The following is a 57,671-nucleotide window of genomic DNA, read 5'->3' as shown; positions in this document are numbered from 1 at the left end:
CAACATTGTTCCGGCAAATACACGTGCAGATAATAATCTTTTATGGATTAAAGCTGTAACGGATCACGACACAGATGCCGTTTGTAAATTAATAACGGTTGCCACCAATGCTGCCAAAGCAACTTTTGCGCAGGATGTTTCCAAAAATATTTTCTTTACAAAAGCATTGGCGCCAAGCATAATCAGCAAGCCCGCAGTGGCAGATGCAGCACTTAAAAAAACAAACCAGCCTTACGCTTCATTCGATGGGAAAACCGCCGAAACAAACGATCAATTTTATATACGTGTAAGTGAAAGATTACGGCATAAACAAAGAGCTGTTACCGGTTGGGATTATGAACGGCTGGTATTACAGAACTACCCTCAGGTGCATAAAGTAAAATGCATCAATCATACAGGTCTTATTACCGATAAAAGTAACAATACAACTTACAGCGAAACGCTGCCCGGGCATGTAACGGTGGTAACTATTCCAGATTTGCATAACAATACATCTGCCAATATTTTGCGTCCTTATACAAGCGTTGGACTGCTTACTGAAATACAGCAATACCTTGAAAAACTTAATTCAAAATTTGTGCGGCTGCATGTTATAAATCCACAGTTTGAAGAAGTGCAGTTTGAGTTTACAGTAAACTTTATGCCCAATCACGATGCAACAGTTTACAGCAACCAGTTAAGCATAGATATAGAACAATTTCTTACACCCTGGGCTTTTGATAATAACAGCGATATTGAATTTGGCGGTACCATTGAAAAATCGGTTGTATTGAATTTTATTGAGGAAAGAGATTATGTTGATTATGTAACCTGCTTTAAAATGAACCACATCATAAAAAGAGATGGAACGACCATACTGGAAATGTTGCCTGATATTGAAACAGCCGTAGCCAGCACCGCACGTTCCATTCTTGTTTCCTATAACGATGGCATATCACGACATATAATTACTTCACCTGCAAATTGTAATTGCTGATGTCTGATGAACTAACCATATTAAGAACACCGCAACTCGATAACAGCCAGGATTATAATTTTCTGCGTGCAGAAGGCCTGAAATATATTGAAGAACTCGGCAGCAAATTATGGACGGATTATAACGAGCATGATCCCGGTATTACCATTCTTGAAGCTTTATGCTATGCCATAACAGAACTGGGTTATCGTTCCGGTATGCCCATGCAAAACCTGCTCGCAGGCACTGATGGAAAAATGCCGGCATCACAGGCTTTTTACACAGCAAATAATATCCTCACACAATCCCCATTAACTATTAATGATTACAGGAAATTATTAATTGATGTAGAGGGCATACATAATGCCTGGTTTTTTACAGATGATTTTTATACTGAAGGCAAAACAACTGTTCCGGCAGGTGAAGTAGCCATATATGCTGATTGCAAAAATGATACATTAACTCATGAGCCAACATCGCAGCCTATTTATTTATCAGGCTTGTATAAAGTGCTGGTTGATCTTGATGATGACTTACAGTTTGGTGATTTAAATAATGGCGATATAATTATTTTAACGCCTGCCGTTACCGCAGTTGCATCTGCACGTTCATTCAAGGCTGGCGCTGCAAGCCTCACCATTTCATTTCCTGTTTGGGATGCGGATGATGTAAGCCCGGATGCCTTAACCTGTGATGCAACAACTATAGCTGTTTCGGGTTTGCCTGAGATAGACGATGAACACAGCGGTTGGACGATTAAAGCTTCTTTTTCCTGCAACACCAATGCAGCAGCAAGTGTTGAAGGGTTTATTACAGTTGACCTGCAGCCTGCTGATGGAAAACTTACTAAAGAAGATATTATATCATTCTTTACAACTGCTTTTACCCGCCAGGTAATTTATTTATATGCGCTTAAAATTCAGAAAGCAAAAAAGATCATTCAAACAGCAAAACGTGTATTGAACGCAAACCGGAATTTATGTGAAGACTTTATAAGTGTTGATACGGTTGAAGATGAAGAAGTGGCTGTTTGCTGCGATATTGATGTGCAGCCTTCTGCAGATATTGAAGCGGTACAGGCAAAAGTATTTTATGCAATAGAAGAATATCTTAATCCAACAGTGAAATTTTATACACTTGATGAACTGGTGAATAAAGGCAAAACAACAGATGCCATTTTCGAAGGCCCGAAATTAAAACATGGTTTTATTGATACAGATGAACTGGAAAAAACGCAGTTAAGGCAACAGATATATACCTCAGATATTATTAATCTTTTAATGGATATTGAAGGCGTAAAAGCTGTACGCAATTTCAGGCTTACGAAGTACGATGAAAACGGCGAGCCTGTTCCAAACCTTACTGGTAAGCCCTGGTGCATGCCGGTTTCACTGTGGCATAAACCTGTGTTCTCCGAAACAAAATCAAAAATTGTTTTCTACAAAAACCAGTTTACGTATATACCATCTTTAAATGAAGTGAGGGATATATTGAAATGGCTGCATGCATTAGGTGTGCGTAATAAATTAAATGGCCATGCATTGGATATCCCGCTGCCACAAGGTGTGTATATACCTTTGGATTCATACACTTCTATACAGCAGGTTTTCCCTTTAACCTATGGCATTAGTGCAGCGGGTTTGCCGCCATCTGCCACAGATGAGCGAAGGGCGCAGGCAAAGCAAATGAAGGCCTATCTTATGTTTTATGATCAACTGCTTGCAGATTTCTTTTCACAATTAAAAAATGCAGGTTCATTGTTTTCAACTGATGATATTGTTCAAACCTATTATGCACAATATTTAAATGCTATTCCCGACATAGAGCCTGTATATAAAAAAGCAGGCATTGATATTTTGCTTGATGAATTATTGCAGCAGCAGGATTCTTCCATAGTGCCTGCCAATAGCTGGCAAAAATTATATGAAAGCAACGAAACTTTTCTCGACAGGCGCAACCGTTTTCTCGATCACCTGATGGCGCGTTTTGCAGAATCGTTTAACGATTATGTTTTGCTGATGTATTCACTGGATTACGAAACGCAGCAGGAATCGAAGATTGAACCTTCGGAACTCATCAAAAACAAAACACAATTTCTTAAAGATTATCCGCAGATAAGTTATGAACGCGACAGGGCATTCAATTATTCACCTCAGAATGATGACTTCACAATTGATGCTTCAAAGTTTTGGGATACAGATAATGTTTCAGGCCTTGAGAAAAAATTGTGCAGGCTTGCGGGTATTGAAAATTTCCTGCGCAGGTTTTTATACTGCACAGGAAATGCAACTATCATAACGACAGGCGATACGCCGCCAAAATATAGTTTTAGTTTTTCGAATGCAAACGGCGATACACTTACTGCTGCTGCATTATATGATACGGAAGATGCTGCCAATGCAGCCGTTTTATTACTGGTTGATTTTATGTTGCGGCAAACAAATTTTGCAGCCAAAGAAACAAGCGGCAACTGGCAGATTATTGTTGCCGATGATGATGGAAATGTAATTGCAACAAGTAATAATTTTTCTTCGGAAGCAGCGGCAAATGTTGCCCTGCAGCAATTCATTAATGAAATTGATGAAGCCTGCGACAATAACGGCCTTCACCTGCTTGAACATATATTATTAAGGCCAAGGGTGCCGGTTGAAAGTACTGCGCCTTATGCATTAGCGCCTGTTTGTCTTAATAAAAATTGCGATTTCTGCGGTGAGCAGGATCCGTATTCATTCAGAATGACCATCGTGCTTCCTTATTGGCCCGCCCATGTGCGCAGCATAGCCTTCCGGGAATATTTTGAAGATATTGTGCGCCGCGAATCACCTGCACATACTGCTGTTAAAGTATGTTGGTTAAGTAACGCATCAATGCACGATTTTGAAACCGCCTATAAGAATTGGATAACGGCACTCGCCAATTATTCAATCAATCAAACAGATTTAACGATAAGAGAAGATTTGCAAAAAACAAATGATGTTTTGGTAAATCTTGTATTCCATTTACATAGTGAATATCCTGTAGCAACATTGCATGATTGCAATGAAAGTATTAATGAAAACCCGGTTGTTTTAGGTAAAACCATATTGGGATCTTTTAAAAACTAATTTTATGGCAAGTCCTTACGAGTACATTTTTTTTGAGTCAGACCAGGTATTAACTGATAATGACCTGAATAAAACTTTTAGCTATCTCGACCAGCAAAACCGCTGGACACGCAATAAGCTTATAGGTATTGGAATAGTATGTGGTTTTGACATTATAAATGATAATGGCATAATTGAGATTACAAAAGGCTGCGGTGTTACCTCGCAGGGATATTTAATTACACAGGGCGATAAGCGATACACTTATTACATGCCCTATACTGCGCCCGGTCAGCCGATGAACCCGCCGTTGTTCGATTACCCCGACACCAACATGCCTTTTTATAAAGACCATAATAAGAACAAGAAGATTTTTTTAATGCTCGCCGATGATGAGTATGGTGAGCTTGATGAAGATGACCAGGCAGCCGCGCAACCTATCCGCAACCTTCAAACAAGCTTCTTTAATGATTATGCAGTGGTATTATTTCTTGAAGCATCAGAAAACGATCTCAAGAATTGCGATATGTTTGATTGCAACAATAATGGCGAACGGGTTTCTTTTATTATAAGGGCGTTGCTGGTAGCTAAAAAAGATTTGCCTTCTGTAATTTCACGCAATCAATCACCTGTTTTAAATCTTCCGCACCAGATTTATTTCAAGCGCTTTAACGTACCCTATTCTAACCTGCAAACAGCAAATGATATCATCAATGCATTTGCAAAGCTCGTGGATGATTTTACTTTAACCCGGGTTGCCAACGCGTACATGTACACGTATGAAAAGTATAAACTTATTTTAGGTGAAGATGATAACCCGTTTACAGATTTATTAAAACAACTGCAGTCGCAAAGAGATGCTATTTTAAAGAGCAACAGGCTGTTTATTCAGTATTTCTATGATTTTGTTGATGACCTTGTAAAAGCTTATTATGAATTTGTGGTAAAGGTTTCCGAAATTATATCAGCCTGCTGCCCCGATGAAAACCTTTTTCCTTTGCATCTTGTTTTGGGTGAAGCATCCCGCAACACAGATTTTTATATTACAGATGCATATAGGCAATATTTTATTTATTCGCCCATATTCGAAAAAAACTATGGTGAAATTTCAGAGGCCGTTTTTCTTTTCCAGAAAATGAAATTGCTGGTGCGTGATTTCACTATTTTATCATCTCAAACATTTGCCAACGCTGCTATAAAAATTACACCCAGCCAGTATGAACATTTATGGCTTTCACAACGTGCCATTCCATATTATTACCGTGTAAACGAAAATGGGAGCGAGTTATATAAGGCCTGGAGTTATTATAAAACCACGCATGGCAATGCCGCTTACAATTTAAGCTATAATGGAAATTTATATAGCTCGAATGATGCGGTGCTCAATCCATTGTTATATGATATTGAATACTATAATTTTTTAAGGGTTGAAGGGCACATTGGCAAGAATTATACAACTGTATTGAATGATATTGTTTCAAAAATTCAAGACTTTAATCTTCCTATTGATGTGGTGGCTATACAAGCCGGCGGCGATACAACAACGGTTTCGGAAAACGATCCGCAATGCAGTTTCCAGGATTTGAATTCCGTGTTTAATGTTGTTCGAAGCGATTTGTATTGTATGCTCGGTAAACTGATGTGTTATGCTGCAAGCCAGCCTTATATCTTTATAATTTTTATACCACCAATTATATTCGGCGATGTTATTAACACAGACATTAATGTAGCCGGAGCAAGTAATATTAAAGCTGCTTCAGCAACTGCTGCTGCTGAAACAGATAGTAAAAAAGAAACGATTAAAGCTGCTGATGAATCGCTGAAAGCTGAAAAGCTAAGCAGTGATACATCAAAGATCAGCGCAGCGGCAGGTTCAGCAGCCACCGGTTCGGTAAAAGCTGAAGCAACTGCAAATACAGGACAGATAAGCGCAGCCACCGGCCAGTTAACAACTAATCTTACTTTGCAGGATTCATTGTTCATCAATTTATTCCTGTATCAGAAAGGCACTTTCCTGAAACAGCAAGCATGTTACAGCAAGCTTCCTGCAAACAGTGTGGGCGTTTATTATATCAATCATATTCCATCAGGCTCTTACTTTTTCTCAAGTTTCGATCCATCCAACCTATCCAATAATTTTTTAACGATAGTTGATTTGATTGAAGAGATTATAAGCACGCTTTATTTTACAAGCCTCTCCACTTTTAATGTTGATAATTTTAATGCAAAAATGACTGCGTTGCAGAATTATTTGATGCAGTTAAATGATGTATACCTGCAGTACCAGGCAAATACAAAAGACCCTAATTATTTTGCCAACTATGAAGAGAACATGGGTTTATTCAACGATGTAATACATAGCTGTTATACAGATAAATTCACTTCGTTGAAGAATGAATACACCGCAAGGGTTACGCGGCTGAAACAGCAGATGATGTTTTCTAATTATTACAACCAGCACCGTGGCATGGAACATAAAGCCGGTGTGCCAAAAGGCGGAACGTTTATAATTGTGTATAATGCACCAGCGGTAAGAACGCCTTCAACTGCAGGAATAGGAGCGGTGTCAGCAGCATCCACATCATTCACAGCATCTGCAAGCCGTAACGTTGCTGCCGCAACAAATATTACTTCAAAATCAAATCCTGCAGATGTTCAGACAAAACAAAACATTACAAACGACGATCTTAAACTGCGCCTGCAAAGTTCATTCAGTGATATTATTGCAAAAGACCCAACGTTTATTGATCGTGCAATAGCAACCTTGTCGCCTGCGCTTGCTGCAGCAGTTGCGTTGCCGGCAATTCCTGATTATGCTGTAATAGCAGATTTTTATGTGCCTTATTTATGCTGTTCAGATTGTGCACCCGTTACTTACGTTCTACCTCCGGAAGACAAAACGGTTTTTGATATACAGCCAAGAACATTTTTATATGATGATGCGCATAATTATCCGTTCACCACGAGCGAAATGGTAACGCCTGCTGATTTTGATACCACCACCAACCCGGGCAAGCTGAATCTTTTAGCAGAAGATGATAAACTATTACTGCATCCTGCAATGGACATAAACACTACATTAAAAACTACGCTTACTTATGATGATATAAAACTTGATATAACCATTATAAAGCCTGACGCTTCGTTTACTGTAAATGTTCAAAGCATTCCTTCCGGCGAGATAATGATTGCATTGGCAGCTAAAAATATTGATGCAACAAGCTACGAATGGCTGGTGAATGGCAAGGAAGGGATATTTGAAAGTAAGGCCATCCCGGCAGCAGTTTCGCTATCCGTTTTACAGCGTGCAACAGATGCAAATGAATTTAACATTGAACTTACGGTAACGTATGTATTGAATGACACCACTTCAAGCGATTCAAAAACCGGTATTCTTACATCAGACATAATAAAAAGGAATGTTGACAAAGGCCCGTTTGAACCGGAATATAAAGAAGCTGATACAAAAATTGGAAGAGGAACTACTCCAAAACCTACAGGCACTAAAACCACAACCACCGGAAAACCTGGTACCGGTGTAGCAACTCCTGTAAAAGATACATTAAAAGAAGAGGTGAAAACGAAGACGCCTGCTGAAACAAAGAGTGTAACGCCTGAAAAAACAGTTACAAACACAACAACTCCGGCAAAGGATGCAGTAAAAGAAGATATTAAAACCAAAACACCGGAAGAAATAAAAAGTACAACAACAAAAAAGGTGACAGGTACAATAACTCCGGTGAAGGATGCAGCAAAAGAAGCAAAAACTGAAACGCCGGAAGAAACGAAGAATACTGCGCCTGATGTTACTGATAAAACAATAAAGACAGATACATTAAAAAATGTGAGCAAGGATATAAAAACACCAGTTGCTAAACCTGCCGGTGATAAAACAAAACCCGGCACATCTGCTACACCTGCAAAACGAAATAAAAAACCATGAAGCGCTTACGTGAAATTTTAACTCACAGAGAAGTGTTTATTAGGCGTTCTCTGCCCGGCTGAGCCGGTTCACGCGTACATCTAACCTATAAAAATTAAACAAATGAAATACCTCATATTTTTTCTTTGTATGGCTTACACTGCCGGTGGCTATGCGCAAACCCGCCCATCCATAAAAAATGTGGCTGTAACAAATGTGCGATGCAATGGCCAGGCCAACGGTACCATTACCATTACTGCGTCCAATGGCAGGCCGCCCTACAATTATTCCATTGATGGCGGGCGCACATTCCAGGCTTCCAACTTGTTTGTGAATTTAAAGGCAGGCGCTTATACCATCAGGATACGCGACACCTTCAATACGTTAAGCGACTCCCAGCGTGTTACACTTGCTGAGCCTTCAAGATTGATTGTATCATGTTCGGGCAGCATGCAATGTGGCGCCAATTCGGGAACTGTTTCTGTAACGGCTTCAGGCGGTACGCCTCCTTTTTCTTATTCATGGAATGCAGGCCCGCAGCGATCTGATTCCGTTCAAACCGGTTTGCCCGCAGGTACATACATTGCAACGGTTTCTGATGCCAACCGATGTTCCGATACGTGCAGTGTTATCTTACAGCCTCAGGGCGGTTCATCAATACCTAAATATAAAGTTGGCGATTCTATGTCTTGCGGGTATGTAGTGTTTGTAGATACTGCCCGCAACGATAAACATCCCTGCGCCACACGCTATCTTATATGCTCTTTCGCCGATCAAAGCAGCAGTGTAACATGGTATAATTCCCAATTTACTTATACCGTAATCGGCGCTACCAATGATATTATTTTTGACAGAAGCAATGCAGTTAAAATTGATTCGTTTTCGCTGGCTGCAAATACCTGCTCAAAATTCAGTACCGATAGCTGTAAAGGTTGGTATTTGCCTTCTAAGGCTGAATTAAGTTTAATATACAAAACGCTTGCTGCAAAAAATACCGGCGGCTTTGCAAAAGAAGGTTACTGGACTTCAGTTGAAGCGCCTAAAAGACATACTGCGTGGGTGGTTGATTTTCTTAATGGCAGAGAAATACAAAGTGATAAAGCGAACAAATATCATGTGCGGGCAGTTTGTGAAGTATGGATTAATAATTGATGATTCAATGTTGTTGATTTAAGGCAAAATAATCAATAATCAACATGCAATCATCAATGTTCAATTGTAAACGTCTCTAAAGTGAATATTGATTGTTGAGCATTGATTATTGAATATTCAAATAAGTATCCGGCATTAATTGAATAATTAAAGATGCCTAACCACATCATACATAAACAGGAAGTTATTTTAAACGTTGAAAGTATAGATAATGCATTCAATTATCAGAATACTGTAAGCAAGCTTTTTGCCAATGGATTAACAGTTGCAATAGAAGAACTGCTGGATGAAGTTGATACGCCGGGTACTGTTACCAGGATTGAAAAGCTGAACCTTAATCTTGGCGAAATTAGTGCGGCGGATTTTGCCAGCGGGTTTAAAGATAAACTGATACAACAGCTAAAACTATCACTGGGCTCCCTTCACAATGAAAGTATATCTGATGTTTCTGTTACAAAAAAGGCGCAATCGGTAAGGGAAGGGTTTATTTATTTTATTGAAAAAGGAATACTGCCCTGGTATATTGAAGCGAAAGATATGGCTGCGTTTGAAACAGTTATATTTAATGAATGGATAGAAAAAGACTGGCATCTTTTCATTGACTGGCTGCGAGAAAATGTAAAAAATAACCCGGTAATAGCAGAAAGGATTTCGTTGCAATGTTCACAAAGATTGATGCGGCAAATTGTTGCTGCCGCAACATATAAAAACATAGAAGACAATCAATGGCAGTTATTGCTGAACGATTTGAAATTTATTTATAATAAACTGGATGTTTCAAACACTTCTGAAAAACCTGTGAACTATATTATTGAAATGTTTGAACTGCTGTTTGAACAGGACAAATATTTTACGCTCGATGAATTAATTGCAGCTCAGTTACACAAACTATTTTTGAAAAGTAACGAGGCGATTATATTAAACCAGCTATCTGCATTGGAAAATTCAGCGCAAACAAAGGCTTTAACTACTATTATAGAAAATGTTGCTGTGTTGTATAAAAAACAGGTTTCGCTTCTTCATATTAGTCCAAAAGAACTTTTAAGAACAGATAAAAGCTGGCTTACGGGTTTTGAAAAATCTGAATTAAAGAACAACGAAGAAAAAAACCTTATTGATGATGAAGACTATTCTCAAAAACAAGAAGGAAAAGAAGCCGGGAAGTCATCTGAAAAAATAAAGAAAGATAAAGTTGATATAACTGAAGATGCTTTATTCGTTGATAACTGCGGTGTTATTTTACTGCACCCATTCTTGCTGTCTTATTTTGAATCCCTGCAATTAATAGAAAAGAAAAAATTTGTTTCAGATGAAGCTCAAAAACGGGCAATCATTTTATTATATTATTTATGCACGGGTTTAACGGAAGTTGCAGAGTTCAATCTCGTTTTGCAAAAGATTTTATGCGGCTTTGATATGGAAGAAACATTGCCGTCCGGAATAATATTATCACAACAGGAAATTGATGAATCAAAAGAATTGCTTCAATCCGTTATTAATTACTGGCCACCTGTAAAAAACACTTCTGTTGAAGGATTACAGCAAACCTTCCTGCAACGAAAAGGTAAACTGGTAACAACAGATACAGGCTGGCAGCTAACGGTTGAGCAAAAAACAGTTGATGTTTTATTAAACAAATTGCCATGGGGTTTTTCAACTGTAAAATTGCCCTGGATGAAGGGTTTTTTAAATGTTGAATGGTGTTGAAATAAATTTATTATTTAAAATTATTTCTTATGTGCGGGAAAGCAATAGCAGGAAAAATACCATCAGAATCTGTTAAAGCAAATGGTAGTTTTTTTAAACCGTTCATTCAGCCTAAGCTTACAATTAATCAACCAAATGATGTGTATGAACAGGAAGCTGATGCTATGGCAGACCACGTTATGCGCATGGCTGATCCATCTGCGAGTAGCAATTCTTTTTTCAAGCCGGCTATAACATCAGTTCAGCGTAAATGTGCGCATTGTGAAGAAGAGGAAAAGAAAGCGCAGCGAAAAGAAAACAGCAATGGTGAAGCAATTGCTTCGTCTCAAATTGAAAATTATATAAACACAATTTCGGGCGGCAGGTCTTTATCGAAAAGTGAACGAAGTTTTTTTGAACCGCGTTTTGGTTACGATTTTTCTAATGTGCAGTTGCATACAAATACTGCGGCCAATGAATCTGCAAAGGGCATAAACGCACTGGCCTATACATCAGGTAATAACATTGTTTTTGGCGCCAATCAATATCAGCCTGAAACAGCTAATGGCAAACGTTTAATGGCGCATGAACTTACACATGTGGTGCAGCAGAATAGCGGCAGTATAAACAGGAAAATAATTCAAAGACTGGATGATGCTTCCTTTGAAGCTTCTGCTGGTGTAGATCAGGGAATAACAAATGGTACAATGACAGCCGACGCCATTGCAGGCCAATCGTATAATGTTGATTGCGGGTTTCAGAATTATGGCGTAACGTTTAGTTTCCCCAAAGCCTATAAAGGCATCTACCCATACCAGGCAGCTTCAAGAGATGTTAAAGGTGTATATATTAAAATGCAGGCCAGCCTGAATGACAGAAGATATTGCGGGCGCTGCACTCCATTGCGATTATTACAAACTGTTAGAAAAATCACCAAAAACAGTTCAGGAGATGTTGAAAGTGCTGATTGGAATAATACAGTAAGAAATCAACGATCAGGCTGGAGCGATACAAATGCTCCTTCACGTGGATGGATGGTTGACAGGGTAACCTCTGCATCCGTTCCTTTTTATACTTCAGGGTTCAATGCTTTGGAAGGATCTGAAACAACGCCTGCTACATTATATGACTCGCCCGGATTCTGGACCACCGATTCAAATGTTGGAATGGAGTTCTATACATCAGCCGTATGTGAAGATGCTTCACATAAAAGATGGGTTGCAGCAAGCGTAAGCTGGGGATTTTATACAGACAGCAGCGGCACAATAAGTTTTCGGCCTGCAACACCGGCCGCTACCTGCGGTAACCCGCAGGAAGTACAGGATGCCTCTGCACGCTGGGATGCAATTGCCGGCAATACGCATACGGGTATTACATTTTAAATAAAGCAAGGCATGTTGAGTGATAAACTGAATATTATAAGCAAATACAATATTCATCCGGATGATGTGAAATTTATAGTGCGTGAAAAACCCATTATAGATACAGCTAACGAAGCCAGCCGGCGTGCATTGCTTGTGGCAAATATGGAAATAGATAATGCCTCCTTAATAAGCATGGATGAAATAAGAAATAGCAAACGTGTTATGTATTGGAAAATACAGGAAAATAAAGCAGATGTTGATATAGCCGGCATTGTATGGATGGATAGTGGTACCTGCAAATTATTCAAAGGGCGAATTTCATCACCATGAAAAATGTAAATGAATACAACTATCCATACTGATATTAGTGCCGCCAAAAGTGTGTCTGGAAACCATAATATTTTCTTTCAGCCTCAACTTACAGTCAATCAGCCCAACGATGTGTATGAGCAGGAAGCGGATGCGGTTGCTGATAAAGTAATGCGCATGCCTGATCCATCAATCAATAATAATTCTTTTTTTCGGCCAGCCATTACATCTATACAACGCAAATGTGCGCACTGCGAAGAGGAGGAAAAAAAGATGCAGCGAAAAGAAATGAATGGCGATGTAAATGCTCCTGCTGAAACAGAAAATTATATCAGCTCGCTTTCAGGTGGAAAACAATTGGACGAAAAAACAAGAAGTTTTTTTGAACCAAGAATGGGTTATGATTTCAGTAATGTAAAAATTCATACAGATGCTGCTGCTGCTAAATCTGCTCAGGCTGTAAATGCGCTGGCTTATACAACAGGTAATAATATCGTTTTTAATAAAGATCAGTTTAATCCTGAAACTGAAAGCGGGAAAAGATTATTGGGACATGAGTTAACGCATGTAGTGCAGCAAAATAATGATGCAACAATTCATACAAAACCGGTTATTCAGCGGGAGATAGACGACAGAACAAACGATCCTAACTTTCTTTTATGCCTTGCGCTTTGCGAATTGGGTATGCCGCCGGGCATTTGGAGAGATATTATGGATGAAGTAATGCAGGCAGTTTCTGTTGAATACGGCAACAGCCCCGACAGGCGTTGGTTTGCACATCGCTCTCCAACTTTCAGGCAATGGAGCGCAGAGTTTGCAACCTGGAGTACTCTTAATAAATTAAAACTCGTATTGGTATTTATTGCAGAAGGTAAAATAGGGCTTATACCCATACGCACTGCAGGCGCCGCAGCTATTCGTACAAGATTACTGGAAAGGCTTGTTGCATTAGGTATAAGAGAAACGGCTGTAGTAGCTGCCAGCCAGATTATAAGAAAGGTTGCGATTTTTCTTGAAGTTGCTTATGCAGCGGGTTGTGCAACATATTGCGGCGCCGTACAGGCTGCTAATGCCATCATTGAATTTTCACAAGGCGTAGCACAAACACTATCATTCCTGCAATCAATTGGGAGTGGTATCAGTGGCGTTATTACACGCAGCATATCAAGAATATTTCTTACTACGCAGGCAACATTAGACCCAGCGAACTGGCGTTATACAGATTTGCCGGCCCGTTCAAGAAGACATTTGAATGTTATAAGTTTAATTACCCGGCTTAGTTCAAGCGGCGATGAATTTGTACGATACGTTGCAACACCACTGCAATCAATAGGCGTTGATGCTTCCATATTAAATGAGCTTTCTCAGGATATAAACGCCGCACTGCACAGCCGTGGCGGATTTTTCCAGGCTGTGGAGTTTACACCGGATTTTATAGGCCAGGGAAGTTTGCTGTCATTAATACAAATCTTACATGATTATAATATTATTCAATACATCAGAGATCCTGAAGTGATTGCAGAAGAAATGTTGTCGCAAACAACAGGGTCGGAAGAATAAATTATAAAGAATGAATTGTTTATCGCATGATATTAATCAAATACAAAACCAACAAAAAGGAAGTACACTTTTCTTTCAACGTAAGCTTTCTATTAATCAACCCAATGATGTGTATGAGCAGGAAGCAGATGCGGTTGCTGATAAAGTTATGCGCATGCCTGATCCATCAATCAACAATAATTCTTTTTTCAAACCTGCAATAACATCTATACAACGCAAATGTGCGCATTGCGAAGAAGAAGAGAAAAAGATGCAGCGAAAAGAAAATAATAATGCTGAGCCTCAAACTGAAAATTATTTAAGCACGGTTTCAGGCGGCAGGCCTCTATCGCAAACTGAGCGAAGTTTTTTTGAACCACGTTTTGGTTACGATTTTTCAAATGTGCAATTGCATACAGATACAGCGGCAAATGAATCTGCAAAAAGCCTGAATGCGCTTGCTTATACGCATAACAATAATATAGTATTTGCGCCGGATCAATATCAGCCTGGCAGCGATGAAGGAAAAAAATTAATGGCACATGAGTTAACACATGTAGTGCAGCAAACGGGTAATATTCAACCTTATCGGAGTTCCAAATCTTTCAATTTTGGAAAAAATGATACAGCAACACTTGTTGAAGACAGTTTTAATGCGGATAAGGATAAAGAAAAAAAGCCCTGGATTGAATTGATTACCGTTGAACTGGACACAAAAACCAAAGATGTAAATGATATTGAAACATGGACGGGCAAGGGTACCGTTAAATATCATGATAATGCATTTAAATGGCCAGATTTTTCTTTTAGTGCAACAGCCGGTTCTGAATCATTAGGAATGACATCAAAAGGTACTTATACAGTGAAAAGAATTGAAGGCATTGGATACAACAGTGGTAAGTATTCCGGAACGTATGATAAAACTAACAGGGAAGGGCCTAATAATCGCTATTCGAAAGATTTAAGTGCCAATATGAGTTATGCCGTATTTTTTAATGGCGGCGAAGCATTGCATGCCGGCCCGCTTGACTGGAGCTCGCATGGCTGCGTACATGTAGATTGGGGGAGCATAGAAGTAATTCAGCAAATAAATTATCACAGTGTTATTGGCCTTACCAAAGTGCAGGTGAAATATCCATAGTAATTAACAGAAGAAATTATGAGCGCGGGATATGCGTTCAAATAAAACATATAAACAAACCGGTGAAAGATCAATCTATTTTTATTATATCATCCACTTTATTAATTATCCATTGCGGAGCAATCATGTTCATGCAGGCCCAATCGCCACGATAGCAGGTTTTATTGCCAAACACTGAGCAAGGCCTGCAATATAAATCTGCCTGAACAGCATTGGATGGATCCTGTCCAAAACCATAAAAACCTGCAAAGGGATGTGTGGCGCCCCAAATACTTACAACCGGCACACCATATAAAGATGCAAGGTGCATGTTACCTGAATCCATACTTACCATTAAATCAAGATGGCTGATAAGGATAAGTTCTTCTTTAAAAGAAAGCCTGCCCGCCATATTAATAACGTTAGGATATTTTTTTTGCCAGGTTTCAAATTGCATGCGTTCACTGCCGCCGCCAAAAAGAAATATTGTATTGTTGCCGGCTGATAAAGCTGCAATAACTTTCTCCATTTCTTCAATGGGATAGGTTTTTTCTTTGTGCTTGCCAAAAGGCGCAAGGCCAATTTTTGTTTGATGACTATTGATTAATAATTGTTCAATACTATTACTAACATCAAGCTTTATTCTTTGCTGTTTATTTGAAAGGTTTACCGGGTAACCCAGCGCATCAAATACATCTGCATACCGCTGAAAGCTTGTGCGCAGGGGCCTCAATATTTTATTATGTTTTCTCGTCAGTTCTTTTTTTTCTTTCCTGCCTTTGTTTATAACCTCTACTTTTTTGCCGGAAGCTTTAAATAAAAAAGAAAGGAACTTGCTGCGCAACACATCATGCAGGTCTGCAACAGCCGTAATATTCCCGATTTTTTTTAATTGGTTGAAAAGCTTAATAAGACCTGTAAAACCATTGTATGTGCCATGAATATCTGCGCCAAAAAATGTAAGGCGGGGAATATCATCAAACAGCGCTCTGAACTTTACGTCAGAAACAAAAGTTATAGTAAGTTCCGGATGTTGCTGAAGCAATTGTTTTACAACCGGCACTGTCATTGCCACATCGCCCATTGCCGAAAACCGCATAACCAATAAATGCGCAGGTGTATTCACTGCTTAATTTTTGTTTGTATATAAAACAGGATTTAAAGAAGGGTCGTTATACATCTTCATCTGCTTATATACTTTCATATATTTTTTGCCTTCTTCTATTTCCTGCAAAAGTTCATCAATGGCTGTGGAAAGATCAAGCTGTTGCTGCAAAAGAATATGCAATTTATTGCTGCATGCAAGCCGGTGTTCTTCCGTGGCATCAGTTCTTTCAGCTTCCCGTTGCATGTGATAAATTTTAAGCATTAAAATGGAAAGCCTGTCAATAGCCCATGCAGGGCTTTCTGTATTAAATTTTGCATTGGCTTGCACTTTAACGTTTTTGTATTTATCAAGAAAATAGCTGTCAATATATTCCACAAGATTGGTTCTTTCCTGGTTAGATTCGTCAATCCTTCTTTTGATTTTTAAAGCCATCACCGGGTCAATATTTGGCTCCCGGATAATATCTTCCAAATGCCATTGTACGGTATCAATCCAGTTTTTTTTATAGAGTAAATGTTCGAGTGAAGATGGCTTGTAAGGATTATTTTCAACTGCATCCACATTATCATGAATATGATAATCTTTTACAGACCGCTCAAATATTTCATTGCAAAGCTTACTTATCATGTATAAAGTTATGCGGCAAAAGTCGGCGAAAATATTTTGTAAACAAAAGCTGCACAAACCGTAAATGAAAGTATAAATTTACCCGCATAAATAATTTGCGTCAATATGTTTGCATTCGCTTTTATGCCATTGTAATAAAGTGGTTGAAGGTGCAAACAGTTTAACAGATATAAATGAAAAAAATACTTGTTTCTTTATTGGCAGCAGTGTGTTTTGTAAACGTTCATGCCCAATCTGCCGGAGATAGTTCCATGCATGCCACCGCGGTAGCTGTATGCGATTGTCTTGGCAAGTCTAACCTTACCGATTCAAGTTCCGCGCAGGAATTGCAACAGGCTTTTTTAAGCTGCATCACATCTTCTCCCGACTTCCTTACAAAAATGATGGCTGGCGGCGATATGGACGACGCGGAAAAAATGGCAACAGACCTTGCCATGGAGCTTATGAAAATTAACTGTCCAACTTTTATGAAGATGGCAATGGCAATGGCCGCTAACGGCGATGGAAATGAGTTGAACTTCAGCCTGCCATCAACACCGCAGGTAAAAACCGAAAAAGCTGAAAGCGCAGAAGGCACTATAGTGAATGTGGAAGAAAAAGATTTCCTGTATATAACCCTTAAAACGGCTGCAGGCCGCGAACTTAATTTTATTTATTATACCTATGTTCCGGGCTCGGATGACTGGTTAAAAGACCCTGTTGCCAAACTGAAAAATAAAAATGTTTCGCTTTCCTATGTAAACACAGAAGTTTACCAGCCGAAGTTTAAACAGTTTATGAATGTGAAGCAAATAAAAACATTAACCATACAATAGTTTTAAAAACTGCTGCGCATTTATAAAGCTATGCAAACAAACAACAACCAGAATAGTAATAATAATAAAGCGCCGCAAATATTAAATGCTTCTTCCAATTTCCTTGGGTTTTGTTTTGTTGTATTAACGTCCATCAAGCTCTTTAAGTTCAGCGCTGTAACAATAATAGATGAAGTTACGGCCATTTCGTTTGTATTATTTATGACGAGTTGTTTGTGTGCGTTCCTGTCTATCCGCAGCAAAACAAAACGCGCCGATATGTATGAAACAATTGCTGAATATAGTTTTCTCGCTGGCCTGTTCAGTATTTTCTTTATGACGATTTTGTTTTTACTGGAGATTATACATTAAACCGGAACAGGCTTTAACGGTACAATTGATATTTCGTGTTTAAATTTGCCGCATGAGCAATTCAATAGAAATCTTAGTAGAGAATGAAAAAGATGCTGAATTAAGATTCATCGGGGAGAAAGTTTTAAATAACCAGCGCCTGCAGTTTGATGAAGGTGTGATACTTTTTGAAAAAGCAACTTTGCCTTATGTGGGCGCACTTGCCAATTATGTGCGGGAGAAGTTGCATGGCAATAAAACTTATTTCAACCGAAATTTTCATATAGAGCCAACGAATGTTTGTGTTTTCTCCTGTAATTTTTGTTCTTACTCGAGAATATATGCACACCGCGAAGAAGGGTGGGAGTTGAGCAAGGAGCAGATGATGCACATTATTCAGAAATATGATGGTAAGCCAGTAACAGAAGTGCATATTGTTGGCGGTGTTCACCCCAAAATGAATTTATATTTCTTTGAAGATTTGCTGAAATCCATCAAAGCCCATCGCCCTGATTTACATATAAAAGGTTTTACTGCTGTTGAGCTTGAATATATGTTTCGCAAGGCAAAGCTGAGTGTGGAAGATGGTATGAAGCTATTACATGAAGCAGGCCTTGATTCACTGCCGGGCGGTGGTGCAGAAATCTTTCATGCTGAAATACGCGAACAAATCTGCGCCGATAAAGTTGATGCTGATGGCTGGCTGCACATTCATAAAACTGCACATAATCTCGGCATGCATACCAATGCAACCATGCTGTTTGGCCACATTGAAAAATACTGGCACCGCGTTGATCATATGGAACGTTTGCGCCAATTACAGGATGAAACGCATGGCTTCAATACATTTATTCCGCTTAAGTTTCGAAATGGAGATAACGATATGAGTAATGTGCCCGAAAGCTCACTGATTGAAGATATGAAAGTGTATTCCATTGCAAGATTATACCTTGATAATTTCCCTCATCTCAAAGCCTACTGGCCAATGCTTGGCAGGCAGAATGCACAATTGAGTTTATCTTTTGGCGTAAATGATCTTGACGGAACAATTGATGATACTACCAAAATTTATTCAATGGCAGGCAGCGAAGAACAAACACCTGCTTTGTCAACAGCACAGCTTGTGGCGCTCATTAAACAGGTGAAACGTGAACCTGTAGAGCGTGATACTTTATATAACGTAATAAAGAATTATGCTGAAGATGATGTGCATGAGCTTGAGGTGAACCCTTATTACAATTAATTTTAAGAGCAAGTAGCGTTCGTGAAACGTGAATCGTCAAACGTGAATGCAACCTTCTGCTAATTTAAAAGCTTTGAATATTTTGATATGAAAATTGCTATCATCAATGGGCCAAACCTTAACCTGCTTGGCAAACGGGAACCGGATGTTTACGGTAATCAATCGTTTGAAGATTATTTTGAAACATTAAAAAAGGTTTTCCCATCAATTGAGTTTTATTATTATCAAAGCAATGTGGAAGGCGAACTGATAAACGAAATTCAAAAAGTTGGCTTTGATTACGATGGTATTGTTTTAAACCCCGGCGGCTATACACATACATCTGTTGCATTAGGCGATGCTATAGCAGCTATAAAAGCCAGGGTTATTGAAGTGCATATAAGCAATGTGCATGCGCGGGAAGATTTCAGGAAGCTTTCTCATATTTCAGGCAAAAGCGTGGGCAGTATTTTTGGCCTGGGCTTAAAGGGATATGAACTTGCAGTGAAATGGTTTATTGATAATGCTTAGGTAAATACAAATAACCAATATTCAATAGCAATAATCAATGTTCAATTGTAAACCTTCGCAAAAGATTAGTGAATATTCAATCATTGAAATGATAATTTCTGACTAAATGTATTTAACCACAATGCACAGAATTTTATCTGTGCATTGTGGCAATTCCTGAATCGTCTTTACTTCTTTGTAATCATTATCCCCAATCAATATCTTTTTTAATTAACGGGCAACTGCATAAGTATTATGGTTTTCTGTTACTGATGCATTTTTATTCCGCAGCATTTTTTCACGGGTGATATATGATGCCGCAAGTATGCCGAGAAAGATTAAAGGAAAGGCAGACATAAAGCTGAAACCATCAACAACGGTAATGCTTATAGAAGCGAAAATAAAATCAAAAGCAAAACCTGCATACGCCCATTCTTTAACGCGGTTTGGTACCTGCGGAATAATTAAAGCCAGTGTGCCCAGCACTTTAAAAATAACAAAAGCATTTCCAAAATACTGCGGATAGCCTAAATGCTGAATGCCTTGTTTGGCAAGCTCTGTTTGAGACGTTAATGCCGGCATTACACCTTCGAATAAGAAGATGATGATAGTAGTGGCCCAGTAAATTACCTTAGTAGTTTTTAATGTTTTCATGATCTTGTTTTTTATGTGTTTGCAACACAAAGTTGAAGGTCATGCACAGGATTGATGCGGTGCAAATGAGGCTGTTTTGGGGTTATTTGCGACACACAATAATTACGTTTAAATGCCTGCCGTTCATCCGTAATACGTTATCTGTGCAACTAATCCATCCTTAAAAAATAATCAGTATAATTGCTTTTATACAATTATTTTTTGCAGGAGAAAATACTATGATGAAAAACTATGTTTGCCTGTTACTTGGCTGCTTATTATGTACTTCAGTATGGAGTCAAAACAATTCACAGAAATTTGAATTTGTAAATTTTTCAAAAGTTACTATCAATGATGACTTCTGGAAACCCAAAATTGATAAAGTGGCTACCAAAACATTACCTGCCTGTATTTATCAAACTGAAATTGCAACAGCCCGCATCCGCAATTTTGAAAAGGTAGCGCATAAAAAAGGAGAGAAACACCAGGGTATTTATTTTGATGACAGCGATGTTTACAAGGCGTTGGAAGCAATAGCTTATTCATTAAAAACACATCCTGATACAGCTTTGGAAAACACGGCTGACAGGTGGATTGATATTATTGCAGCCGCCCAGCAACCTGATGGATATCTTAATACCTATTACACTTTGGGCGATATAAGTAAACGATGGACAGATGTTGAAAAACATGAAGATTATTGCGCCGGTCATTTAATTGAAGCGGCAATAGCTTATTTCAATACCACAGGAAAAAGAAAATTACTTGATGTTGCTATACGTTTTGCCAATCATATTGATTCTACTATGCGGCTTGCCAATAAAAACTGGTTCAGCGGGCATGAAGAAATTGAACTGGCGCTGGTAAAATTATATAAGGTTACTAATGATGACCGTTATCTTAAGCTGGCTGATTGGTACCTTGAACAAAGAGGTAAACGATATTATGCTTATGGCTCAAACTGGATAACGCCGGAATACTGGCAGGATGCAGTACCGGTAAAAAAGCAAACCGAAATAACCGGCCATGCAGTGCGTGCCATGTATTTATATACCGGTGCTGCCGATGTAGCTGCTGTAACCAATGACAAAGATTATATGAATGTGATGAAGAAAGTTTGGGAAGATGTTGTGTATAGAAACATGTATATAACAGGCGGCATTGGCACCGGCGGCACTTCAGAGGCTTTTTCAACAGATTATGACCTGCCTAATGAAAATGCTTATTGTGAAACCTGTGCTTCTGTGGGCATGGTTTTCTGGAACCAGCGCATGTGTGAATTAACGGGTGAAAGCAAATACATTGATGTATTGGAAAGAAGTTTATATAATGGGGCGCTGGCCGGTTTAAGCATTAGCGGCGATCATTTCTTTTACGATAACCCGCTTGCCTCCAGTGGCCAGCATAAACGTAAAGAATGGTTTGGTACAGCCTGTTGCCCTTCAAATATTGCCCGCCTTGTTTCTTCAGTTGGTAATTATATTTATGGAAAAAGTGATGATGGTTTATGGGTGAATTTATTTATTGGAAGCAATACTGATTTCAGGTTTGGTAAAAAAGATGTTGCGTTCAGCATGCAAACAGAATATCCCTGGAATGGTAATGTGAAGATGACAATCGATACAAAGAAAGCCGCAACGTTCAACCTTAACCTGCGCATACCAGGCTGGGCAAAAGGAGAGCCGGTGCCCGGCGATCTGTATAAATTTTCCAATAATGTTGATTCAGCAATAACAATCCGCGTAAACGGAAAAGATGTTGCTTATACGGTTGAAAATGGATATGCTGTTATAAAAAGGGAATGGAAAAAAGGTGATGTGATTGAATATAATATTCCTATGCCTGTAAATTATATTGTGGCAGGGAAGCAAATAAAATATGATGCAGGCCGCATTGCCATACAACGTGGCCCCGTATTATATTGCGTGGAAGGTGCAGACAATAAAGAAGGCGTATGGAACCTTATTGTGCCACCATCAGCAGGGTTTACGCCGGAAAATATGCAGGTGCTCACAGAACCGGTTATTGCGTTGAATGGGAAAGGCCTGGCCGCTATACCTTCTGCAGATGGCCAGTCTGTTATTATGCAACAGCGGGATGTTAAAGCCATTCCTTATTATGCATGGTGTAACCGCAGTTCTAACGATATGCAGGTGTGGTTGCCGGTAAAAGTGAACGATGTGAAGATCGGTTATCAAACAAACAACAGTGATCATCATTAAATATATATGCAATACAACCACCTGAAATTTATATTGATTATTGCAGTGATCTTTATCACTGCCAGTTCCCATAAAAATATACCGGATGATAAATATGCCGGTAATACTATTAAAGTAATGACGTATAACATACATCATTGCAATCCTCCCGGTAAGCAGGATGTGATTGATGTGAATGCCATTGCAGCCGTGATAAAAAAACAAAATGCAGATATAGTTGCCGTGCAGGAAGTGGATATAAACACAAATCGTTCAGGAAAAATTAATGAAGCAGAACAGCTTGCAGTTAAGGCAGGTTATCCATCTTTCTTTTTTGCAAAGGCAATGGATTTTGACGGCGGGCAATATGGTATTCTCCTGTTATCCAAATATGGTTTGTCTGATACAAAAGCTTACAATTTACCAATGGATTCGGTTAACGGCGGTGAACAACGCATGCTGGCGGCAGGAACAATTACACTTCTTGCCGGTAAAACATTTCGATTTGGCTGCACGCACCTGGAAGCCTATCATAAAACCAGCAGGGATTTACAGATTAAAGAAATATGCCGTATTGCTGAAGAAACTACTTTACCGTTTATTGTTGCCGGTGATTTTAATTCAGGCGAAGGAAGCGAAGTTATTAATATGCTTGATGAGCATTTCACACGTACCTGTAATAACTGTCCTTCAACTTTTGGTGAAGATGGTGAAACGGGCGCCATAGATTTTATAGCATTCAAACCGAAAGATGTTTTCACCATATTATCACATAAAGTGGTGCAGAATAATACGGCATCAGACCACATGCCAGTTGTTGCTGAATTGCAGGTAAATAAATAAGGCAATTGCAGCAGCCATATCAGGATTAAAGACTTCTATCCCGGCGCACATCGCACATTAAACCGGAATCTTTAAAGATTTCGGGTTTATATTTTTTTAAAATTTCGGCGTTTTCTTCCAACTAATTTTTTCAGAAATTAAACCGGCCAAATTAAACCGTTGCCGCTTATGTATAATATTGAACTATGTAATACATGGTACTTACATTTGTTATGTAATTTTTATAACAAGGAACTTTAAATAAGCTGCTAAATGAAAACTTTTTTTACACTAACTGTTATATTAAACTGTTGTTTTTCAATAGTTAATGCACAATACTTCTCTATTAATGGTAATGTTGTAATTTCTGAGAAGCCGTTGGAAGCTGCAACCGTTATGTTGTTGAAACCGGATTCTTCAATGCTAAAACAGCAATTTTCAGATAAGAACGGGCATTTTCTCATAGACAAAATCACTAAAGGTCATTACCTGGTTTCTGTTCAGTTTGTTGGTAATGAAACCTGGTATTCGCCACTTCTAACACTCGATAACGAACATCCAATGATTGATCTGAAAACCATCAGCCTTCAATCTTCGGCCAAACTTTCCGATGTGGTGGTTACATCGCAAAAACAGTTCATCGAACAAAAAATTGATAAAACTGTTGTGAACATTGATGCATCGCCCACCAATGCCGGTTTATCAGCTTATGAAATTTTAGAGAAAACACCGGGCGTTGTGGTTGATAAAGATGGCAACATAAGCCTGAAAGGAAAAGGCGGCGTAGTGGTGATGATTGACGGCAAGCCTACTTATTTAAGTGCGCAGGACCTGGCTAATTATTTAAAGAATTTGCCATCAACAAGCCTTGACCAGATTGAGCTGATGACGAACCCGTCGGCAAAATATGATGCAGCCGGCAATTCAGGCATCATCAATTTCAAAACCAAAAAAACAAAGGTTAAAGGATTTAGCGCCGGCGTAACAGCAGGCTATGGTATCGGTAAATTTCCAAAAACAAATGAGAGCATCAACTTTAATTATCGTTCGGGCAAGGTGAATGTGTTTGGCAACTATAGTTACAATTATAGCAAACGTTACCATACACTTGAGCTTGAAAGAAATTTCAGGAATGAGGCAGGCGAAATAGATACGAAATTTATGCAGACCAGCGATATGCAATCTGAATATCAGTCGCATTATTTTAAAACCGGCCTCGATTTTTATGCCACTAAAAAAACAACGCTTGGCTTTTCAGTAAATGGCAATTTTAATCCGGGCACTAACAGTAACAACAATGTCACAGATATATATAATGCAGCTAATGCTTTGCAAAATGAAACTTATACAAACAGTGTTTCTAAAAATAACTGGAAAAATTATGGCGCCAATCTTAATATGGAAACTAAGTTTGACTCTACCGGCAGGGAATTATCTGCCAATATAGATTACCTGCAATATCAATCTTCATCCGGCCAGCTTTTTATAAATAAATTTTTTGATGCAAAGAACAATAAGGTTTCTGCTGATGAATTGCTGCGTGGAGACCTGCCAAGTAAAATAAATATTTATAGCGGCAAGATTGACTATGTGCATCCTTTAAAAAACAATCTAAAAATTGAAGCAGGCTTAAAAAGCAGCTATGTAAAAACAGATAACAATGCGCTTTACACCAATTTTATCAATAATGAATGGGTTACAGATTCAGGCCGTTCTAACCATTTTGTTTATGAAGAAAACATCAATGCTGCCTATATAAACACCAGTAAACAGTTCAATAAAAAATGGAGCGCCCAGTTAGGCCTTCGCCTTGAAAACACTAACGCAAAAGGCAGGCAGTTAACCACTGGCGAAACATTTAAACGCAATTACACGCAGTTGTTCCCCACAGCCTATATAAATTATACCTTGAATGATAAAAACCAGTTGAATTTAAATTATGGCAGAAGAATTCAAAGGCCTGATTACGGCGATATGAATCCGTTTTATTACTTCCTTGATAAATACACTTATGAAGTCGGTAATCCTTACCTGAAGCCACAGTTCAGCCACAATATTGAGTTGACACATGTATATAAAAATATGATCACTTCCACGTTTAGCTATGTGTTGGTAAACGACATTATAAATGAACAGTTGATGCAGATAGACAGTACACATACAACTTATGTTACCAAAACAAATCTCGCCAAACAAAACAGTTTTACATTAAGCGTAAATGCAGCAGTGCCTGTAACAAAATGGTGGAGGGCCAATTTATATGTTCAGGGTGCATATAACAAGTATAAGGGATTTGTGAATACCGGCATAATTAACGTGGAGGGCCCGGCCTTTAATGCCAATATGCAAAACCAGTTTACTTTACCAAAAGGTTGGAGCGCAGAATTAAGCGGTTACTTTAACAGCAAAGCAATTTATGGTACTGTTGTTGGTTTGCCGCAGGGTACTTTGAATTTTGCTGTTGCTAAAAAAGTTTTGAAAGATAAGGGCTCGGTAAAATTAAATGTACGTGACTTCTTAGGCATTCAGCAGTGGCGGGGTTACAGCCGCTATCAGAACGTAGATGTGAAGATTCATAACAAATGGGAAAGCCGCGTGGTAAACCTTACGTTTACTTATCGCTTTAGCAAAGGCCAAAAAGCAGAACAGCGCAACCACAGCAGTTCCGACGAAGAACAAAGCCGTGTAAAGGGAAAAGGATAGATAATGTTATTTAAAAATGAAAGGCATAGGATTTCAAAAACCTATGCCTTTTATCATGTAATGTTATACTATAAATTTATGGATGCCTCTAACTCCAGCAGGCTACCTGTATTCACCAAACACTTTTCGCAAGGTATCGGCGATCTCGCCAAGCGTACAAAAATTTTCAACTGCATCATTCACAGCAGGCATGATGTTTTCCCCTGAAACTGCTTTGCTATGCAGGTTTTCAAGACATGCCATTGCAGATGTTTTATTCCGTGTTTCTTTTAAGTGTTTTAATTTTTCAACTTGCATTTTTCGAATGCTGTCATTAATTTTCAGCAAAGGGATTTTTTCTTCATCGTCAACCATGAATTTATTTACACCCACAATAATCTTTTCTCCTGATTCAACCTTGAGCTGATGCTCATAAGCACTGCGGGCAATTTCATTTTGCATAAAACCCTGTTCAATGGCAGCAACACTTCCACCTAAAACGTCCACCTGTTCAATTAATTCCCATGCAGCTTTTTCAATTTCGCCGGTAAGTGATTCTACAAAATAACTACCACCTAACGGATCAGCCGTATCGGCAATACCGCTTTCATAAGCAGCAATTTGTTGTGTGCGCAAAGCAATGCGGGCCGCTTCTTCTGTTGGTAAACTTAAAGCTTCATCATACCCGTTTGTATGCAGGCTTTGTGTGCCGCCTAAAACCGCCGCAATTGTTTGTATGGTTACCCTCGAAATATTATTTAGTGGTTGCTGGGCTGTTAATGTACTGCCGCCGGTTTGTGTGTGAAAGCGCAGCATCATTGCTTTTGGATCAGTAGCGCCAAGCGATTGCATTATCCTGGCCCACATTCTTCTTGCTGCGCGAAACTTAGCTACTTCTTCAAACAAATTATTATGCGCATTAAAAAAGAAGGAGAGACGTTTGCCAAACACATTTATATCAAGCCCTTTTTTCATGGCGGCTTTTACATAAGCTTTTCCATTGCTTAATGTAAATGCAATTTCCTGTACAGCCGTGCTGCCAGCTTCGCGAATGTGATAACCTGAAATTGATATAGTATTCCATTTAGGCAATTCGTTGCTGCACCATTCAAAAATATCGGTGATGATGCGCATGGAAGGTTTGGGCGGATAGATATAAGTGCCTCGTGCTGCATATTCTTTAAGGATATCATTTTGTATAGTGCCTGATATTTTTTTAAGATCGGCTCCCTGCTGTTTTGCCAGCGCTACATATAAACCCAATAAAATAAAACCCGTGGCATTAATCGTCATTGAAGTGGTAATATCCTGTAGTTTAATACCATCGAATAAAGTTTGCATGTCTTCTATGCTATCAATGGCAACGCCAACTTTTCCAACCTCGCCATCAGAAAGATCGTGATCGCTGTCGTAACCAATTTGTGTAGGCAGATCAAATGCAACACTTAAACCATTCACGCCCTGGGATAATAAATAATGATAACGTTTATTGCTTTCTTCGGCGGTGGAGAAACCTGCATACTGGCGCATGGTCCAAAGCCTGCCTCGGTACATATCGGGCTGAATGCCGCGGGTGAATGGAAATTCACCGGGGATTTCGGTTGACCGTTGACCGTTGACTGTTGGCTGATATACTTTTTTTATTTCAATCCCGCTATCTGTAAAACATTTTTCACCTGGCATAAACGCAATTTAAATGAGGCCTTTAGCTCATCAGTTTTTTTGCTTCATAACTTAACACTTCGCTTACCACTTCGTGCAATGAACCTTTCTTATCGTTCATTAAAAATTCCAGCAATAATTTATTCAGGTCAAGGCCGGTGGCATGCGGCGGCAATACGTTGGCCATCTGGTTTATAATAAGCAGGTTTTGCTCCTTAAGGTTTTTTACCGCATTCCATGCTTCAGCAGTTACATATATCTGTTGCGTAATGTTATAATCATATTCAGAACGGATGTTTTGTGTAAGCAGCATCTGCATTTCCCTGGCTGATGATGTGGGCTGGTTAACCCTGGTTATTACATTCGGAAGTGCAATCCTGTCAACCAGTATAAGCAACCTTTCATAAGCCTGCAGTTGCATGGTTGTTGCAGTTTCCCTGTTTATAGGGCTTTCACCGTTCCCGTTTTTGGGCCGGGTTGTAAAAATATACACCAGGGCAGTCATCACAACAATTACAATTACCAGAATAATAATCAGGTTGCTATCCAAAATTTATGTTTTGTGCAAAGTAAGTAATCTCAATAAATAAAAAAGCCGGTTGATTAATAACCGGCTTAATGTAAAGTTATCCTCTGTGCCCTGGCCTTTCACTCCGTTCCCTGGAAGGAGACTGTTGCCGTGGCTGGTTAGACTGTTGTTGCCTTTGCATCTGCTGTCTTTGCTGGTTGAATTGCCGCTGCCTGTTAGACGACCTCATCTGGTCATTATTTCTTTGCTGCCGCTGCTGATTCATTCTCTGCTGTTGCTGTTGTTGCTGGCGCTGCATCCGCTGTTGCTGCTGCCTCGTCCTGTCAGAATTTTGACTGGGCCTGTTTGATTGATTCCGCGGCTGCACATTGTTTGGCTGCTGCTGGTTTCTGCCGGAATTAGGCTGAGCCTGACGCATATTGCGTTGCGGCCTTTGATTGTTTATCCTGTCGCGTGCATCCGGGGCCGGCCTGTTATTATTTTGTTGATTATTTGCCTGGTTCCTGTCATGCTGTTGATTGGGCCTTTGGTTATTGATGTTAGGCCTGTTGTTTGCACCCGCATTGCTCTGAGGCGCTCTTTGTCTTACACCCGGCCTGTACATTTGAATAGTGTTATTACTAACCCTGGCGCTGCCGGGCCTGTTTGAATTTACCACGCGAACCTGGTTTACGCGCCTGCCACTGTATCTCTCTACTTCAGTACGGTTTGGCCCTGCAACAAAACGCCTGTTATTATAAACCGTTGTATTATTAATGATAGTAGTATTATTAATAATTGTAGTGTTGCGGGAAGGGCGCACATAATGCCTGTGTATGTTGCTGTAACCCATGTACCGGCTTGGTGCAAATACCCACCTGTTATAAGGAACGCCAATACCAATGTTAATACCTATATGCATGCCTGGCCCTAAAGGAGTCCAGCCATAATAACCGCCACCGGAACGCCATGCTACCCATGCCGGGCCCCATTCATAACCAGGAACCCACATCCATCCGTAAAAAGGGTCGTATGTCCAGCGGCCATAATGGAAGGGCGCCCAGCCCCAGCCATAGTCAGAAGCCCACGTCCAACCATAAGAAGAGTAAATCCAGTGGCCACCTGTTGAATAAGGCACAAACCCACGATGGCGCGGTACCCAGCACCGTCCGTACGATGCAGAAACAACCCAGCTTCCGTAAGGTGATAAAGCTTCATTAAATACATTGATGTTTACATCTGAGGGCCGGTAATCATAATCAGATGGATTATCATCATCATTATAGCTCTCGTTATTATAGCTGTTATCGTTGTCGCTGTAACTTCCGTTATCATCGTAATAATCGTCGTTCTGCGCCGATGCAGCGTTTGGGATGCTGCCCGAGGCTGCAACGACAAGCAGCATTATCAGGGAAGGAAAAAATTTTTTAATTAATGTCATTTTGTTGTGTTGAATTGTTGTGTAAATTATTCCAGTTGTATACAAAAAACAAACACTTGTTTGTTAATGTTATTAGGACGGTTAAGGAATAATAAAGTTTAATTGATAACGGTACCTTTACAGTTTTAAGTATGCTTTAAATATAATTAAAAATATCAAGATTATGCCATCTTTTGACATTGCCAGCAAAGTTGACCTTCAAACTTTAGATAACGCTGTAAACACAGTAAAAAAAGAAATAAGTAACCGTTTTGATTTTAAAAATTCGCCGGTTGAAATAACCCTGAATAAAAAAGATTTCCTGGTTACGCTTGAAGTGGAAAGCGATATGAAGATGAAGCAGGTGATTGATGTGCTCATAAGCCGCAGTATGAAGCAGGGTATTGATGCCAATGCTTTTGATTTTTCAAAAGATGCACACCAAAGCGGTAAAGTGCTGAAGAAAGAAGTGCCTGTTACCAACGGACTGAAACAGGAGGATGCCAAAAAGATTGTTAAGATTATTAAAGACAGCGGCCTTAAAGTGCAGGCTCAAATAATGGATGACATAGTGCGGGTAACAGGAAAAAAAATAGATGACTTACAGTCAGTAATTGCGGCCTGCAGGCAGGCAAACCTGTCATTTCCTTTACAGTTTACAAATATGAAATCGTAAGCTCTTGCCGAAAGAAATTATTTGAACAGTGCTTTTAATTGCAAATGCTGAGGTCAGGTTAAGTGAAGCTTTGACCATATTCAATAATTCTATACCTTCGCGCTCCAAAATTTTAATTCCCGTAAGGCTCAACAAGAGTTCCGCCAGTGCGGAAACGCCAGCAGGGAGTAATCTTAATAAGATTATAATGCCTAAAGTTAAAACAAACTCCAGCGCAAAGAAGCGCTTTAAAGTAACCGGCACAGGTGAAATTACTTTCCAGAAATCTTTCAAACGACACATCCTTACCAAAAAATCTACCAAGCGCAAAAGAAACCTTCGCCAAAAAGGTGTGGTAGCAGCGCCTAACAAAGATTTTGTAATGCGCTTATTGCGTTTGAAATAATCCACAAGGAAGTAATAAACACATTTTTAAAAACATTTTCTGATGCTTGCGGCTTACAGCTAAAAAAATCAGAAATCAAAAATTATAAATTATGCCACGTTCAGTAAATGCAGTTGCATCAAGGGCAAGAAGAAAAAGAGTTTTAAAACAGGCCAAAGGTTTTTACGGCAAGCGTAAAAATGTATATACCGTTGCCAAAAATATTGTTGAGAAAGGACAAACTTATGCTTATGTGGGCCGCAAAGTAAAGAAGCGTGATTACCGCCAGCTTTGGATTGTTCGTATCAACGCTGCTGTAAGGGAAGAAGGTTTAACGTACAGCGAATTCATTAATCTTTTGAATAAAAAAGGTATTGAATTAAACAGGAAAATTCTTGCAGACCTTGCCATGAATGAACCTGAAAGTTTTAAAGCTTTGGTTGCTTCAGTTAAATAGAGTTTAGCAAAAAAAATAAAAATTTAATCCCGCGCTTTGCGGGATTTTTTATTTTGATTATTGCAATCAATTACTTTTGTTGGCTCTTGTCAAAAAAAATCATGAACTCGAACAGGAAATGACAAATACTTATACTTCGCTTGTTAAGCAAACTTTCCATTTTCCACAGGAAGATTTCGACTTAAACGATAACGGATACCTTGAATTTAACGGGCTTGATATTAAAGCATTAATTGACAAATATGGCACGCCCCTCAAACTTAGTTACCTGCCTAAAATAGGTATGCAGATAAACAAGGCTAAAAAAATGTTTGAAGCGGCTTTCAAACGCCACAAATATGAAGGCGCTTACAATTATTGCTATTGCACCAAAAGCTCTCATTTTTCTTTTGTGGTAGAAGAGGCTTTAAAGCATAATATTCATTTGGAAACATCGTATGCTTACGATATTGAAATTATTAACCAGCTTTATAAGCGCAAGAAAATAACAAAAGATACTTTTATTATTTGCAATGGCTTTAAACAAAAAACCTACACTTCAAGAATTGCAAGGCTTATTAATACCGGGTTTAATAATGTAATACCTGTGCTTGATAATAAAGCCGAGCTGCAAATGTATAAACGCAGCGTAAGAAAGCCGTTTAAATTAGGCATTCGCGTGGCGGCTGAAGAAGAGCCCACATTTCCTTTTTATACATCAAGGCTGGGCATAAGGGCAAAAGATATTCTTGAATTTTATGTGGATGAAATTGAAGGCTATGAAGATAAATTTCAGCTTAAAATGCTGCATATATTTTTGAACAAAGGCATTAAAGATGATATTTATTATTGGAGTGAATTAAATAAGATCATTAACCTGTATTGCCAGTTGAGAAAAATTTGCCCTGAACTTGATTCAATCAATATTGGCGGTGGCTTCCCTATAAAACATTCTCTTGGCTTTGAATACGATTACCAGTTCATGATATATGAAATTGTGGGTAACATAAAAAAGGCCTGTAAAAAAGCAAAAGTTCCCATGCCTAATATTTTCACAGAGTTCGGCAGCTTTACTGTTGGCGAAAGCATGGCGCATATTTACAGTGTGGTGGGAGAGAAGGTGCAGAACGACCGTGAACGTTGGTACATGATTGATTCATCATTCATAACAACCTTGCCCGATACCTGGGGCATTGGTGAAAAATTTTTAATGCTGCCGGTAAACAAGTGGGAAAACGAATACCAGCGTGTTGTGCTTGGCGGCATGACGTGCGATAGCCATGATTATTACGACTCTGAAGAACATATTAATGAAGTGTTTTTGCCAAAGCTGGAAAGTGAAGGCAACGGCAGCGACCCGGCTAATAAAGAGCCATTATATGTGGGGTTCTTTCACACCGGCGCTTACCAGGACCAGATAAGCGGTTACGGCGGCATAAAACATTGCCTCATCCCTTCTCCAAAACATGTAATTGTTGGATATGATAAGAATGGCAAATTAACAGACTGGCTGCATGCTAAACAGCAAACGGCACAAAGTATGTTAAAGATATTAGGTTATTTATAGGTGTTTTAAACTTTGGGTTTTTACATACATCCTATAAACTCCTTAAATAAATTATCATGAAGAAATTATTAGCAACAATGTTTATTGCCACTGTGTTCTTTACAGTTTCCGCATCTGCACAGCCTGGCGGAAGAGGCGAAAGGGTTAAACAATATTTAACCGATTCATTAGGCGTATCTGCTGCCAATGCAGATTCTGTGATGGCTATCTCTCAACGCTCAATGCAGCAAATGCGCAGCATTATGCAGGACCAGGCATTAAGCCGTGATGATAAAAGAGAAAAAGCAAAACCCATTCGTGATGCAGCAAAAGAAGAAATGAAAAAATATCTTACTGCAGACCAATTGCAGAAACTGGATCAAAAGCAAATGGAATGGAGGCAAAACAGGCGCGGTGGTAATGGCGGCAGAAGATAATCATTGAAGATATACATATATTAAAAAGTTCCGGCAACGGAGCTTTTTTTATGCCCATACTTTTTACAATGTGCTTACCGGGAGTTTTCTTTTATCTTTCAATAACCTCAGCATTTGTAAAATCACCGCAATAAATATCAGTGCAAAACCAAAATAAAAATACCTGCTTAAAGTTTCATTTTCTTTATAAAGAATAAAGGCAAGTATAATTCCATAAACAGGCTCCAGTGTAAGCGTAAGGTTCACCGTAAAAGCGCTTACCTGTTTTAGCGCATTGATGTATAAAATAAAAGTTAGTATGGTGCAGAACCAGCTTAAAATAATCAGCCACAGCCAGTCAAACTGCTGAGGTATATGTTGTGCCGAAGGAAACAGCATATTATAAAAAGGTAATAAAATACTCAGGCCAACAAACCCGCCCGTTAACTGGTATAAAGTAATTGTATCGTGTGCATAACCGCTGATTAATTTTTTATTCATTACCGATACAATCACCGTTAACAGTGCAGCCACTAACCCAATATAGATGCCCACAGAAAAATGAAGATTGGTGGCATAAATTATTATAATGCCGCCCAAAGCAAAAAGGCCCAGCACCAGTTCATATACATTTATTCTTCGCCTGAAAAACAAAGGCTCAACAACAGCGCTCATTAAGCCCGTAGTGCTGAGGCAGGTTAATGCAATAGATACGTTTGAATATTTAATACTCCCGTAAAACGCAAGCCAGTGCAGCGAAAGCACGGTGCCGATGGCAGCGATTTTGAGAAAATCTTTAAAAGCAACAGCACGAATGCGGTTAAGAAAATAAAAAAACACCCACAGGCTAACAACGGTAATAAACATGCGCCACCAAACCAGCCAGCCTTCATTCAAATTAATGGCACGGCCAAGCACTCCGGTAAAACCCCAGAGAAAAACAGCAATGTGTAAACGTATCAAAGCGCCCTTCATGCGTGCAAAGAAATTAAATGAACAATGAAAAGGTTAAGTTTATTATTTACTTTTTTGAATTATTTTATTAAGGCAACCATCCATTTTATAAATATTCTGGAAATTTTGCGATGCATATTTTATTTTGCGTTTTTCAAAGTTTATAAAGCTTGCTTCTTAAAGAGTAATAAAAATACTTTATCATCATTAGTTAAACTTGTTTGCACAATGAACCGTTCACTTCCATTTATCTGCCTGGCCATATTTTTTTTGATCTCCTGCAAAAACAACACAAATAAAACTTCTGAAACAAAAGCCGACACACTTACTGAAGCACAGCAGCATCTTGCAGAAAATGCATTGAAAGGACTGGAAGCATTCGATGGCCTTGCAGTGCACACTTTTGCAACAGAGCCCATGTTAAAAAATCCCACCAATATTGATGTGGATGAACGGGGACGCGTTTGGGTAACGGAAGCATACAATTATCGCCCTACCATTAATGGTAATCCAACAAATGCGGCAGGTGACAGGATAATGATTTTAGAAGATACCAACGGCGATGGCAAGGCTGATACTGCCAAGGTTTTTTACCAGGGGCCGGAACTAAATGCGCCGCTTGGTATATGTGTGTTAGGCAAACAGGTTTTAATATCTCAAAGCCCTTATGTGTGGGCATTTTACGATGACGATGGTGATGATAAGGCCGACAGGAAAGAGATAATGTTTTCTGGTATTGGCGGCGAACAACATGATCATGGCATGCATACATTCACCTTTGGCCCGGATGGGAAATTATACTTCAATTTTGGCAATGAAGGCAAACAATTAAAAGATAAGAACGGCAAGCCTGTTCTCGACCAGGACGGCGATCCTATCGATTCAAAAAAATATAAACAGGGAATGGTATTTCGCTGCAATCCCGATGGCTCGCATGTGGAATGTTTAGGGCAGAATTTTCGCAACCCATACGAAGTGGCTGCAGATAGTTATGGCACACTCTGGCAAAGTGATAATGATGATGATGGCAACCGTGGCGTTCGCATTAACTATGTTATGGACTATGGTAATTATGGTTACACAGATGAAATGACCGGTGCAGGCTGGCAGGCAAGCAGGACGAACATGGAAGATTCAATTCCCTTTCGCCACTGGCATTTGAACGATCCGGGTGAAGTGCCTAATTTATTGCAAACGGGCGCAGGCTCGCCAACCGGTATTGTTGTTTATGAAGGCTCATTATTACCAAAAGAATTTCAGGGCCAGTTGATACATTGTGATGCAGGTACAAATATTGTACGTTCTTACTCCATCACAAAAAACGGTGCAGGCTATTCAGCGAAAATTATTAATATACTTGAAGGTGAAAAAGATAAATGGTTCCGTCCTGCAGATATTTGTGTGGCGCCTGATGGTTCGTTAATTGTTGCAGACTGGTACGACCCAGGTGTAGGCGGCCACCAGGCCGGAGACCAAACACGCGGAAGGATTTATCGTGTAGCACCGGCCAATTCAAATTATACTATTCCCACAGAAAATTATTCTACGCCCGAAGGTGCTGTTGCAGCATTGCAAAATCCAAACCTTGCCGTCCGCCATCATGCATTCATCACACTGCAATCAATGGGCGCCGAAGCAGTGCCTGCATTGGAAAAATTATGGAATGATGAAAATGCAAATCCACGCATGCGTGCAAGGGCATTTTGGGTTTTAGTAAAAATGAAAAATGCAAATGCACAGCCATATATTCAACAGGCAATAAAAAATAATAATCCTGATTTGCGCATTACGGGTTTAAGGGCATCAAGAGAATTAAATGCTGATGTAATAAATGTTGTAAAGCAGTTGGTGAATGATAACGATGCACAGGTGCGAAGGGAATGCGCTATTGCTTTGCATCATAACAAATCTGCCGAAGCTCCGGAATTATGGGCAACACTTGCCATGCAGCACGATGGGAAAGACCGGTGGTATCTTGAAGCTTTAGGCATTGGCGCCGATAAACAATGGAATGCTTTTTTTAAAGCTTATCTTAACCAGGTAAAAAACCCGTTGCAATCTGCAGCATCAAAAGATATTGTTTGGCGTGCAAGGACAGATGAAGCCGTTCCTTATCTTGCCCAACTCGCTTCAGATAAAAATGTTCCTGTTCAAAACCGCTTAAGATATTTCCGCGCATTTGATTTCAATACCGGCCCTGCAAAATCTTCTTATCTCGTAAAGATGATTGCAGATAATACATCGAATGATATCTCATTAAATAAACTTGTGTTGCATGCGCTTGATGTAAAAACGGTACAGCATTCTGATGTTGCACAAAAAGCATTAGTGGATGTAATTCAGTCTGTGCAAAGAACACCTGAATACATAGAATTTGTGAAACAGTATGAAGTAAAAACTGAAAACAATAATCTTTTGCAGCTTGCGATTGACAGTGCAAACGCGGGTTTGGGAAGAGATGCCGCAAGGTTATTATTAACATTAAAAGGTAATGCACTTGTGCAGAAAGTATTAAGCGGAAAAGATACATTGCAAACAAAGGCATTACTGTCAGCATTGAGTGGCGTGGGCAGCAAAGAATCAATTGACATCATTCAAAAAGTTGCGTTGTCTCCTGGATATTCAATGAATATCCGCAAAGATGCCGCAGGTAAAATTGGCAAAAGCTGGGGCGGTGAAGACAGGGTATTGGAAATTTTAAAAGCAAAAAAAGTTCCTGCTGAATTGGTTCCGGATGTTGTGGCAAGTGTTAGCGGCGCATGGCGTGGTTCAGTAAAAAGTGAAGCGGAGAGTTATTTGCCTGATCACGCGGCAACCGCTTTAAAGAAAGCCCCGACAATGAATGAGCTTGCTGCCATAAAAGGTGATGCGGTAAAAGGCAAAGCTATCTTTATGAGCACATGTTCTGTATGCCATGTGGCCGGAAACGAAGGAAAAGATTTTGGCCCGAAGCTTACGGAGATTGGTTCCAAGTATGCAAAAGATGGTTTGCTCGATGCCATTGTTCATCCTTCTGACGGAATTAGTTTTGGCTATGAAGGGTGGGAAATAAAAATGAAAGATGGTTCTGCTATGAGCGGCATTATTGCAAGTAAAACAGAAACAGCAATGGAGGTTAAATTTCCCGGCGGCACCACGCAGCAGATAAAGATGAATGAAGTAGCCTCCAGAAAAGAAATGAAAACATCTTTAATGCCTGAAGGTTTATATCAAAATATGAGCAATGAAGATTTGGCAAATCTCCTGGAATATCTTGAAAGCTTGAAGAAGAAGTAAGTTTTTGAAGAGTCAATTTCATTGACATCAAAGGGTTCGCCAAAAAGCCTTCGATTGCTTATTCATATATATTATAGGCTTGCTGTTTCGTTATTTTCTTTAAGCGTAAGCAAACTGTATATCAAAGCAATCCCACAAGTTAAGATTGTGCCGCTATCGGCAAATGGCACCGCCTTTTTGTTTTATTAAAATTTAAAAAATGAGTTTCATGGATGCTTATCTGCGTTCTTAATTTGTTGTGCAGGAAAAGGAAATTAGCCGCAACAAATGTTGCCGAATTACACGAACTGATAAAAATTTTTTAGTGCTGGAAATTAAACATTGCAACAGATATAGAACTATAGAACATACCAACTGATTACGACAATCTTAATATCTATCAAAGAACCGTCTCAATGAATTACTATCAATCTCTGCATACTCTTTTGGTAATTTATTAAGAATAACACCCTCGCTTCCTGTTGGCCTGTATTCTTGATGTGTCATTTTTACGAACTTATTTTTTTTGTTGTAACATGGATATATAAATTCAATTGTATCAATTTGTAATCCATTCCATTTGTATTTGTAAAGCCCGGCCTCGCCGGGATGGCCATATTCTAAACCTCGGATAATTTTCTCCTTGGGAAAAAATGTTGGGTTTATAAATTGATAGTCATGAGTAAAATCTCCTTCTTGTGATTGGTATAAATAAACATTATACATTTCTGCCAAACAACAACCTGATGATGGATACCAATGAACTACAAAGTCTTTGTAACCGTCACCATTTACATCTTGGGCTGTATCATCAATATAAGTCATTCCTCCCTGTTCCCTTTTAACAACTGCTTTGAATTGCTCATCCTGCAAAAGATAAACGTTGCAATAAGTTGCCCACGGAACTTCTTGCCTTATTAATAAATGTTTTTCACCTTGTGAAAAAAGATGCCCGTATATTATTTGTACTGTTACAACAAATGATGTATCATCAGGATATGCTTCAAAATCATGCTTAAAGAACTCTTTGCTTCTAAATTGCCAGGCATACTTTAAAGCACTATCCAAAATCTTAGACAATCCCAGGCTATCATTAAGATCCTTCTTTTGTTCATCTTTTATAGAATATGTTTTTAAAGTATCTGTTGTGTAATTCAGTTTTTGTTTAACTATGTTATTACAGTTAAGCAGAGATAGAACCGTAAGAATTAAAAAGGTCTTTTGCATTAGCGGGGTATTATACTTTTGGCCAAAATCAATATTACCGAATAATATAAAATCTCAAAAAATCAATCACAAATCAATGCTTTCCAATTAATCTTTTTGTTTGCTATGCGGGTAATCGAACTGTTATTTAATAAATGCACCACTTTGTCACAATTAATTTTTTTAGGCGTAACTGTATCAACAAAAAAAAGGCTGCCCTTTATCCGGGCAACCTTTAAATATCAGGGCTTTTGATTTTATGCTAAATCAAACCTGTCTGCATTCATTACTTTATTCCATGCGGCTACAAAATCCTGTACAAATTTTTCCCTGCCGTCAATGCTGCCATACACTTCTGCAACGGCACGCAGTTCTGCATTGGAGCCAAATACAAGATCGGCTCGTGTGGCAGTCCATTTAGGCTGGCCGGTAGCACGGTCGCTGCCAAGATATAATTCCCTGCTGTCATCTGTGGCTTTCCATGCAGTATTCATGTCAAGCAGGTTTACAAAGAAATCGTTGGTAAGCCTGCCCGGCGTTTGCGTAAAAACACCATGTTTGGAATTGTCGTAATTGGTATCCAGCACACGCATGCCACCCACCAATGCTGTTAATTCAGGCACGGTAAGATTGAGCAATTGCGCCTTATCTATCAATAATTCTTCTGTCGGTACAGGAATGGTGGTTTTGCGATAATTACGAAAGCCATCACCGAGTGGCTCCAGGTAGCTGAATGATTCTGCATCAGTTTGTTCCTGCGAAGCATCCATGCGGCCGGGAATGAAAGGAACAGTTGTATCATGGCCGGCATCTTTTGCGGCCTTTTCAATAGCGGCAGCACCAGCCAGTACAATCAGGTCGGCCAATGAAACTTTTTTACCGCCAGTTTGCGCAGCATTGAATTCCTGCTGAATGCCTCCCAGTATATCCAATACTTTTTTCAACTGTACGGGATTATTCACAATCCAGTCTTTTTGCGGGGCCAGGCGGATGCGGGCGCCATTAGCGCCGCCACGCTTATCTGATCCACGGAAAGAAGAAGCGGAAGCCCATGCTGTGGAAACGAGTTCGGCCACACTTAAACCTGCCGCAAGCACTTTTGCTTTTAAGGCCGCAATATCATTATCATCTATCAATACATGGTCAACTTCCGGGATTGGGTCCTGCCATATCAGTATTTCCTCCGGCGCATCAGGGCCAAGATAACGGGAGCGTGGGCCCATATCGCGATGCGTTAATTTAAACCATGCACGGGCAAACGCATCTGCAAAGGCGTCAGGGTTTTCCAAAAAGCGCCTTGATATTTTTTCATAAGCGGGATCAAGCTTTAAAGACAAATCTGTTGTAAGCATGGTTGGCTTATGCTTTTTAGAGGCGTCAAAAGCATCCGGGATAATATCGGGTGCATCTTTGGCCACCCATTGGTGTGCACCTGCCGGGCTCTTTGTAAGCTCGTATTCGTACCCAAAAAGGTTTTCAAAATAGCTGTTGCTCCATTGTGTAGGCGTTTTAGACCAGGTAACTTCAAGCCCGCTGGTAATAGTATCAGGCCCGTTACCGGAGCCATAACTGTTGTTCCAGCCAAGCCCCTGCATCTCCATGCCTGCAGCTTCAGGTTCTTTGCCGAGGTGTGTTGCAGGTGCTGCGCCATGGGTTTTACCAAAGCTGTGCCCGCCGGCAATAAGGGCAACTGTTTCTTCATCATCCATTGCCATGCGCCTGAAAGTTTCTTTTATATCAACGGCGGCTGCTATCGGGTCAGGATTACCATCCGGGCCTTCAGGGTTCACATAAATTAAACCCATGTGAGCGGCAGCAAGCGGTTCTTCCAGGTTAGGTGAATGAATTTTACGGCCGGGGTCTTCATCTGTGGGAACAACACCATGGCTTTCAACCACGCCTTCCGAGCCGCGCCCATAGCGGTCGTCATTGCCAAGCCATGTGGTTTCAGCGCCCCAATAAACTTCTTCTGCGGCTTCCCAGGCATCTTCTCGGCCACCGGCAAAACCAAAAGTTTTAAAACCCATAGATTCCAGCGCCACATTGCCGGTAAGTATCAGCAAGTCGGCCCAGGATATTTTGTTGCCATATTTTTGTTTGACAGGCCAGAGCAGCCTGCGTGCCTTATCAAGGCTCACATTATCAGGCCAGCTATTTAACGGCGCAAAGCGTTGTTGTCCCTGTCCCGCACCGCCACGGCCATCGTGTATACGGTAAGTACCGGCGCTGTGCCATGCCATGCGTATAAATAAACCGCCGTAATGGCCAAAGTCTGCAGGCCACCAATCCTGAGAATCGGTCATAAGTGCATGCAGGTCTTTTTTTACCGCTTCCAGGTCGAGGCTTTTAAATGCTTCGGCATAGTTAAAATCTTTATCCAGCGGATTTGATAAAGGGGAATGCTGGCGTAATATATTCAGGTTAAGCTTGTTCGGCCACCAGTCGCGGCTTTTGGTGCCACCACCGCCAACATTATGTTTCATATTGCCATTATGAAAAGGGCATTTACTGATGTCGTTAGAATTGTCTCCCATTTTTATGCGTTTTAATTAAATGAAGTTTATAGAATGCTTCGGGTGACAAACTTATAACATTCAGTCAATAAGCATAATCAATTAATTTTATAATTTGATAGATTAAAGCTATCATATCGGCGCCTGTAATGTGGGGTTACTTTTATTAAAAAAGCAGCTTAAATTATACATCATTCAAGCCTTTTCCCTTTAGTATTTGCTGTATGTATTTTTCAACTCTTGCCGCACGTGTTTTAGATTGTTTAGGTTGGGAAAAATGAAAAATATAAGCCCTTTGCCGCCCGGGCGTTAATGCCTCAAAAGCCTTTTTTAAAGCGGGTGATTTATCTAATTTAATTTGAAATTCTTCAGGAACAGGAAATTCCGCAGTTTTTTTGAGCTTCACTTTCAGGCCTGCTTTTTCTATTTCAATGGCTTCATAGATATATGCCTTTAAAACAGGCTTTAGTTTTATTATCTCCTTAATATTTATAAACCGTACCTGGCGTGCCGACTGCACATTTTTTGTTTGCTGGATAAGGATGTTATCCGCATCATTCAGCAGGGCGCCCTTAAAAAAAAGAAGCGCACAATATTCTTTAAACCCATGTATTAGAACGATATTTCTTTCCTCAAACATATAACAGGGGTTACCCCATTTCAGTTCTTCGGAGAGGCCGCAATCAAGAATGATTGACCTTAATTGCTCATATTCTTTCTGCCATTTTGAGGCTTTGTCAAAAAAGAAATCAACTTTTGGATTCATGCTTTCATCCGGCATAATCAGTTATTTTATGCATGTTTTATAATCAATAATTAAATTCTTAACGAACCACGAAAACCTCTTGCCGCATAATAAGATTCTGCGCCATTATGATAAGTGAAAACATGGTTGTATCGGAGGTCGCAAAAAAGGGCGCCGCCAAGCTCTCTTATTTCAGCAGGGGTAATTATCCAGCTTGAGGTTTTTGTATCGTACTTTCCTGTTTTTTGCAGTTGCCTGTATTCGTCTTCAGTCAATAATTGTATGCCCATTTCAGTTGACATTTGCATTGCACTGTTTTTTGGCTTATGCTCTTTCCTCGATTCAAGCGCTTCGTGATCGTAACAAAGGCTTCTGCGGCCTTTAGGGCTTTCTGCAGAACAATCATAGAAAATATATTCGCCAGTGTTTTTATCAAGTTCAACAACATCAGGCTCGCCACCGGTGTCTTCCATTTCACTGAGCGACCATAATTTTCCAGGATTCGCCTCGAGTTTGGCCTGGACTTTATTCCACTCAAGCCCTTTGTGGCGGTGCATATTTTTTTCAAAACGGTTTTTCAATATGCTTAAAAACTCTTCGCGTTGAGCAGGCGACAATTTATTTTTATTCATGTTATTAATTTTCATGGTTAGCAAAATTTATTTTCCTGTCCGCAGGCCTGAAGTACCAGGAGATGATAGTAAGTGCGAGCAATAACAGCGCGGGAAATATTTCACTCGCAGATTTATCCGTTGCTATATGCGAAAATAAAGCGCCTGACATTATGAAGAAAAAACCGGCATAAGCCCACTCTTTTAATAACGGAAATTTCGGAATAAGCACTGCTATAACGCCCAGTATTTTCCATACGCCCAATAATATGAGAAGATAAGCAGGATATCCTAAATGCGCCATGCTATCTGCAGCGCCCGGGCCTTCTTTTGTTTTGGATAACTGTACTAAGCCCGTTGAAACCATACCTAATGCGAGCCAGATTGTAGCGATCCAATAAATGATTTTGTTTCTTTTACTCATAATGTGGATTTTAATTTGTTTACAATTTCCTGAAGGCGGTTATGCGCCATATTAATGCCTTGCGCAAAAGGCATTTGAAGCAGTTGGTTTTTGAATCCCTCCGACTTGAACAATATTTGCATAGTAAGCTTGCTTGTATCATCTGTGAGTTTTTCAAATTCCAGGTATTCAAGCTGAACGGGGAATGGTGTGTTTTCCATTTTAAATGTTCTCGTAATTTTTTGGTTGGGAACAAATTCATGTATAGACCCATTTGCCCTAAACACAACCTTGCCTTCGTGTGATGTTTCAAACTGGTAACTGCCGTGCTGCCTGTTTTCCAGCTTTAGCACTTTTGTGCCCATCCATTGTTCAACAATTTGAGGATCTTCATACGCTTTAAAAAGCAATTCCACGGGCAAATCAAATTCCCTTGTTATTATAATTTCCTGTTTGCCGTTTTCAGCATTAACCTTTGTTTTTCGTTCCATAAAATATTATTTTTTGGTTTTGTATTTCTTCATAATTGTTTCCAGTTTATTAAACCTGTCGTCCCACATCTGGCGGAACGGTTCGATAAAGTCATCTACTTCTTTCATTTTTTTTGCATTGATGTAATAATAAATTTCCCTGCCGGTTTGCTGCTGCGCAAGCAGTTCGCATTCGGTGAGTATTTGCAAATGTTTTGATACTGTTGGCCTGGCCGTGTCAAAGTTGGAAGCTATTGCCCCGGCTGTCATTGTTTGTGAAGTGGCCAGCAAAAGAAGTATGGCCCTTCTTGTAGGGTCGGCAATGGCCTGGAATACATCGCGCCTTAAATTCATTGTGTAGCTATTTGACTACAAATTTATATGTAGTTATTTAACTACGCAAATTTTTTTTTAAAATCTTTTATACAAGACGTAATTGGATGAAACTGTTTTGAAGGCTACAATAGCATAAACGAAGCTGAGATTACACATTTGTACAAACCCTCTTATTTTGTACCTTAATTGATTTACGTATTTTTGCGTTTCAAATATTTTCTCGTATGAAGTTATCAAAGCAAACCCTGTTATTTTTTATTGTTTTGGTGGTTGTGGCAACACTTGTAAAATTTATTTGCGCACCACAAATAAACCTAAGCGGTTTTACGGCTGTAATTGCCATTTCGTTATTTGCAGGCTTAACTATACGCGATAAGAAGCTTGTGTTTCTTTTGCCTTTGCTAACGCTCTTCCTCAGCGATGTTTTGTTACAGGCATTGTATGCTTTAAACGTTTTTCCTTTCGCCGGTTTTTACAGCGGGCAGATAATGAATTATATTTTATTTATCGCCCTTGCATTTATAGGTATAGCGTTCAGAAATTATAAAACCGCAGGCGTTGTGGCTTCAGCAATTGCCGGTCCCACAATTTTCTTCCTGCTTTCTAATTTTATTGTTTGGAAAACGCAGGCTAATATCATGGGCTATAACCAGGGTATTAGCGGCCTTTGGCAATCTTATGCTTTTGGCTTGCCGTTTTATCGCAACAGCTTAATATCAACTTTTATATTTCTGCCGGTATTTATTGCAGTTTATAACCGCATTAAATATGGAAAATTAAGCCTTGCACATTAATTGTTTGTGTGTTGTAATATTTTAAAGCCTTGCCTTATGTGCAGGGCTTTTTTTGTACCGCAGAGAGAACATGGTGCATGGTTTGCAGAAATCAGGTTCAGGATTATAATTATAAATTGAGTGTATGCAAAAGGTTTCAAAAACAGATGTATTATTGATAGGCGCAGGCATTATGAGCGCTACCCTCGGCATGCTGCTGAAGCTATTAGACAATTCACTTCGTATAAAAATTGTTGAACGTCTTAACAGCGCTGCTGCTGAAAGTTCTGATGCGTGGAATAACGCAGGCACAGGCCATTCGGCATTTTGCGAATTGAACTATACGCCTGAAAAAGCCGATGGTTCAATTGATATTTCCAAAGCCGTTAAAATAGCAGAGTCTTTCGAAACAAGTAAACAATTCTGGTCATACCTCGTAACAAATAACATTGTGGAAAAGCCGCAGGATTTTATACGCTCTATTCCTCATGTAAGTTTTGTATGGGGCGATAACAACGTTAATTATTTAAGAAAGCGTTACATGGCTTTGCAGCAAAACAGTTTGTTTGAAGGCATGCAATTTTCAGAAGATGATGCTGAAATTGCCAAGTGGGTTCCGTTGGTAATGAGAGACAGGGATACGAATAATGAAGCAGTTGCTGCCACAAAAATGAACCTTGGTACAGATGTGAATTTTGGCGCGCTTACACGCTGTATGTTTAACCGTTTATTAAAGTTTGATGATGTGCAGGTGCATTATGGCCGGGAAGTGGAAGATATTGAAAAGCATGATGACTATTGGCATGTAAAAGTAAAAGATGAAGAAACGAGCGATAACAGTTTTATTGTTGCACGCTTTGTTTTTATAGGCGCAGGCGGTGGCTCATTGCCATTATTATTAAAATCCGGTATTCCCGAAGCTGAGGGTTATGGCGGTTTTCCTGTGAGTGGCCAATGGCTGCGTTGCACTGATGAAGCAGTTATTCAGCAGCATCATGCAAAAGTATATGGCCTTGCAAAAGTGGGTTCACCACCAATGTCAGTTCCGCATCTTGATACCCGCTGGATAAAAGGCAAACAGGAATTATTGTTTGGCCCTTTTGCAGGTTTCACCACAAAATTCCTGCGGCATGGTTCTGCATTCGATCTTTTTAAATCGGTTAAAACAGATAATATAAAGCCAATGGTTATTGCCGGGCTGCATAATATTCCGCTCACAAAATATTTAATTGAACAGGTGATGCAATCGCCAGAAGACAGGCTGGAAGCGCTGAAAGAATATTATCCTGATGCAAAGCTTAACGAATGGGAACTGGTGGTGGCCGGCTATCGCGTGCAGGTAATTAAGAAAGATGAAAAAGAAGGTGGCATACTGGAATTTGGAACGGAAGTAGTAAGTGCTGCTGATAGAAGTATTGCCGCATTGCTGGGCGCTTCGCCGGGTGCGTCAACAGCCGTTTCTATTATGCTTGATTTACTAGCGCGTTGCTTTCCTGAAAAATTAAAGCAGGATAGCTGGCAGCAAAAGCTGAAGGAAATGATTCCTTCTTACGGCAAATCTTTAAAAAATGACAGCGCATTACTTGCCCGGGTGAGAAAAAATACTACCGGAGTATTAGGATTAGAACTTTGATGATTTTAAAATCGATGCGGCAAACATTGTTGTATTATATAGATTAATTGTTAACAATAAAAATGTTTTAATTAATGGCACGAAATTTCTTTTAGTATATAAAAACATTATTTATGGAAAACAATAAAATGGTGGCTGAAGTGCTCAATGACCTTATACAAATTAATAATGACCGCATAGATGGCTATGAAAAAGCGATAAAAGAATTAAAGGCTGAAGATAATGATCTGAAAAATGCTTTTCTTGGTTATATAGACCAAAGCCGTAACCTGAGGAATGCCCTTGGTACAGAAGTAGAAGTGCTTGGTGCGGAAATGGAAGATGGTACAACTGCAAGCGGTAAAATTTACCGGGCATGGATGGATGTGAAAGCCATGTTTACCGGTAAGGACAGGCAAACTATTTTGAACAATTGTGAATTTGGGGAAGATGCTGCACAAAAAGCGTATAAATCTGCACTCGAAACAGAAGGCTTGCCTGCGTATATTTTCACATTGATTACAAAACAAAAAGATGATTTAAAAAAATCCCATGATACAGTAAAAGCATGGCGCGACCAGGAAAGAATGGCGCATAAAGAAGCTTAATTATAAATGGTTTCGTACAACTAAACCTCAGCCGGATAGCGATATCCGGCTTTTTATTTATGCAATGAATTCAAATTCATTTTGCAAATTGTTTGCTTACAATCAGATTTTTGTCGCCGGGCTTATAAACATAAAAGCCTTCTCCGGTTTTTACACCAAGCTTGCCGGCAGTTACCATGTTTATCAGTAACGGGCAGGGTGCATATTTTGGATTTCCAAAACCTTCGAACAAAACTTTTAGTATAGACAGGCAAACATCAAGACCAATAAAATCTGCCAGTTGCAACGGGCCCATAGGATGCGCCATTCCAAGCTTCATAATTGTATCAATTTCTTCAACGCCAGCAATGCCTTCATATAAACTGCTGATAGCTTCATTGATCATAGGCATTAAAATTTTATTGGCTATGAAACCGGGATAATCGCTTACCACGCAGGGAACTTTGCCTAACTGTTTGGAAAGTTCAGTTACCATTTGCGTAACGGCAGGCTCAGTAAGAAAGCCATTGATTATTTCAACCAGTTTCATTACGGGCACCGGGTTCATAAAATGCATACCTATAACTTTTTCCGGGCGTTTTGTTACAGATGCAATTTTTGTTATAGATATAGAAGAAGTATTGGTAGCCAATATAGCCGCTGCCGGCGCATGTTCATCTATCTCTTTAAAGATTTTCAATTTAAGTTCCGGGTTTTCTGTTACAGCTTCCACAACAATGTCTGCACCTGCAATGCCATTTTTTATTGATGTAAATGTTGAAATATTAGTGAGCGAATTTTTCTTTACTTCCTCTGTGATTATATCCTTTGCAATTTGCCTGTCGAGATTTTTGGAAATATTTCGCAGTGCTGATTCAAGCTTTTCGGGGCTTATATCAATAAGGTTTACAATAAAATTATTTTGTGCAAAAACATGCGCAATGCCATTACCCATTGTGCCGGCGCCTACCACAGAAACTTTTTTTATCATAGCATTTGTATTAGTTAATAAACTGCAATGTTAATTGACTGGTTTAACTTCTCAGCCAGTCAACCATTCAACTGCTTACCGCATTTTTTCAAGCAATTGTTTTCCTTCTTCTTTATATGCAGCATCATCATAAGTGCGGCTGGGCAGCTTTACAAGTTTATTTAAAACTTCCAGCGCTTTTGCCGGCTGATGGTCGTATATATACACTTTGGCAAGATCAAGATAATCCTGCGCAAAATATGGTTCTATACTCCGGGCTTTTTCCATATAATAAACGGCAGAATCTATTTGCGTATCCGGGATTTTATTATAGAAGTCTTTCACGCCTTTCTTTTTTAACCATCCTGAATGTATCAGTTCAAAATGCCACATGCCCAATAAATAATTTGCTTTGGCATTGTTGGAATTAGCTAATAGTGATTTATCGCTGTAAATTTTTACCTGCTTTATATTTTCAATTAATTGTTTATTGTCAGGATCAAGCGCATTTACCTTATAATTTACCAAAGCCATTGCATAACATGCATCTGAACTGGTGGAATCTTTTTCGTAAGCCTGCTGCGCATAAACTAATGCCTGCTTAAAATAATTTGTTTTGGAATTTATATCTTTTTCCCGGTTGCCTATGCTGCAATTGAGTTCAGCGCATTTTACCAATGCATTTATATTTGATGCGTCTGCTGCGGCAAGTTGTTCATATTTTTTTAAAGCGCCGACTTCATCAAATTTTAATTCAAGTTGTTTGGCTTCACGAAGCAATGCTGCATTATCCTGCGCAAAAACCTGCAACGATAAAAAGAAGCAAATAATAAAAACAGGTAATCTTTTCAATTTAAAATTCATAATAAAAACTACGGATTTTGTTTAAGATCATTACGCTTTGCCGTATAGGCTGCAACAACGCTGCCATTGAAAAACGGGATAGGCGGATTTAATTTTCTAATGCTAACTTCCAGTTCCTGCACACTTAAAAATGTCTTAAAAATTTCATTTGCAATTTCTGTAGCAATAGTTTCAAGCAGGCGGGTGGGCTTTTCCATGCGTTGCTTTACCAGGGTGTATAATTGGGTGTAATCTATTGTTTCAGTCAAATGACGAACCGGCATTGCAACCGGTTCAAAATATACAATAAGGTTTACTTCAAAATTACCGCCGGCTTTACTTTCTTCTTCATGCACGCCATGGTAACCATGAAACTGCATTTTACTCAATTCAATTTTAAGCATAAACAAATCTATATTTCAACGTAACAGCAACAAAAATAAATCGCTAATCATTTTTTTGTGTAGCTGGGCATAATAATTATGAAAATCAATCCAAAAAAACACTTCGAATAAACAACTACTTGCCATTATATAATGGGGATTTCTTTAATAAATATTGAATAGTGCTTTTATATGCATCTAATGTGCTCCAGAAAGAATCACGGTCGCGGCCAAAAATCTTGTCGCCGGTATCTTTGTAAATTTCCATCAGCACAGAAGTTTTATAGTTTTGCTGTGTTGATGTGGAGCTGTAAACATTGCCAGAAGTTTTTGAATTGTTCCCTTTTTTATCACTTCCGTTTTTTGTTTTCTCATTATATGATGCACTGCCCGATGAAGTAAGGCTTACTGCGTTTGTAGTAACGGTGCCCCGTATTATATATTCCACGCCTAACAAATTGCATAGCTGCTGGTTAGTAAAATTTCTTATGTTTTCAAACGAAATTCCTGCAGTCCCAAGCAAGGCATTAGTATTAGAAGGGTCTTGCAAACTAAAGGTTGTGGACTTGTTTAAATAAGTATAACATTCTTCCTGCGCCTTATATCCCCACTCAATACTGTTTTGCTGGTTAAGGCTTAAAAAGCCAAAGGGCAGTATGGCCACTTTATTCCGATGATCCACATTAGTTTCGCTTGTTTTTGTATTGGTAGTAGCGATCGTATTGGTTATTGGCTTAAGGCTTTCAAAATTTTGCACACGCCCGCTTGCAAAAATAATTCTACTCATATCAGCTTTTTTGAAATTATATTCAAGTGTTTCTCCTTTATAGGTAAAGCTGATGGCACTATCATTAATAGCTGCAACCTTTCCCACGTTTATGTCGCCGTTTTTCATATAAACAGAATCATAGCTTTCCTGTGCATATACAGCGCCATAACAAAATACTGCTATAAAGAATAAAATATTTTTCATGTACATAGTTTTAAAATAATGCCAGCCGGTTTTAAGAAAGCTAAGAAACAAAATTGATTTAATGCTTATAAAAAAACTTGCAGAAGATGCTAAAAAAGATTGATGAACTGTAATAGCCGGCTGTTTATTTTTGTCTCAAATTAATACATGATTTTTTTCTCAGCACTTGTTTTAATCTTTATACTGGTAACAATTTTTGTTTTTCGCCTGCCGCGGTTTGGAAAGCGCCCTTATGGAAAAAGGCTGGAACGGATAAAAGCTTCGCCCAACTATAAAAACGGGTCATTTCAAAATGAAAGTTATACGCCCGGCATTACAGAAAATACAAGCATGTTTAAAGTGCTAAAAGAGTTTTTTTTTGATAAAAAAGAAAGAAGAAAACCCAAAGCATTAATTCCTTCTGTGAAAACAAACCTGCATAATATTGACATTAATAAAAACGTGCTGGTTTGGTTTGGGCATTCATCTTATTATATGCAGCTTGATGGCAAACGCATATTGGTTGATCCCGTTTTTTGCGGGCATGCTTCGCCTTTTTCCTTTAGTGTAAAAGCATTTGCAGGCGCTGAAGTTTGCGCAGCGGTTGACCTGCCTGAAATTGATTTGCTTTTTATAACACATGATCACTGGGACCACCTGGATTATGCAACTGTAAAACGGATTCAGCCAAAAGTTAAACAGGTAATAACCGGGCTTGGCACGGGCAGCCATCTTGAACGCTGGGGTTATGATGATAATATTATTACGGAAATGGATTGGAATGAAGATGTTTCGCCTTTGCCTGGATTTATAATATCTTCTATACCGGCAAGGCACTTTTCCGGGCGTGGTTTTATAAGGAACAAAACACTCTGGCTTTCATTCGTTTTACAATCACCAACAAAGAAAATTTTTATTGGCGGCGACAGTGGTTATGATAAACATTTTGCAGAAACCGGCAGAAAATTTGGCCCGCTCGATCTCGCTATCATTGAAAATGGCCAGTATAATGAAAGCTGGAAATATATTCACATGCTGCCGGAAGAGGTGGTAAAGGCTGCTAAAGAATTAAATGCAAAACGCATTATTCCTGTTCATTCGGGCAAGTTTGCCCTTGCATTGCATGCCTGGGACGAACCGCTTAATTTAATAACTGAAAATGAAGAAGCGTATCATCTTAATATTATCACGCCAATGATAGGAGAGGTGGTTGACCTCGATAATGAAAGCCAGGATTTTTCTAAATGGTGGGAAGGAATTGATTAGAAGAATACATTCTTAAAATTAATTTAGATATATAAGAAGCTGAACAGAAAACAAGCCTCGCAATTTATTTTTTGTGGGTAGAATTTGAACAGGCAAACCTGTAAGGTTAAAATTGATAATTTAATATTATTGCAGCATGAAAATAGCATTGATAGGTTATGGTAAAATGGGTAAAGCCATTGAAGCAATAGCAAAAGAAAATGGCGATGAAATTGTTTTAAAAATTTCATCATCCAATCAAAATGAATTTACAGCAGATAATTTAAAACAGGCTGATGCGGCCATTGAATTTACCAATCCACACAGCGCTGTTGAAAATATAAAGAAATGCCTCGATGCCAACATACCTGTTGTATGCGGCACAACAGGCTGGCTGAAAGATTTACCTGAAATAAAAAATTATATAGAGCAAAAGAATGGAACTTTTCTATTCGCCAGCAATTTTAGCGTGGGCGTTAACCTGTTCTTTGCATTGAATGAATACCTGGCTTCGTTAATGAGCAGCCACCAGGAATATGAAGTAAGCGTTGAAGAAGTGCATCACACGCAAAAAAAGGACGCACCAAGCGGCACGGCTATTACGCTGGCAGAGCAGTTGATTGAAAAAATTAAAACCAAAAAAAGCTGGGTAAACGATAAAACAAATAACGAAAGTGAACTGGAAATTATCAGCAAACGCATTGATGATGTGCCCGGCATTCATACCATAAAATATAACTCACCTATTGATTATATTGAAATAAAGCATTCTGCTTATAACCGTAAAGGTTTTGCAGGCGGCGCTTTGCTCGCTGCAAAATTTATTGCAGGTAAAAAAGGCATATTCACCATGAAGGATGTGTTAGGGCTGTAATTAAAATCCAAGATTTAAACCTGCTTTTACAGTAAACCACGATGCCCAGCCTTTGGGGTTTTCTTCATGAATATTATCCCACAGTATAGCGGCATCAAACAAACCGAATTTTACACCGGCGCCAATATCGGCTGCAAAGCGGGTTCCATCATTTGCGAGATAACGGCTGTTGGTAAAACCAACGCCTGCATCGCCCTGCACAAAAAGAAAATGCATAGTAAGCGGAAGGTATTGCCTTATGCCCACTTTAACCGGCACATAAGTAAGATAGCCGTATTGGTTGCCGTCATCAGCAAAAAAACGGGTAGTGCCAATCATAGCATTGAACATGGTTTTGCCCCGCCCGATTAAAACGCCGGCTTCAACCCCTGCGCCGCCGGTATATAAATCTTTGCTGCTTTTATCAAGCGGGGAAGCATATAACACATGCCCGTAAATATTGAGATGCGGCCTTTGTGCAGAAGATTTAAAATAAATAAGAAATATGCTGAAAAACAGCAGGGTGATTTTTACAGGTTTCATTTGTTTAATTTTTATTTTTTATTCATGACAGGTGCCCGCCTGACCGGACGGGCAGGGAACCCCAATAAATATTTTCCTATGTGTCAAAATTTTACATGGGTGTTTCATACGATATTGTTTGCACTAAATTACTTCGATAATTTTTAACAACTGAATTTTGATATTTGTTTATGCGAAGCGGATTATGACAAAATGTAAACATTAATTTATCAGTAATATGGTAATAAGCATTATAGGTTCGGGCAATGTTGCCACTGTATTAGGTAAAATTTTTAAAGAAAATAATCATACAATAAATGAAATCATTGGCCGTAATGAAACCGCGGTTATTAACCTTGCCAGTCTATTGAATGCAAAGCCCGGTTTCAGTATTGGGCACATTAATAAAGACAGCGATATATTTATCGTTGCGGTAAAAGATGATGCTGTAGCGGAAGTAAGCGCACAAATAAATGCGGCGCAAAAAATAGTCGTACATACATGCGGCAGCGTTTCTGTGAATGTGTTGAAAGATGCTTCCGGAAATTATGGTGTATTATATCCTTTACAGTCTTTGCGAATGGAATTAAACTATAATCCTGAAATTCCATTTTTAATTGATGGTAATAATCCGCACACAAAAAATATTATTCAAACCTTTGCTTCCTCTTTTGCTAAAACAGTAATACAGGCAAACGATGAAGTGCGGTTGCGTTATCATCTTTCAGCAATTATTTCTTCCAATTTTACCAATCATTTATTTGCGCTTACAAAGGATTATTGCAGTAAGAATAATATCGATTTTAAGTTGCTGTTGCCATTAATTGAAGAAACGGTAAAACGTTTGCATTACTATGATCCTGCTGCCATGCAAACAGGCCCTGCTGCACGGGGCGATAATGCTACTATTCAAAAGCATTTTACTTTGCTTGAAGCATATCCTGCATTGAAAAATATTTATGCAATGATGAGTGAAAGCATTCAGCACAACAGGCTTTAGTTATCCCGGAGAATTTATTCGCTTTTATAAAAAGATCGTGGTTAAACAAATTCTTTTTATCAGGTAACAACTATCTCTTCGGATAAACTGCCTGGCCCTGTGGCCTTGTATTGTTTGATTGATAATAAGGATATGGATAATTATTGGTTTCAACACCAAAGCTGCCGGAAATAGAAAAGGTTTTTGCATCGTTTACATACATCAATCCAACTTCAGCTCTTGAATACAATCCAAGGTTATGTTGGTCGAATGAATATTTATTTTGTATGCCTTTGACATTGTTGTTAAAAAATGCCTGGTGAAAATTAATGTACGCCGGCGCAGCATTAACGCCTGCGAAGGCAAATAAATTATCGTTTAACCGGCGGTTTAATTGTATACCAACCGGTACTGCCACAACGGTTGCATTACCACCTTTGAAAAAACTAAAGCTTGTTGAAACACCACTGTATTTTGTGAAGAACCATTTCTTTTGATTAATGCTGCTGTCGCTGAAATTAAGTGTACGGTTAAACAATGGGCGTTGCATAAAATTATTATAGCCAAACGCCGGGGATTGTGCCTTGATTGTAGTTGAAACAACTATTGCAGCCAGTACTATAATTAAACGCATATTCACAATATTAAGCTATGTAAAAATAAGTTATTTGCAATAGCAGTTTAATAATAAAAACACAAGCTTTTTCTTTTTTGCAATTATTTTTCAAACAGAATTTGCTGTTTAGTTGACGGCATCGCATTTTTGGTAATGCGTTTTTTTATTTTTTTCTGCATACTTATAGTTTTAATTACTGCCTGTAACAAGCCTCAGTCTTTTGAATACCGCGGCATGCAAAATTTAAAGATTGACAGCATTGGGCTTGTGGCCAGTAAAATAAGCCTCGAGCTTGTTTACTTCAACCCAAACAATTTCAGCGTTGATCTGCGTAATGTGAACTGTGATATTTATATCAACCATAATTACATGGGAAGATATGTCTTGGATACACTCATGCATATAGCCAAACGCAGCGAATTCATTATTCCTTCTTCTATGAATGTTGATATGAAAAACGTTTTTAAAAATGCTTTAGGTACTTTTCTTTCACGCGAAGCATTGGTTGAAATAAAGGGTTCAACAAGAGTTGGTAAAAGCGGCATTTTTATTACGGTACCATTTACATATACTGCTATGGAAAAATTTAGTATGTTTTAGTTTATACTTCAGCGTTTATAAAAACCAACACTGGTTTATTGACTGCTCCTTTTTTAAATAGCTGAATAGTTGATTGAGTTGATAAGTTGAATAATTGATAGAGTGCACAGAAATTTCTAAACCAATTAACCAATCAACTTTTTATCTGCATGAAACATCATGGTATACTTCTAAGTGTTTTATCTGTTGTATTAAAGTATACAAGTCTTCAACTGTTTTGAATCAGTACAGTGCAGGATAGTTGTACATTTTACAATCAATAGTTTCGTTTTATCAAATTGCAAAAATGGAAGAAGGTATCTGTTTTTGAGAATAAGGTTGTCTTGTCTGTCTGCGATACTTTAACTGGCGCTTGTTCTAAGTCTGTTAACCGGGCCTGGTATTGAGTTGCCATAACAAACCAATTGTCAAATATTTTTTAAACATTAAATCATGATTGCTGCTATGCACTTTTTTTATTTTAAAAGACTGCTTCGTCGCATATTGCCTGGTGTTGTTACACTAATAACATTGATGGCAACTATACCATGCCTTGCCCAACAAAGATCAATTAATGGTAAACTAACCGATGCATCCACCGGCCAGCCTGTTCCCAATGCTTCTATTACAATAAAGGGAAGCACACGAGGTACAGTAAGTGATGTGCAGGGGCGTTTTAGCCTGCAGGTTAACAATGCAGATTCTCTTATTATTACATCTCTTGGTTATTTACCCCAAACGGTTTATGTGGGTAATCAGAATGCTATTGATTTAAAGTTAGCACTCAATAATAATCAACTTGACCAGGTGATAGTAGTTGGTTACGGTACACAAAGAAAAAAGGATGTAACCGGTGCTGTACAAACAGTAGATATGGGAAAACTGCAGGACCTGCCTGTATCGCAGATTGCACAAAAGCTGCAGGGCAAGCTTGCAGGTGTGCAGATTAATCAGAATACAGGACAGCCGGGTAAAGGCATGTCTGTAAGAATACGTGGACAGTTATCTGTTTCTGCAGGCAGCGAACCTTTGTATGTGGTAGATGGTTTTCCAATTGTAGGTAATATAGGTTCGCTTAACCCGGATGAAATAGAAAGTATCTCCATTTTAAAAGATGCTGCATCTACTTCTTTGTATGGTTCCCGCGCTGCCAATGGCGTTGTGCTCATTACAACAAAATCGGCAAAGCTTGGACAAACAAGCATTAATGTTAATGCTTATGTAGGCATGCAGGAAGTGCCGAAACATGGCCGCATAAAAATGATGGATGCTGTGGAGTTTGCACAATTTAAAAAAGAATACTACGAAGATGAAGGCCAGCCGGTACCCGAAGAATTTCAAAACCCTTCTATCTACCAGGGTAAGAACAACGACTGGTATGGAGCTTTACTTCAGAAGGCGCCAATTCAAAGTTATAATGTTACCATCGCTACAAGGAATGATAAGCTCAATGCGGCTGTGGTAGCTGGTGTGTTTAACCAGGAAGGCGTGGTATTGAATACAAAATACCGCCGGTATTCTTTAAGAATGAATTTGGATTATAACATTTCAGACAAAGTGAAAATAGGCTTTGATCTTGCTCCTTCTTATATCTACGATAATCAGCCGCAAACTGATGGTGACCGTGGTACAGGTTTGCTTTTCGATGCCTTGCATACATGGCCGGTTATGCCTATTTATGATGAAAACGGCGAGTTAACAAAATTCAACCAGTTTCCTGCAAGCACCGGTAATATTTATGCTTATCCAAACTGGGTGCGTGCCGCCAGCGAAATAACAGATGAAACAAATTATATCAACCTTCTCAGCAATGCATATGCACAGTATGAACCTATAAAAGGGCTTGTATTAAAATCAAGCATGAATGTGCAATATATCGGAACAAAATATTTTTACTTTAACCCGTCAACTGCAACTTATGCGATTAATGTGCCTATTCCCACAACGGCAGTATCAAGAAGATATGACCAGGATGAAGTAACCTGGCTGAACGAAAATCTTGCTACTTATACAAGAGATTTTAACGATCATCATTTTGAATTACTCGCAGGGTTTACCAACCAGAAGTACAATTATGCCAGAACTTTCATTCGTGCTGATACTTATCCTGATGACCGGATTAGCACTATTCAAAGTGCTGTAAATATTTCCAGGGGTAGCAATAATACTTACAATGATATGCAGGAGTGGACACTATCTTCATTTCTTTCAAGGTTGACGTATAATTACAAAGGCAGGTACCTGCTTACTGCAGCCATTCGCAGTGATGGTTCTTCACGTTTCGGCAGCAACAACCGCTGGGGTACATTCCCTTCTGTGTCTGCAGGCTGGGTTATGTCTGATGAAGATTTCTTTAGCAACATCAGGCCAATATCATTCGCAAAAATCCGCGCCAGCTATGGTGTAATCGGCAACAATAATATTGGTAACTACACGCAGTATGCTTTGGTGAACAATACAGTAAATGCTGTTTTTGGTGATAATGTTGCTACCGGTGCTGCAGTTACATCGCTTGCCAATGGCAATCTTGGATGGGAAACTACCAAAGCATATGATGCCGGTATTGACCTGGGCTTTTTTAAAGACAGGATACAGTTTACCTATGATTATTATTTAAAACATACAACCAATCTTTTGTATAGTGTGCAGGTACCGCAGGAATCAGGCTTTGGTAATTTTAATGATAATATTGGTGAAATAAAATTCTGGGGCCATGAGTTTTCTCTTACTACAAGAAATACAGTAGGTAAATTTCAATGGACTACCAATGCCAATATTTCTTTCAACAGGAACAAAGTGCTGGAACTCGCTGATGGTATTGATCGTGTTTATGGCTCATTCAATATAACGGAAGTTGGTCATCCATTCGGTGTGTTTTACGGCCTTCAAAAAATAGGGCATTATGAAAACCAGAAAGACCTTGATAATTCTCCTGTTATTCCCGGACGTTCTACTGTTGGAAGTATTAAACTAAAAGATGTAAACGGCGATGGCGTGATTACTTACGGTGGTGACCAGGATGACCGTACCATTATCGGTTCACCTTTTCCTAAGTTTATTTATGGTATCACCAATACAATCAACTATCGCAACTTTGATTTTTCAGTTGTAGCATCAGGCTCTTATGGCAACCAGTTATATATGCGCCATTTATAT

Annotated in this window: 50 protein-coding genes (2 of these 50 cut by a window edge); 29 read left to right on the top strand and 21 right to left on the bottom strand. The window is 39.1% G+C overall.

Annotation, left to right across the window (positions count from 1 at the left end; all coding sequences use genetic code 11):
* The 9 genes from BM015_RS17870 to BM015_RS17830 form a co-directional block, all read left to right on the top strand.
* Positions 1-976, top strand: the 3' end of a protein-coding gene (locus BM015_RS17870; RefSeq protein ID WP_090661931.1) for a baseplate J/gp47 family protein. The gene continues 2,801 nt to the left of window position 1, outside the view; the window shows 976 of its 3,777 coding nt (coding positions 2,802-3,777); the start codon falls outside the window, past its left edge; its stop codon occupies positions 974-976.
* On the top strand, positions 976-4,059 hold the full coding sequence (locus tag BM015_RS17865) for a hypothetical protein (RefSeq protein WP_090661928.1): 3,084 nt from the start codon (positions 976-978) through the stop codon (positions 4,057-4,059). Before BM015_RS17870 ends, BM015_RS17865 begins: the two co-directional genes overlap by 1 nt.
* A gap of 4 nt (positions 4,060-4,063) precedes the next feature.
* A complete protein-coding gene (locus BM015_RS17860; protein ID WP_090661924.1) occupies positions 4,064-7,981 on the top strand; it encodes a hypothetical protein in 3,918 nt (1,305 codons plus the stop codon).
* Between the two features lie 102 nt (positions 7,982-8,083).
* Positions 8,084-9,112, top strand: a complete 1,029-nt coding sequence (locus tag BM015_RS17855; protein WP_090661921.1) for an Lcl domain-containing protein — start codon at positions 8,084-8,086, stop codon at positions 9,110-9,112.
* 153 nt (positions 9,113-9,265) lie between these two features.
* Positions 9,266-10,819: a contractile injection system tape measure protein gene (locus BM015_RS17850; protein ID WP_090661919.1), complete on the top strand. Its 1,554-nt coding sequence runs from the start codon at positions 9,266-9,268 to the stop codon at positions 10,817-10,819.
* A 29-nt stretch (positions 10,820-10,848) separates the two neighbouring features.
* Positions 10,849-12,180 carry an eCIS core domain-containing protein gene (locus BM015_RS17845; protein WP_090661916.1) on the top strand — a complete coding sequence of 444 codons (1,332 nt, stop codon included), beginning with the start codon at positions 10,849-10,851 and terminating at the stop codon, positions 12,178-12,180.
* A gap of 12 nt (positions 12,181-12,192) precedes the next feature.
* Positions 12,193-12,492, top strand: coding sequence for a hypothetical protein (locus tag BM015_RS17840; protein WP_090661914.1), 300 nt, complete (start codon positions 12,193-12,195; stop codon positions 12,490-12,492).
* 9 nt (positions 12,493-12,501) lie between these two features.
* Complete coding sequence (locus tag BM015_RS17835; protein ID WP_090661911.1) at positions 12,502-14,031, top strand: eCIS core domain-containing protein; 1,530 nt, start codon at positions 12,502-12,504, stop codon at positions 14,029-14,031.
* Between the two features lie 10 nt (positions 14,032-14,041).
* Positions 14,042-15,151 carry an eCIS core domain-containing protein gene (locus tag BM015_RS17830; protein WP_218148540.1) on the top strand — a complete coding sequence of 370 codons (1,110 nt, stop codon included), beginning with the start codon at positions 14,042-14,044 and terminating at the stop codon, positions 15,149-15,151.
* A 70-nt stretch (positions 15,152-15,221) separates the two neighbouring features.
* On the opposite strand, the gene BM015_RS17825 is transcribed toward BM015_RS17830, so the two are convergent.
* Together BM015_RS17825 and BM015_RS17820 are read right to left on the bottom strand one after the other, a co-directional pair.
* A complete protein-coding gene (locus BM015_RS17825; protein ID WP_218148539.1) occupies positions 15,222-16,256 on the bottom strand; it encodes a glycosyltransferase family 9 protein in 1,035 nt (344 codons plus the stop codon).
* Positions 16,257-16,259: 3 nt separating this feature from the next.
* A complete protein-coding gene (locus tag BM015_RS17820) occupies positions 16,260-16,865 on the bottom strand; it encodes a DUF4254 domain-containing protein (RefSeq protein WP_090661907.1) in 606 nt (201 codons plus the stop codon).
* Positions 16,866-17,038: 173 nt separating this feature from the next.
* On the opposite strand from BM015_RS17820, the gene BM015_RS17815 reads away from it, so the two are divergent.
* The 4 genes from BM015_RS17815 (at position 17,039) to BM015_RS17800 (ending at position 19,763) form a co-directional block, all read left to right on the top strand.
* Entirely contained in the window at positions 17,039-17,680 is a 642-nt protein-coding gene (locus tag BM015_RS17815; RefSeq protein ID WP_090661904.1) for a hypothetical protein, read from the top strand.
* 30 nt (positions 17,681-17,710) lie between these two features.
* Complete coding sequence (locus tag BM015_RS17810) at positions 17,711-18,031, top strand: hypothetical protein (protein ID WP_090661901.1); 321 nt, start codon at positions 17,711-17,713, stop codon at positions 18,029-18,031.
* Positions 18,032-18,083: 52 nt separating this feature from the next.
* On the top strand, positions 18,084-19,253 hold the full coding sequence (mqnE, locus tag BM015_RS17805) for an aminofutalosine synthase MqnE (protein WP_090661898.1): 1,170 nt from the start codon (positions 18,084-18,086) through the stop codon (positions 19,251-19,253).
* Positions 19,254-19,340: 87 nt separating this feature from the next.
* Complete coding sequence (locus tag BM015_RS17800; protein WP_090661895.1) at positions 19,341-19,763, top strand: type II 3-dehydroquinate dehydratase; 423 nt, start codon at positions 19,341-19,343, stop codon at positions 19,761-19,763.
* A 210-nt stretch (positions 19,764-19,973) separates the two neighbouring features.
* On the opposite strand, the gene BM015_RS17795 is transcribed toward BM015_RS17800, so the two are convergent.
* The gene (locus BM015_RS17795; RefSeq protein ID WP_090661892.1) at positions 19,974-20,396 is read right to left on the bottom strand and encodes a DoxX family protein; all 423 of its coding nucleotides are present in this window, start codon (positions 20,394-20,396) and stop codon (positions 19,974-19,976) included.
* A gap of 218 nt (positions 20,397-20,614) precedes the next feature.
* On the opposite strand from BM015_RS17795, the gene BM015_RS17790 reads away from it, so the two are divergent.
* The 3 genes from BM015_RS17790 (at position 20,615) to BM015_RS17780 (ending at position 26,101) form a co-directional block, all read left to right on the top strand.
* A complete protein-coding gene (locus BM015_RS17790) occupies positions 20,615-22,597 on the top strand; it encodes a glycoside hydrolase family 127 protein (protein WP_218148537.1) in 1,983 nt (660 codons plus the stop codon).
* A gap of 6 nt (positions 22,598-22,603) precedes the next feature.
* Positions 22,604-23,419 (top strand): endonuclease/exonuclease/phosphatase family protein, encoded by an 816-nt coding sequence (locus BM015_RS17785; protein ID WP_090661886.1) that lies wholly within the window; start codon positions 22,604-22,606, stop codon positions 23,417-23,419.
* 252 nt (positions 23,420-23,671) lie between these two features.
* Positions 23,672-26,101: a TonB-dependent receptor gene (locus BM015_RS17780; protein ID WP_090661884.1), complete on the top strand. Its 2,430-nt coding sequence runs from the start codon at positions 23,672-23,674 to the stop codon at positions 26,099-26,101.
* A 102-nt stretch (positions 26,102-26,203) separates the two neighbouring features.
* Here BM015_RS17780 and BM015_RS17775 read toward each other — a convergent pair whose 3' ends face one another.
* From BM015_RS17775 to BM015_RS17765, 3 genes are all read right to left on the bottom strand, one after another.
* Complete coding sequence (locus tag BM015_RS17775) at positions 26,204-27,763, bottom strand: acyl-CoA mutase large subunit family protein (RefSeq protein ID WP_090661882.1); 1,560 nt, start codon at positions 27,761-27,763, stop codon at positions 26,204-26,206.
* A 22-nt stretch (positions 27,764-27,785) separates the two neighbouring features.
* The gene (locus BM015_RS17770) at positions 27,786-28,292 is read right to left on the bottom strand and encodes a DUF7935 family protein (RefSeq protein ID WP_090661879.1); all 507 of its coding nucleotides are present in this window, start codon (positions 28,290-28,292) and stop codon (positions 27,786-27,788) included.
* A 76-nt stretch (positions 28,293-28,368) separates the two neighbouring features.
* Positions 28,369-29,691, bottom strand: coding sequence for a DUF6600 domain-containing protein (locus BM015_RS17765; RefSeq protein ID WP_090661875.1), 1,323 nt, complete (start codon positions 29,689-29,691; stop codon positions 28,369-28,371).
* Between the two features lie 163 nt (positions 29,692-29,854).
* On the opposite strand from BM015_RS17765, the gene BM015_RS17760 reads away from it, so the two are divergent.
* The gene (locus BM015_RS17760; protein WP_090661872.1) at positions 29,855-30,346 is read left to right on the top strand and encodes a YajQ family cyclic di-GMP-binding protein; all 492 of its coding nucleotides are present in this window, start codon (positions 29,855-29,857) and stop codon (positions 30,344-30,346) included.
* Here BM015_RS17760 and BM015_RS22105 read toward each other — a convergent pair.
* A complete protein-coding gene (locus BM015_RS22105; RefSeq protein WP_449406339.1) occupies positions 30,320-30,736 on the bottom strand; it encodes a hypothetical protein in 417 nt (138 codons plus the stop codon). The two genes, BM015_RS17760 and BM015_RS22105, sit on opposite strands and share 27 nt — an antisense overlap.
* A gap of 86 nt (positions 30,737-30,822) precedes the next feature.
* Between BM015_RS22105 and rplT the strand changes: the two genes are divergently transcribed.
* The 3 genes from rplT to BM015_RS17740 all read left to right on the top strand — a co-directional run bounded on the left by rplT (position 30,823) and on the right by BM015_RS17740 (position 33,129).
* Entirely contained in the window at positions 30,823-31,167 is a 345-nt protein-coding gene (gene rplT / locus BM015_RS17750) for a 50S ribosomal protein L20 (protein WP_090661869.1), read from the top strand.
* A 118-nt stretch (positions 31,168-31,285) separates the two neighbouring features.
* Complete coding sequence (locus BM015_RS17745; protein ID WP_090661865.1) at positions 31,286-32,713, top strand: type III PLP-dependent enzyme domain-containing protein; 1,428 nt, start codon at positions 31,286-31,288, stop codon at positions 32,711-32,713.
* Positions 32,714-32,769: 56 nt separating this feature from the next.
* Positions 32,770-33,129 carry a hypothetical protein gene (locus tag BM015_RS17740; protein ID WP_090661861.1) on the top strand — a complete coding sequence of 120 codons (360 nt, stop codon included), beginning with the start codon at positions 32,770-32,772 and terminating at the stop codon, positions 33,127-33,129.
* Positions 33,130-33,192: 63 nt separating this feature from the next.
* Here the strand turns inward: BM015_RS17740 and BM015_RS17735 are convergent, their stop codons facing one another.
* Positions 33,193-34,083, bottom strand: a complete 891-nt coding sequence (locus BM015_RS17735; protein ID WP_090661858.1) for a DMT family transporter — start codon at positions 34,081-34,083, stop codon at positions 33,193-33,195.
* A gap of 207 nt (positions 34,084-34,290) precedes the next feature.
* Here BM015_RS17735 and BM015_RS17730 point away from each other — a divergent pair, with 207 nt between their 5' ends.
* Entirely contained in the window at positions 34,291-37,338 is a 3,048-nt protein-coding gene (locus BM015_RS17730) for a PVC-type heme-binding CxxCH protein (RefSeq protein ID WP_090662043.1), read from the top strand.
* A 369-nt stretch (positions 37,339-37,707) separates the two neighbouring features.
* On the opposite strand, the gene BM015_RS17725 is transcribed toward BM015_RS17730, so the two are convergent.
* From BM015_RS17725 to BM015_RS17695, 7 genes are all read right to left on the bottom strand, one after another.
* On the bottom strand, positions 37,708-38,544 hold the full coding sequence (locus BM015_RS17725; RefSeq protein ID WP_090661855.1) for an XAC2610-related protein: 837 nt from the start codon (positions 38,542-38,544) through the stop codon (positions 37,708-37,710).
* A gap of 236 nt (positions 38,545-38,780) precedes the next feature.
* Positions 38,781-41,057 carry a catalase/peroxidase HPI gene (gene katG, locus BM015_RS17720; protein ID WP_090661852.1) on the bottom strand — a complete coding sequence of 759 codons (2,277 nt, stop codon included), beginning with the start codon at positions 41,055-41,057 and terminating at the stop codon, positions 38,781-38,783.
* A gap of 163 nt (positions 41,058-41,220) precedes the next feature.
* Positions 41,221-41,817, bottom strand: a complete 597-nt coding sequence (locus BM015_RS17715) for a YdeI/OmpD-associated family protein (protein WP_245751475.1) — start codon at positions 41,815-41,817, stop codon at positions 41,221-41,223.
* Between the two features lie 35 nt (positions 41,818-41,852).
* Entirely contained in the window at positions 41,853-42,413 is a 561-nt protein-coding gene (locus BM015_RS17710; protein ID WP_218148536.1) for a DUF4256 domain-containing protein, read from the bottom strand.
* Between the two features lie 4 nt (positions 42,414-42,417).
* Positions 42,418-42,816, bottom strand: coding sequence for a DoxX family protein (locus BM015_RS17705; RefSeq protein ID WP_090661847.1), 399 nt, complete (start codon positions 42,814-42,816; stop codon positions 42,418-42,420).
* Positions 42,813-43,286: an SRPBCC family protein gene (locus BM015_RS17700; RefSeq protein WP_090661844.1), complete on the bottom strand. Its 474-nt coding sequence runs from the start codon at positions 43,284-43,286 to the stop codon at positions 42,813-42,815. Before BM015_RS17700 ends, BM015_RS17705 begins: the two co-directional genes overlap by 4 nt.
* A gap of 6 nt (positions 43,287-43,292) precedes the next feature.
* Positions 43,293-43,619 (bottom strand): ArsR/SmtB family transcription factor, encoded by a 327-nt coding sequence (locus BM015_RS17695; RefSeq protein ID WP_090661841.1) that lies wholly within the window; start codon positions 43,617-43,619, stop codon positions 43,293-43,295.
* A 206-nt stretch (positions 43,620-43,825) separates the two neighbouring features.
* Between BM015_RS17695 and BM015_RS17690 the strand changes: the two genes are divergently transcribed.
* From BM015_RS17690 to BM015_RS17680, 3 genes are all read left to right on the top strand, one after another.
* Positions 43,826-44,395, top strand: coding sequence for a DUF6580 family putative transport protein (locus BM015_RS17690; RefSeq protein WP_090661839.1), 570 nt, complete (start codon positions 43,826-43,828; stop codon positions 44,393-44,395).
* Positions 44,396-44,519: 124 nt separating this feature from the next.
* Positions 44,520-46,007 (top strand): malate:quinone oxidoreductase, encoded by a 1,488-nt coding sequence (locus BM015_RS17685; protein ID WP_090661836.1) that lies wholly within the window; start codon positions 44,520-44,522, stop codon positions 46,005-46,007.
* Between the two features lie 113 nt (positions 46,008-46,120).
* Entirely contained in the window at positions 46,121-46,594 is a 474-nt protein-coding gene (locus BM015_RS17680) for a ferritin-like domain-containing protein (protein WP_090661833.1), read from the top strand.
* A 76-nt stretch (positions 46,595-46,670) separates the two neighbouring features.
* On the opposite strand, the gene BM015_RS17675 is transcribed toward BM015_RS17680, so the two are convergent.
* The 4 genes from BM015_RS17675 to BM015_RS17660 all read right to left on the bottom strand — a co-directional run bounded on the left by BM015_RS17675 (position 46,671) and on the right by BM015_RS17660 (position 49,742).
* A complete protein-coding gene (locus BM015_RS17675; protein ID WP_090661830.1) occupies positions 46,671-47,564 on the bottom strand; it encodes a 3-hydroxyacyl-CoA dehydrogenase family protein in 894 nt (297 codons plus the stop codon).
* A 75-nt stretch (positions 47,565-47,639) separates the two neighbouring features.
* Positions 47,640-48,407: a tetratricopeptide repeat protein gene (locus BM015_RS17670; RefSeq protein WP_090661826.1), complete on the bottom strand. Its 768-nt coding sequence runs from the start codon at positions 48,405-48,407 to the stop codon at positions 47,640-47,642.
* Between the two features lie 8 nt (positions 48,408-48,415).
* Positions 48,416-48,790 (bottom strand): dihydroneopterin aldolase, encoded by a 375-nt coding sequence (gene folB, locus BM015_RS17665; protein ID WP_090661823.1) that lies wholly within the window; start codon positions 48,788-48,790, stop codon positions 48,416-48,418.
* 115 nt (positions 48,791-48,905) lie between these two features.
* Entirely contained in the window at positions 48,906-49,742 is an 837-nt protein-coding gene (locus tag BM015_RS17660; protein ID WP_143075914.1) for a hypothetical protein, read from the bottom strand.
* Positions 49,743-49,889: 147 nt separating this feature from the next.
* Here BM015_RS17660 and BM015_RS17655 point away from each other — a divergent pair, with 147 nt between their 5' ends.
* Together BM015_RS17655 and dapB are read left to right on the top strand one after the other, a co-directional pair.
* On the top strand, positions 49,890-50,987 hold the full coding sequence (locus tag BM015_RS17655) for an MBL fold metallo-hydrolase (protein ID WP_090661817.1): 1,098 nt from the start codon (positions 49,890-49,892) through the stop codon (positions 50,985-50,987).
* 136 nt (positions 50,988-51,123) lie between these two features.
* Positions 51,124-51,840, top strand: a complete 717-nt coding sequence (gene dapB / locus BM015_RS17650) for a 4-hydroxy-tetrahydrodipicolinate reductase (RefSeq protein WP_090661814.1) — start codon at positions 51,124-51,126, stop codon at positions 51,838-51,840.
* Here dapB and BM015_RS17645 read toward each other — a convergent pair whose 3' ends face one another.
* Positions 51,841-52,362: a hypothetical protein gene (locus tag BM015_RS17645; RefSeq protein ID WP_090661811.1), complete on the bottom strand. Its 522-nt coding sequence runs from the start codon at positions 52,360-52,362 to the stop codon at positions 51,841-51,843.
* A gap of 217 nt (positions 52,363-52,579) precedes the next feature.
* Between BM015_RS17645 and BM015_RS17640 the strand changes: the two genes are divergently transcribed.
* Entirely contained in the window at positions 52,580-53,341 is a 762-nt protein-coding gene (locus BM015_RS17640) for a Rossmann-like and DUF2520 domain-containing protein (protein WP_090661808.1), read from the top strand.
* Positions 53,342-53,411: 70 nt separating this feature from the next.
* Here BM015_RS17640 and BM015_RS17635 read toward each other — a convergent pair whose 3' ends face one another.
* The gene (locus BM015_RS17635) at positions 53,412-53,954 is read right to left on the bottom strand and encodes a hypothetical protein (protein WP_090661805.1); all 543 of its coding nucleotides are present in this window, start codon (positions 53,952-53,954) and stop codon (positions 53,412-53,414) included.
* Positions 53,955-54,170: 216 nt separating this feature from the next.
* Here BM015_RS17635 and BM015_RS17630 point away from each other — a divergent pair, with 216 nt between their 5' ends.
* Entirely contained in the window at positions 54,171-54,536 is a 366-nt protein-coding gene (locus tag BM015_RS17630) for an LEA/WHy family protein (protein ID WP_143075913.1), read from the top strand.
* A gap of 432 nt (positions 54,537-54,968) precedes the next feature.
* A protein-coding gene (locus tag BM015_RS17625; protein WP_090661799.1) for a SusC/RagA family TonB-linked outer membrane protein crosses the window boundary here: on the top strand, positions 54,969-57,671 show its 5' portion. The gene runs 399 nt beyond the window's last position; only the first 2,703 of its 3,102 coding nucleotides appear in the window; it begins with the start codon at positions 54,969-54,971; its stop codon lies beyond the right edge, outside the window.

Origin of the sequence: Parafilimonas terrae (assembly GCF_900115755.1) — a bacterium.
Lineage (GTDB): Bacteria > Bacteroidota > Bacteroidia > Chitinophagales > Chitinophagaceae > Parafilimonas > Parafilimonas terrae.
The sequence above is the reverse complement of the archived record's forward strand: the minus strand, read 5'-3'. Positions and strand labels throughout refer to the sequence as shown.

Bases quoted from the DNA above. Each gene is read 5' to 3' on its own strand.
- BM015_RS17795 (WP_090661892.1), bottom strand. From the start codon at position 20,396: ATGAAAACATTAAAAACTACTAAGGTAATTTACTGGGCCACTACTATC.
- BM015_RS17635 (WP_090661805.1), bottom strand. From the start codon at position 53,954: ATGCGTTTAATTATAGTACTGGCTGCAATAGTTGTTTCAACTACAATC.
- BM015_RS17775 (WP_090661882.1), bottom strand. From the start codon at position 27,763: ATGCCAGGTGAAAAATGTTTTACAGATAGCGGGATTGAAATAAAAAAA.
- BM015_RS17735 (WP_090661858.1), bottom strand. From the start codon at position 34,083: ATGAAGGGCGCTTTGATACGTTTACACATTGCTGTTTTTCTCTGGGGT.
- BM015_RS17745 (WP_090661865.1), top strand. From the start codon at position 31,286: ATGACAAATACTTATACTTCGCTTGTTAAGCAAACTTTCCATTTTCCA.
- BM015_RS17630 (WP_143075913.1), top strand. From the start codon at position 54,171: ATGCAAAATTTAAAGATTGACAGCATTGGGCTTGTGGCCAGTAAAATA.
- BM015_RS17850 (WP_090661919.1), top strand. From the start codon at position 9,266: ATGCCTAACCACATCATACATAAACAGGAAGTTATTTTAAACGTTGAA.
- BM015_RS17865 (WP_090661928.1), top strand. From the start codon at position 976: ATGTCTGATGAACTAACCATATTAAGAACACCGCAACTCGATAACAGC.
- BM015_RS17715 (WP_245751475.1), bottom strand. From the start codon at position 41,817: ATGCCGGATGAAAGCATGAATCCAAAAGTTGATTTCTTTTTTGACAAA.
- katG (WP_090661852.1), bottom strand. From the start codon at position 41,057: ATGGGAGACAATTCTAACGACATCAGTAAATGCCCTTTTCATAATGGC.
- rplT (WP_090661869.1), top strand. From the start codon at position 30,823: ATGCCACGTTCAGTAAATGCAGTTGCATCAAGGGCAAGAAGAAAAAGA.
- BM015_RS17765 (WP_090661875.1), bottom strand. From the start codon at position 29,691: ATGACATTAATTAAAAAATTTTTTCCTTCCCTGATAATGCTGCTTGTC.
- BM015_RS17695 (WP_090661841.1), bottom strand. From the start codon at position 43,619: ATGAATTTAAGGCGCGATGTATTCCAGGCCATTGCCGACCCTACAAGA.
- BM015_RS17690 (WP_090661839.1), top strand. From the start codon at position 43,826: ATGAAGTTATCAAAGCAAACCCTGTTATTTTTTATTGTTTTGGTGGTT.
- folB (WP_090661823.1), bottom strand. From the start codon at position 48,790: ATGCTTAAAATTGAATTGAGTAAAATGCAGTTTCATGGTTACCATGGC.
- BM015_RS17815 (WP_090661904.1), top strand. From the start codon at position 17,039: ATGAAAAAAATACTTGTTTCTTTATTGGCAGCAGTGTGTTTTGTAAAC.
- BM015_RS17790 (WP_218148537.1), top strand. From the start codon at position 20,615: ATGATGAAAAACTATGTTTGCCTGTTACTTGGCTGCTTATTATGTACT.
- BM015_RS17845 (WP_090661916.1), top strand. From the start codon at position 10,849: ATGTGCGGGAAAGCAATAGCAGGAAAAATACCATCAGAATCTGTTAAA.
- BM015_RS17645 (WP_090661811.1), bottom strand. From the start codon at position 52,362: ATGAAACCTGTAAAAATCACCCTGCTGTTTTTCAGCATATTTCTTATT.
- BM015_RS17760 (WP_090661872.1), top strand. From the start codon at position 29,855: ATGCCATCTTTTGACATTGCCAGCAAAGTTGACCTTCAAACTTTAGAT.
- BM015_RS17800 (WP_090661895.1), top strand. From the start codon at position 19,341: ATGAAAATTGCTATCATCAATGGGCCAAACCTTAACCTGCTTGGCAAA.
- BM015_RS17780 (WP_090661884.1), top strand. From the start codon at position 23,672: ATGAAAACTTTTTTTACACTAACTGTTATATTAAACTGTTGTTTTTCA.
- BM015_RS17855 (WP_090661921.1), top strand. From the start codon at position 8,084: ATGAAATACCTCATATTTTTTCTTTGTATGGCTTACACTGCCGGTGGC.
- BM015_RS17660 (WP_143075914.1), bottom strand. From the start codon at position 49,742: ATGAAAAATATTTTATTCTTTATAGCAGTATTTTGTTATGGCGCTGTA.
- BM015_RS17860 (WP_090661924.1), top strand. From the start codon at position 4,064: ATGGCAAGTCCTTACGAGTACATTTTTTTTGAGTCAGACCAGGTATTA.
- BM015_RS17835 (WP_090661911.1), top strand. From the start codon at position 12,502: ATGAATACAACTATCCATACTGATATTAGTGCCGCCAAAAGTGTGTCT.
- BM015_RS17785 (WP_090661886.1), top strand. From the start codon at position 22,604: ATGCAATACAACCACCTGAAATTTATATTGATTATTGCAGTGATCTTT.
- BM015_RS17670 (WP_090661826.1), bottom strand. From the start codon at position 48,407: ATGAATTTTAAATTGAAAAGATTACCTGTTTTTATTATTTGCTTCTTT.
- BM015_RS17820 (WP_090661907.1), bottom strand. From the start codon at position 16,865: ATGATAAGTAAGCTTTGCAATGAAATATTTGAGCGGTCTGTAAAAGAT.
- BM015_RS17730 (WP_090662043.1), top strand. From the start codon at position 34,291: ATGAACCGTTCACTTCCATTTATCTGCCTGGCCATATTTTTTTTGATC.
- BM015_RS17680 (WP_090661833.1), top strand. From the start codon at position 46,121: ATGGAAAACAATAAAATGGTGGCTGAAGTGCTCAATGACCTTATACAA.
- BM015_RS17840 (WP_090661914.1), top strand. From the start codon at position 12,193: ATGTTGAGTGATAAACTGAATATTATAAGCAAATACAATATTCATCCG.
- BM015_RS17685 (WP_090661836.1), top strand. From the start codon at position 44,520: ATGCAAAAGGTTTCAAAAACAGATGTATTATTGATAGGCGCAGGCATT.
- BM015_RS17810 (WP_090661901.1), top strand. From the start codon at position 17,711: ATGCAAACAAACAACAACCAGAATAGTAATAATAATAAAGCGCCGCAA.
- BM015_RS17640 (WP_090661808.1), top strand. From the start codon at position 52,580: ATGGTAATAAGCATTATAGGTTCGGGCAATGTTGCCACTGTATTAGGT.
- BM015_RS17740 (WP_090661861.1), top strand. From the start codon at position 32,770: ATGAAGAAATTATTAGCAACAATGTTTATTGCCACTGTGTTCTTTACA.
- BM015_RS17705 (WP_090661847.1), bottom strand. From the start codon at position 42,816: ATGAGTAAAAGAAACAAAATCATTTATTGGATCGCTACAATCTGGCTC.
- BM015_RS17675 (WP_090661830.1), bottom strand. From the start codon at position 47,564: ATGATAAAAAAAGTTTCTGTGGTAGGCGCCGGCACAATGGGTAATGGC.
- BM015_RS17700 (WP_090661844.1), bottom strand. From the start codon at position 43,286: ATGGAACGAAAAACAAAGGTTAATGCTGAAAACGGCAAACAGGAAATT.
- BM015_RS17830 (WP_218148540.1), top strand. From the start codon at position 14,042: ATGAATTGTTTATCGCATGATATTAATCAAATACAAAACCAACAAAAA.
- BM015_RS17710 (WP_218148536.1), bottom strand. From the start codon at position 42,413: ATGAATAAAAATAAATTGTCGCCTGCTCAACGCGAAGAGTTTTTAAGC.
- BM015_RS17725 (WP_090661855.1), bottom strand. From the start codon at position 38,544: ATGCAAAAGACCTTTTTAATTCTTACGGTTCTATCTCTGCTTAACTGT.
- mqnE (WP_090661898.1), top strand. From the start codon at position 18,084: ATGAGCAATTCAATAGAAATCTTAGTAGAGAATGAAAAAGATGCTGAA.
- dapB (WP_090661814.1), top strand. From the start codon at position 51,124: ATGAAAATAGCATTGATAGGTTATGGTAAAATGGGTAAAGCCATTGAA.
- BM015_RS17655 (WP_090661817.1), top strand. From the start codon at position 49,890: ATGATTTTTTTCTCAGCACTTGTTTTAATCTTTATACTGGTAACAATT.